Consider the following 57,671-nt stretch of genomic DNA (forward strand, 5'->3'; position numbering starts at 1 on the left):
TGGGCAACGGAGAGCGGTTTAAGCTTCAATTTTTTTAAAGGATTAGTGATTGCAGCCAAACGTGTAATACTTTCATTGAAAAATGCATCTCTGTCAGTCTTATGATTTGGTTATTGAAAAGGCAAAAAGATTAAACGTAGAGGTAAAACTGATGGGTGTAATGACATGGCTAGAAGACTTTTCTTCTGCGACTGATGCGAAGCAGGCTCAGCGAAATAAACAAGCGCTGAATGCAACAACGTGCTGCATAATGATGGCAGATGCCAATCGCAATATAATTTTTGTAAATGATGCTGTTCAAAAACTATTGAAAGACAACGAGTCTAAACTCAAGGCTGTTTTACCTAACTTTTCGGCTTCCAATCTAGTCGGGCAAAACATCGATCAGTTTCATAAGAACCCCTCTCATCAGCGCAATGTGTTGGCTGAACTTAAAACCACAATGGTGTCTTCCGTAACTATCGGTGATTTAATATTTAAGCTTACGCTCACCCCTCTTTTTGATCAATCAAACAAAAACATTGGGACTATGGTTGAGTGGGTAGATCAATCTGAGCTATTAATTAAAACAACCATGCTCAATGTTCTTAACAAGGCACAAGCTGTCGTTGAATATACAGCGGATGGTGTTATTCAAAATGCTAATAGTAAATTTCAAGAAATAACGGGATTTGATGATACTAACCTAATAGGAAATCATCATAAAACATTGTGTACAGCGAACGAGAAAAAATCAGAGGCCTATTCTGAATTCTGGAGAGAATTACGTAACGGTAATGAGCAAGAAGGCGAATACTGCATCGTGAACAGTAATGGTGAAGAAGTTTGGCTACAGGCATCATTTAACCCTGTTATGAATGAAGCGGGTAAAGTAATAAGAATAGTACAGTTCGCAAGCGATATTACAGAAGCAAAATTAAAAAATGCCTATTTTGAAGGCCAGATAGATGCGATTAATAAAGCGCAGCCTGTAGTTGAGTTTGATATGGGTGGAAAGGTGTTGCATGCCAACGACAACTTTCTTTCAATGATGGGCTATAGTCTCGAGGAAGTTAAAGGGCGTCATCACAGTTTGTTTGTTGACGAAGATTTTAAGCGAAGCATTGAATACAGCCAGCTATGGGACCAGCTCCAAGACGGTATGCTGGTAAGTGGTGAATTCAAACGTGTAGGTCGAGGGAGTAAGGAGGTATGGGTTCAAGCTTCATACAACCCTATATTCGATCTAAGCGGCCGGCCATTTAAAGTCGTACAGTATGCCGTCGACATTACAGGTAGAAAGCAGGCTATAAACGACATCAAAGCCACGATGGGTGAGTTAGTTAAAGGCAATTTAGACTGCAAGATAGAGCACAAATTTGAAGGTGAATTTGAAGTTCTTGGCAACGCAATAAATCAATTCGTTGAACAAATGTCTAACACGATTGGTGCAATTTACACGGCAGTTGAGACTATCAACACTGCCTCAGCAGAGATTGCGACGGGGAATTCAGACCTCTCAAGCAGAACAGAGCAGCAGGCTTCCAGTCTAGAGGAGACTGCGTCGAGTATGGAGGAGTTAACCGGTACAGTTAAGCTCAATGCGGAAAATGCGGCGCAAGCTAATGGGTTAGCATCCCAGAGCTGCGGCGTGGCAACCCAAGGTGGAGAACTTATCAGTCAAGTCGTTGATACGATGTCACTCATCAACGAATCCGCTCAAGAAATTTCAGATATTATTGGTGTCATTGACGGCATAGCATTTCAAACCAATATTTTGGCGCTGAATGCTGCAGTCGAAGCAGCCAGAGCGGGCGAGCAAGGGCGTGGCTTTGCAGTTGTTGCTTCGGAGGTGAGAAGCTTGGCCCAACGTTCGGCAGAAGCTGCAAAAGAAATTAAAGAGCTAATTTCTAACTCAGTAAGCAAAATTGAGAGTGGGAATACGCTTGTTAGGCAGTCTGGTGAAACAATGGAAAACGTCGTAGAGTCGATAAAGCGAGTAAACGACATTATGACGGAGATTGCTGCGGCTAGTTCTGAACAGGCCTCAGGCATCGAAGAGGTGAGTAAAGCCATTGTGCAGATGGATGAAATGACGCAGCAAAATGCAGCACTTGTTGAAGAAGCCGCTGCAGCAGCCGAAAGTCTACAGCATCAAGCAGGTAACTTATCGCAAAAAGTATCCATGTTCAGTGTTGCGAAGAGAGCTGTTGATGTGCAGGCGCCTGCTTTATCTTCGATAAGTAACAACCAAAGACTAGAAAATAAAGCTGCTGATAATCTGAATTTATTAGACACAAAACAAGTGCTTAAACCAAGCATACCTGCCTCAAGTGAGTGGGAGTCGTTTTAAATATTTAGGCGAAGGTCTTAGCTAGTTTTCACATTAGCTAAGACTTTGGTGATTTTTAAAATAGAGCTATCAGTCAGGTTTCTGAATAGGGTGGTGCGTCAACACGTTGAACTGACCAATAGAATACAAGTGGTTTACTGGGGTATACTTAACAAGCACGATTCAATTCTCAAAAACTTCGATATTCATTAGGTCCCAGTCATGGCAACGGCATCCGCACTTCACATTTTGGTTAAAACAGAGAAAGAAGCGCTTTCTATTTTGGAGCAGATTAAAAAGGGTAAGGACTTTGCAACGTTGGCAAAGCGTCATTCTAAATGTCCGTCGGGCAAGCGGGGCGGCGACTTAGGCGAATTTCGTAGAGGCCAAATGGTAAAAGCCTTCGACGACGTGGTGTTTAAGAAAGAAGTGCTTAAAGTACACGGGCCCGTGAAGACCCGTTTCGGCTACCACCTTATTAAAACGCTCTATCGTAGTAATTAAAACTGCGGTCACAAACAGACGTCACGAAAGCCGATGCAAGCTCGGCACTTTCTATAAGCGTTTAGAATATGTTTTTGCTAATTGCCTGGCTCCCATTTTTCACCACATACTGAATTTTTTGTGAATATGGCGTAAGGACTGCTGGTCTCGTGAAGCGAACCGCGAAGTGCAGCGCCGTGATCTACTTCAATAAAAGGTGTGTCAGAGGTCTTGCCTTGTTCATCCAGCATAAAGTAGTCGCTGGAGTAGCTTGTTAGCATCATGCGATTGTCGTAACCCATATCGGTTAAGCGAACCCGGGTAATGGCTTTGAACTTAGCGTTAGGGTTTGAAAGCCCTACAATCTTCTTAAAAAAGTAGCCTTTATCAGACTGCAGCTGGGAAAAACCATTTAACGTGTTTATCAGGGTCTTTAAATCTATTGCTTCGCGCTGCAGCATAAAGTCGTGATGAATAGCATTGCCGTCTTTGCTAATACTGTCTTTTGACGGTGCTTTACCAGCAGTATAGGCCTGCTCTGCTTCCAATGATGAAAGGTACTCTTGCCCTTCCTCTGCATAGTGAACCAGTGCGCTTGTATTCATGTTTATGTAGTAGTCGCTAATCCCAGCAGGTACTACTTCAAACAGCATGACGTCTGGGGTGACTGCGCCTCGCTCTTCGGGCGTTTGAGGGCCTTTAGCTACGCACTTATCAGAAATGAAATAGTAATATTGGCCTGCTTCAATGGCGAAAGCTGTATTAGATAGCACCGCGCAGGTGGCCAGAAATAGTAGCCTAGAAGTGAGCTGCTTAATTGCCGTTACAGCACTGCCTATTTGCATATCAAAGACGCCTTATTGTTTGATGCATTTATATGTAATACCAACGGATTCGGACTGGTATAAGACGTCATTGTAAGGGGTAGTGGGTAAAAGCGCGAGTTAAGCTTTAGAGCACGCTTTATGCTTAGTCTGTAGCTCAATAAAGCTAAGTAGGAACTTATGAGCCAAACCCACCGTTAACGGGGGCGAAGGACAATAGTGTCGCTAGAGTAGTCTGTAGATATCTGTAAATTGTCGGCAAGGGCGGCAATAAGCGCGTCTACATCATTGGTGTTGAATAGCCCTGCAACTTGCATATTGGCAAGCGCAGCATCACCTAAAACAACGGTTTTGTCCGTATATCGGCTTACTTCTTCTATCACGTCAATTAGTGGCTCGCCGCGAAATACAATCTTGCCTTCACGCCAGCTTAAATCATTCGCGATATCTTCATCTGACACTGCCTCAACGGTGCTGTTAGGCAAAGATAAAAGCGATTTTTCACCTTGAACTAACGTCAGTGGCTGAGCCTGCGGTTTAATAATTGGATCAATAATGCTTTCGCCATTCGCTTTGTTAAGTGTATAGCTGGCGACTTCTACCACGCCTTCGGTAACTACCAGTTCAAGGTCGCCGCGGTGATATTGCACATTAAACGCAGTACCAACCGCCTGTATGGCTTTTCCTGCTGCAAGTACATTGAGCGGGCGGGATTTGTCTTTCGCCACTTCGATATGAAGCTCACCTTTGACAAGCTGAATAATCCGTGAGGTTTCAGTAAAAGCGATGTTCACTTGAGAGTTGGTATTAAGCCATAGTGTACTGCCGTCCTCTAAGCTAATACTCTTGTGCTCGCCCAGTTTGGTCGAGGCTTGTAACGAGTAGCTTGCCATTTGTGCAACAGGTTCGGTTTGATTAGACGGCGAGAATAAATTTAGCCCCTGATAACTTAACAGCCCAACCATTAAAAACGAGGCAGCAATGGCCAGCGGGCGCTTCCAAGTGACGGTGCTGTTTGTTTTGTGTTTGGCGTTAGGCTCAGGTGTATGAGGTACGATATCAGCCAGTTCTTTTAGCACCGACATCTTGTCCCATAAGACGACCATCTCAAGGAAAGTGTCTCGATGCAATGGCGTCTTAAGCCAGTTTTTTAGCGCTTGCGTTTCGTCGTCATCAAGCCCTTCGTCTAACTTAACAAGCCACTCGCTAGCGGCATCTAGTATACGTTCGTCACTGTTAAACTGAACGACGTTGCTTTGAGTGACTGGCTTGTCAATTTTTGTTTCGTCTGTCGAACTATTCATGGGCGTCTCTCTTTACTTCCGCCGTGTTGTTTTGCCCACCACTTTGATAAGCATGCGGCTGTGTATGCGACGTTGTTTGTCTTCGCATAAACAAGGTGCATCTTTTTATACCTTCAGCTATATGCTTTTCCACGGTTTTTTCGCTTATCTCTAATTCCTGGGCAATCTCCTTAAGAGAGTAGCCATACACTTTCTTCAATACAAATGCGCGCCTACATTGTTTGGGAAGAGCGCGCACTGCGTCACAAAACAGCTTAAACTCTTGCTGGGTAGCGTTGTTGTGAAACGTCTCATCTTCAACACCGCTAATTGCACTTTCCAACGCTGCCGCAACCTCTACGCTGTCGTCGACCATGCGCGTGTCAGCACGCTTTAAATGATCGTAAGCCAAGTTTTTTGCGGTTTTAAACAAAAACGACTTGGGCTCTTTAATATGCTCAGTAGATTTAGCCTGACACAAGCGAACGTACGTATCCTGTAGTATGTCGTCGACTTCTTTAGGCGGCACAAGGCGCGATAGCATCTTGGCCATCGAGCCGCGCGCCGACATATAGGCATTATGTATGGCTGTTTCTATGGGCATATTATTATTTTTTATCGTTGTTACTTACTAAGACGACAGCCAGGCTATTTTCCCCCAGTATTTTCAACATTATCGCTCAAAAATTAAATTTGTTAATGGGTTGTATATAATGCGGCGCTAGTTTAAAACAACACCAACAATAAAAAGCAGGGTGACGCATATGCATTGCCCCCTCATAAATTAATAATAACAATAGCGTAAAAACAAATATGCCTGTGGCAAATAACCCTTTCGACACACCACCCACGCTGCCTTTTAAGCCTAAAGCTTTAACGGTTGCGCTGTGTTTGGTGTCGTTAGGCGCAAGCAACACCGCTATCGCTCAGTCAGTGCTTCCTTACAAACAAGCCGAAGTGATTACACAGAATACATCGCTGCTCTCCGCGATAGATTTCGCTATTCCTGCACAAAGTGCAGACGAGGCAATCATCGCGTTTGCCAATCAAGCCGAGCTGACCGTTGTCTTTCCCTTCAATAAAGTAAGACATGTCTTAGCCAACGAAGTAAGTGGACACTATACTCCGCAGGAGGCAATTAAAAAGCTTTTAAATGGTACGGGCCTAAGTGCTCACATTGTTGATAATACCCGCATAAAAATAGCGCCTGCTAGCGATGGCGATGAAAACAATCACTTGCTTGGTCGCCTGTTTAACGCCATTACCGCACAAGACGATAGCTTGGTAACCGTACCTGACGAGCAAGGTAGTTATGATATTGAATATATTGAAGTAAGGGGCTTGCGAGCGCGTGTTGCTCAATCAGTGGGGATTAAACGTAACGCGAACGTCATCATTGATACTATCCAGTCGGTGGATATGGGTAAGTTCCCCGATCAAAACCTCGCAGAAGCGCTGCAGCGTGTGTCTGGCGTATCTATCGACCGCGCAGAAGGGGAAGGGCAACTTGTTACGGTGAGAGGCTTTGGGCCGGAATTTAATCGGGTTTTATTAAACGGCAGGCCCATGGCAACCGATAAGCTCGGGCGCGAATTCAGTTTTGATACACTGGCTTCTGAGATTGTCAGCAGTGTAACCGTGCATAAACAAAGCCAGGCTACCATGCAGTCGGGTGGCATTGGCGCTACGATTGATGTTCAAACTGCTAAACCTTTATCCTTCAAAGGAATGCGGGCGGCTGGCAGCGTCAAAATGCAGTACGACACCAACTCGCAACAATACGCGCCCTCAACGTCTGCTATGTTCAGCAACACCTATTTAAATAACTCGTTTGGTATTCTAGCCTCCTTTACTCAGCACAAGCGCCAAGCGCGGTTAGAAGAAGCGCAAATTGATGGCTGGTTGGTAAATACTAACGTACCTGAAAGTGAGCTTTCTGAATACGTTCCTACGTTATACGTTCCCAGAAATTACGATCAAAGAGTGCGGTTTGATGATAGAACCCGCACGGGGTCTGCACTCGTTTTACAGTATAGACCTAACAACAAGCTAGAGCTTACTGCCGACTACTTGGGATCGACGTTCGATGTGGAGACCTCGGCAACCTCAATGGGGCATTGGTTCACGTCAAGTAACCTTGAAGATGTTACGGTTGATAAAAATGGCACAGCGGTATCTTTTTCACAAAACAGTGGGCATGCCACAGACTTTCACGCTCGCACTTTTAACCGTTCGTCGACCTTAAACAGCTTCGGTTTTGCAGCGAACTACACCGCAAGCGATAGCGTAATTGTTGATGCTGATTTGTCTTATTCAATGGCTAATGTCGATGACAACAATGGAGAGGGCAATTCTCTCTCGCTTATCGGTTATCTAAATCGCTCTTCATTCGACCACACTCAGTCGAATATATTGCCGGCTATATCGGGCTTTGAACAAGCTAATCCTCGTCAAGTTAACGCTTTAGGTGAGCCTGTGGGGGTGTCCCATTACTTAGACCCAGCAAACGGGCGTTCCCACGTTATGCTGCGCAGAGGATGGAGTGTTGACGACGATATAGGGCAAGCAAAAATCAATGTAAGCGTACTTGGCGATGATAACTGGTTTAGCAAAATTGACGTTGGCGGAGCATTAACTCAACGAGAAAAGGCCAACGAAAGAAGAGACAACGAAGCAGACGCAAGACACTGCAGTTTTTGCGGCTATTTTGATGCGCCAGATATTCCCGACAGCTTCCAAACCATATTTGACGCAGGCGACGATTTTCTCGGATCGATTAGTGGGCATGAGAACATACCTCATCAGTGGCTGCGTCACGACGGTGATACTCTATTTCGTTACTTGGAGAACGCCGGAAATGTCAGTTTAGCCGCTGAAACCCGGGGGAGTTCTTTCGCGGTTAAAGAAACGGTGTATGCGGCGTATGCTCAAGCCGCTATCGAAAAGGATTTTGCGCCTTGGTTTATCGATGTGCATCTAGGGCTACGCGCTGAGTATACTGACGTAAAAGTAAGTGGTGTCGACGAACAGTTATCGGCGTTAGTCATTTTAGACCAAACCGAACTGGGGCAAGAGTTTGGCGCCTCGGTAAGCATTGATGAATCGTCAAACTACACCAACGTTCTACCTAGCGTAAGTCTTAAAGCCAGCTGGTTAGATAGCTGGGTATTTCGGGCTGCTTACAATCACAGTATCACCCGTCCAACCTTAGAACAGATGGCGCCAGGTGTAACCTATACCACCACGCGACAAGGTGGGGATCTGAGAGCGCGTATAGGAAACGCACAGCTATTGCCCTTTGAGGCAAAAAACATTGATGTGGCCATTGAGCATTACTACCAGGAAAATAGCTATATATCGGCAGGTTACTTTAGAAAAACGGTAGATAATTTCATTGTTAATGAAAGCAGTACACAAACCTTTAATAACGTGACTGACCCTAGCACCGGCACGGATCCAAACGCAGCCGACGATGCTGATGCGATAGCGGAATTTTCCGTAGTATCTCCCAGCAATGGCGAGTCAGCAACGGTTGAAGGGGTCGAGATAGCAGTGCAGCATTTGTTTGGCGACTCAGGGTGGGGAATTCAGGCCAATGCGAGCTTTGTAGACAGCAACGCTGAATTAGACACCGCCAATATCCGTTCAACCTTTGCGCTTACGGGGCTGTCGGGTGCAAAAAACATGGTGTTGTTTTACGAGAAGAATGCACTGCAATGGCGGGTGGCTTGGAACCAACGAGAAGGCTTTTTACAGTCACTGAACCAACCCCAAAGTACTGAACCCACCTTTGTCAGCCCTTACCAGCAGTGGGACATGAGTCTGTCATACCAGTTCAGCCCAAAAGTTTCCGTATTTTTTGAAGGTATCAATATTACTAATGAAACCGTGCATAAGCGCGGTCGATTCAGTAACCATTTGTTGTTAGTGCAAGATGCAGGCGCCCGCTATGCAGTGGGCGTTAACATCACCTACTAACCGCCTTATTTATCCTAATTCATAGCGCTCTATGATTTTGGCGTACCTTGTTCCAATGCCTCTATTTCTTTCCATAGCTGTTCAGATTGCGCTGTGAGCAAGGAATACGTTTTTATATCGCCGTTTCTTTGCGCATACATGGCTTTCTCAAGAAGGGCGTCATACTGCTTTCGCATCTTTTTGGTTGGGTTGCTTTTGAAAAGTCCAAACATAATAAATATCCTATACAGTGATTTAGCGAGGAAACGTTTGAAAATAAAGTTTCGATCACCTTTTTGTATGAATAAACCTTCATAAATATTTTGCACAAGGCACATAAACAGTGATGCTACACGCCTAGACTACTCTATAGATGTTACGTCATGCCCTGTTAAAAAGGGGGTCAAAAAACGATACTGGCGTTTGCGGTTAGCCTGCCTTCTTTCACGTTAACAGAGTTCGAAATATCGTTAGATAAACAGCCGCTGTGTAGCAAGTTGGCTGGATACAACACGGCGCGATTAAACATAGGCTCAATGCGGGCGATTTGGGTGAACATGGCGGTATCACCGTTTATGTACGCTTTAGGTGGTAACCCTACGCTGGTGGCCTGACGTTTTAAGGTTTTAAAATAGCCTTCGTATTGCGCTGCATTAACCCGCTCTAACTCCGTTTCAATATGTCGATAGAATGCAGTACCGCCCAAAGGCGCGCTAAACAGATAGTGCACCAATGCCCATTCATTATCCTTTTGCGTATCGATGTGCGGAATACATTGAATGGGCGATAAACTTTTCGGCGCTTGATTGGCTATGGAAAGTTGCACTAGGGGTATTTGAAGCGGCTTTTCCACGCCAAAATCTTGTAGCCCATTATGCGAAGCAAGTTGGCTAAACAGCAGCGGAAGCGAGGCATGTAGGTGTTCGACATACCCCTGGGGCGGGTGACTTCTCACCCCCGGATAAAAGTCGCCATCTTGTTTTGTAAATCGGTGATGTTGAGCAATTGTTTCTACCAAACTCAGCGGGTCTGGTATGAAGCCATCGATAACAACAATCGGTGTGGCTTGTTCACCAACCTTAATCAATTCGTAGTTTGAAACCATGCGTCTGCGTTTTTATTCGCCTTGTTCTTTTTGTCGATAAGGGCATAGATTTGTGCGTTTGACGCTATGAGCGTGTAAATGCTTTGCAGCATGTGTTGTGCATGCAAATCAGCAATCGCGTCAGCACTAAGCGCCGCAAGCTTATCTTCATCAATGGTATATAACCCTGTTATAGACGTTTTGCTTTCGTTTTCAAAGGTAATATCTAGGGTGAATGGTGTGATAAGGTTATGCTGTTGCAGCGCGGCAATAAAACGTTGATTTTGCGTTTCACCGTCAAGAAGCTGAGCAAGGATCTGCTGCTTTTCTAACAGGTAGTTACTGGGCTCTCCCGTGTTATCAAAAAGCGGTGTACCTTTTTCTTCGCTTACTGAAGCGTTATCCATATCAATGCACAGCACCCGGTTGCTGCTGTCAGCGCTTTGCGCTTCCGTTCCTACATAAAAAGGCAGGCGTTCAAACTGTGCGGGAATATAAACCGCCTCCCATTCACCTTGTTGCCAAAATAGGTTTTCTTTTTCTTCAAAACCTAGCAAGGCAGATAAGCCAAATTGTCCAGAATCGTCAAACTTGGTGATCACAACGGGGTAATGTACCACAAGCTTGTTGAGTTCAGAGACCACCACAGGTACAAGGTGCTGATTGGCACTGAGTGACAATGCATCGTCGGTTACTTTCAAATCTGCATGTTGTTTATTATTAATGGCAACCATGTGAGTCATACGTAGGCCCTGCTTATTGATTTACGTTAAACGGCCTGCAGGCCGAATTGGTGAATTTTATTAATAAGTTCGCGATGTTTAGGCAGTTTCTCCACCGCCATGCCGCGAGCTTTTCTGTTCTGCATCAACTGTTGCTTAGCAAAGTCGGCGTTCACCCATTGCTGATGTGCGCCTAAATCTGAGGTGAACCCCATACCGTACAGAACATACTGATAGCTTGCCGCGGGGAATACCTCGTTGTTGCTGGTAAAGTCTTTGTCACTAGGTGGGTGGTATTGCCACAGTGCGAGTAATTCTTTTAATGAATCCGGAATAGTATGACTATCGCGATTGTCCCGCCAAAATGCGCTGTCTTTTCGCTTACTCAACATGTAATGCAGCTTTAAGAAGTCGATAATTCGCTGCCAACGGTAAGAAAAGGTGTCGTTAAAGCGCTTCGCCACAATATCCATTACGGCCCGGTTTGCTGGTAACTGTTCGGCGATCATTGAGGCAGACAGTTCCACCAGTACAAGCGCTGAGGCTTCTAACGGCTCTAGAAAGCCCGCCGCTAGCCCGACAGCCACGCAGTTATTTTGCCAAAAGCGCTCCCTGTGTCCGCTTTGAATAGTAATGTCTTTTACGTTTATCCCATCTATGCCGTTTAACGTGCTGGTTTGGCGAACGTATGTGTCTAAGCGAGCATAGGCGTCATCTTTACTCTGATGCCTATTGGAATAGACGTGGCCTACACCTCGGCGTGACTGCAAACCGATATCCCAAATCCAACCGGCGTCTTGTGCGGTAGAGATAGTGTGGGATGCAATAGGACTTTGCGGGGTGTCATAAGGCACGTGTACTGCTAATGCTCGGTCGATAAAAAGTACATCGTCACAAGGAATAAACGGCACCTTGTAGTGTTCGCCGAGCAGCATAGATTTGAAGCCGGTACAGTCAACAAAAAGGTCGCCTTCTACTGTTACCCCTTGCGCGGTATGAAGGGCTTTGATATCGCCGTTGTCACTGCTTTCGACACGGTTAACGTCGGCCAACACATGGTGTACACCTAGTTTTTCAGTGCAGTGTTTGGTTAAAAAGGCAGTAAATTTTCCTGCATCTAGGTGATAAGCATAGTTTGCGGTGCCTGCAAACTCTGCGTGGCGTATGCTTTTAGGTGCACAACCTGCTTCGCATATCGCTTCCTGAACACATACTGCATGGGAAAAAGACTCGTTTAATTCCGGTGCTACAGTCTGCCAGTAAGGGCCTAAATTTGTTTGCGAAAACCCTTGGGGAAGCATGAGAGGGTGGTAATAAAAATCGTGCTCTTCACCGGTGGTCCACTTAGCAAACTTTGCTCCTTGCTTGAATGTGGCGTCGCATTCTTTGATGAAAGTGGTTTCGCTAATACCCAATGCAATTAGTGTTGAGCGCATGGTTGGCCAGGTGCCCTCACCCACGCCAATAATAGGCACATTGGGGCTTTCTACTAAGGTTACTTTAATGTCTTTGCGGGTAGCGCATTGATGTTGCGCTGCAATACGACCAGCCGTTAGCCACCCTGCGCTACCGCCACCAACTACTACAATGTGCGTTATGGGAGTTGCTGTTGTCATACTGATTTCCTGAATAAAAACTGTGGCTACCAAATGGTAGCCACGAATGTGGGACCAACAAATGTCGGCCCCAATTACGCGAAACTAAAAGTTTCCGCGCACACCGAAGGCCCAACGTCTGCCGCTGTCTTCAACCAACAGCAAGTGATTAGAGAAGCGACCGCGTTTATGTACAAACTCTTCTGTAAGGTTAATACCTTCAAAGAAGATTTCTACATTGTCTGTCACGCTGTAGCTACCGCTAATGTCAAGCTGTTGATAAGACTCAACAATGGTTGGGCCGTCACCCTGCCCTTGTGTTAACGACTGAACAAACTCATCACGCCAGTTATAGGCAAGACGAATTTGATAATCGTCAGTTTCATAAAATGCCACCAAGTTGTAAGAATCACTTAACCCGGTTAGTGCAAATACTTGATTAATATCGAATGGATCGAGTTCGGCATCACTGTCAACGATGGTCCCGTTGGCAAGCACCCCAAAGCCGTTATCGAAAGTGTGCTGAAGCGCAAGCTCGAAGCCGTCTACCGTCGCGTCTTCACCGTTATTTGGCAGAGTATTGGTAAACACAGCAACGTCGTCACCCGCATCTGGCGCGCTGGCGTTAGCGCCTGTAGAGGGGTCTGTTAGCAGGCTGCCGTCAGCAAGCTCAAAGGTTTTGTCTTCTTGGCTATTAACAATAAAGTTCGATACCAGCTTTCTGAAGTAACCAATTGATGCATAACTTGCTTCGTCGTAGTAATACTCAAGCGACAAGTCCAAGTTATCCGATTTGAATGGCTCTAGTGCAGGGTTACCACTGGTAGACGTTAAATCACCACCTTGGCGGGTAGTCGTAATTACGGTTACCGGCGACATGCTGTTAAGCGTAGGGCGAGTAATGGTAGAACTCGCCGCAAAGCGCGCAATTAAGTCGTCGGTAATTTCCAAACGTACGCTGAAGTTTGGCAATAGCACGTCGTAATCAGACTCAGTGGCAATACTTTGCGCATCGCCAAAACCAGCCAGCATTTCGGTTTGATCCAGAATCGTTAAGCCCGTTATTGGCGCTTGCGTTCCGTTAACCGTTACATCCGTCATTTCATAACGCACACCTGCGGTTGCGCTTAAGAACATGTCTGCAACTTCGCCTTCAAAGTCGAATTCCATATAGGTAGAGATAATATCTTCTTCAACTTCAAAGCTGTTGTTACGGCGCACCGCATCAAAACTAATCGAATCACCATTTACGCTTTGATAGTAAGATTCTAAAAACGCAAAGTTGGCTTCGCCATCGTGGGCAAGCCATGAAGTGGGCATGCGACCGCTACCACTGACGTCAGAAAGAAAATCGCTGCCTGCGTCAAAAACGTATTGGCTGCCTGCTGGGATCTCAGGTAAGTCGGGGTAACCACAGTAAGTACAGTGAATACCTACACCTTCATTGTCCCAGCGGGTAAGTGATTTGGTTTCGGTGCTGTACTGTGCGCCAAAGCGAATTTCAGTTAGGCCGCTGCCATCTGTTACGTATTCGCCGTCAAAGCGCAGCTGGCTCACTTCATCTTCTACCGCCCAGCCTCGACGCAGCATTACGTGAGCTCGGCTGTTAGCTTCATCAAGATGATTGCTCACACCATCAGGTGACAGTGCAGGGTTGTATATAGGGAAGCCGTCAGGACCAGTAACAATCGCGCCATCGAGTTCTTGTTGTCCGCTATAAATATTGCCATTAGGCGAAGCGAACATGCTGGCAACAGGTAAAATATTGTCATCTACCTGGAATCGTACGCGGTTGGCATAACCAATGAGTGAAAGCTGATCGCCGCCGCCGTTATTGGCTTCGCGTTCGGCTTCTGAATGACTTAAATCAAACGATAAATTCAGATTATCAGAGTACTGGTAATCAAAGTTAAGGCCTATGGCATAGGTATCGGTTAAACGGTCGAATGTTTTGGCGTGCATATCTGTCGCCAAACCTACCTCTTGGTATAAATCGACAATAGTACCGTTTGCATCAACCGTTGGGCTGCGGCGATTGCCGTTTTCATCAAACAGGCTGCCGTCATCGCCTACACCCTGAATGTTAGGTGCGGTAAACCAGTGGCCGTAAGATGTTGCTTCAGACTCTACGTCAAAATCTGAATACAGTGCGTCAGCAGTTACAACCAGCTTGTCGTTAGGTGCATATTGGAATACAAGATTAGCATTAGTACGAGTGCGCTCTTCAAAGGTCACTTTGTGGTCGTAGTTTCGCGGTGAAAATACATTGCCTGTCCAGGCGTCGCCTGATTGGGTAACAGGGTTTGGCACGCCAACGTTTTCTAGCCAACCGTCCATCTGAGCCTGGTTTAAGCGAGTCTCACGCTCTTGGTGTGAAACGGCAAGTAATACACCGAAAGTGTCGTCGTTGAACGTATTGCTAATAAGGCCAGAAAATTGCGGTGTTGTTTCTTCGCTATTTTCGTCGTACACGCCTTTTACTGAGCCAGCCATTTTAAAACCGTTTAATGCAAACGGGCGTGCGGTATTAATGTTAATGGTAGAGCCTACACCACCAGACTGCATTGTGGCCGTTGACGTTTTATGCACATCAAGGCTGCTTACTAACTCAGAAGCAATCGTGTCGAAACTGAACGCACGCGAATCGTTTTCAGACGCCATTTGACGGCCATTTACCAACACGGTGTTAAACTGTGGTCCAAAACCACGTACGGTAATTAGCTGGCCTTCACCGCCTGAACGGTCGATAGATACGCCGGTAATACGCTGTAGTGATTCAGCTAAGTTGGTATCGGGAAAATCTCCGATGTCTTCTGCGCTAATGGCGTCGACTACACCAGCAGAGCTGCGTTTAACATCCATCGATTTAGCAACCGATGAGCGGATACCACTTACCTCAATCACTTCTACGTCTTTGTTGGGTTGCGCGTCTTGGGCCAATGCACTATTTGCAGAAATAGCCGACGCTAAAACTGCTGCCACTGAGCATGCAAGCTTAGTTTTCCTATACATGATGGTGTGTGTCCTAATCGTTAATTTTAATGCGCCTTATGGTGTGCACCCCACTTGGCTTTCTCTCACAGCATTTCGCTGTTAATTCATCAAGACGACACGGTTTGTAAAATCCCCCAAAAATATTTAACAATTTTTTAAATTATCTGAGTCACCTTGTTTAAAAGGCGTGATTTCTTCGTCATCGATTAGCGTAATTCACCTTTACGTGTGTTTAAAAAATGCACAATTATTAATATATTCACAGAATAAATGCCCTTTTATCTACCTCATTTATCGCCTGTATGTCATTTCTATATAAATATTAGTTATGACTCGTAAGTAAATGATACTAGTGATGTATGCCCACATAGCGTAGCTTTGCCGCAGTTTCGCTTGAAAAATAAGCGAAGTAAGGGGTGCTATTCGAAGCAAAATAAATACAGAAATTGCCTGTTCTGTTTTTGATTTCGCTAGAGAATGCTAGGCATAAGTGAATAAAATGGCTTAGTACTGTTTAAAGGGTGTCATTCTCGGATAGCCGGAATGTGAGGAGAAGCGTGTGAAAATCATAATATTAAATGAGTCAAAAGCGCCAGATCCGCAAAATAATGTGGAGAAGCGATGTGCGGCTACACCTAGTAGTGCACAGCGTCTGGTGAAAAAAGGGGCGACCTTACTGCTTGAAGCGGGGGCGGGCGTACACTCAGGGTATTCAGATAAAGAATATAAAGATGTAGGCGTAACTGTCATCGATGATGTGAATGATGCATTATCAACAGCAGATATGCTGGTGGCGGTGAACAAACCCACCGATGCACAGCTAGCGTTGATGAAAAAAGGGGCCATTGTGGTAGGCCATCTCGACCCTTTCTTTCAGCAATCGCTTGTTGAGTCTATTGCAGAAAAGGGGCTAACTGCTATTTCTGTAGAGATGATCCCTCGTTCTTCTCGTGCACAAAAAATGGATGCGTTGAGTTCGCAAGCGAGTCTTGCAGGTTATGTCATGGTAATGCAGGCGGCGAATCAGTTGCCATCAATATTACCTATGATGATGACACCGTCAGGAACAATAAAACCAGCAAAGGTATTTATTATTGGCGCGGGCGTAGCGGGTCTTCAAGCTATAGCTACCGCGAAACGCTTGGGCGCAAATGTGCTTGCTTACGACACCCGCGCGGTAGTGGCAGAGCAAGTAGAATCGCTAGGTGGCAAATTCCTTAAGATCGACATTGGTGAAACAGGTCAAACGAAAGACGGTTACGCCAAAGAACTGACCGATGAACAAAAAGCGAAGCAGCAAGAAGCGCAACGCGACGCGATTGCCGACTCTGACATTGTTATTACGACAGCGCAGTTATTTGGTCGCAAACCACCCGTACTTATCTCAAAAGATACATTAGCACTCATGAAGCCGGGCAGTGTGGTTGTAGATATGGCGGCAACATCAGGTGGTAATGTTGAAGGTTCGGTTGCTGGCGAAACCGTTGAAGTTAACGGTGTAAAGGTAATTGGTAATGGTAACTGGAGCCAGTATGTGGCTAAAGCCGCTACCGACATGTACGCCAATAACATCTACAACCTTGTGGATGAGTTCTTTGACGATGAAACCAAAACCTTTGGGCTGAATTTAGAAGACGACATTCTAGCCGGCTGTGTTATTACCCACGACGGTAACATTACCAACGACATGCTTAACAACGCATACAAAGGAGCCTAATCATGGAAATCATTTACTTACTTTTCATCGTGCTACTGGCTGCTTTTTTGGGTTTTGAATTAATTCGAAAAGTCCCCGCTACGTTACATACACCCTTAATGTCAGGCTCTAATGCAATATCGGGTATTACGTTAGTGGGAGCATTGGTAGCCTCGGGTAGCGACAACAACTTGCTAACGACCATTCTTGGTACCGCAGCGGTGGCGCTGGCCAGCATCAACGTGGTGGGTGGTTATCTCGTTACTGATCGCATGCTTGGCATGTTCAAGAAAAAAGATAAATAAGGAGTACGCAAGTGAGTGATATCGTAACCGTAATAAACCTTGCGTACGTAGTAGCTGCGGCACTATTTATACTTGGGCTTAAATTACTTAGCCATCCAGATACCGCGAAAAAAGGTAACTTTATTTCTGCCATTGGTATGCTGGTTGCTGTCGTCGTCACCCTGCTTGACCAGCAGATTATTAGCTATCATTACATCCTGCTAGGTTTTGTTATTGGCGGTGCCTTTGGTGCGTGGAAAGCTAAGACCGTTGAAATGACGGCAATGCCAGAAATGGTGTCGTTATTTAATGGCTTTGGTGGCGCAGCGTCATTGCTGCTGGGTTGGGCAACATTAGCCGGAATGAGCCTAATTACCCTTAAAACTGAAAGTGCGTTTACTTTTATTACCCTGTTTTTCACAATTTTAGTTGGGGGCATTACGTTCTCTGGCTCGGTGGTAGCCTGGGGTAAGTTGTCAGGAAAAATGAGCTCTAAAGCCGTTATTTTCACAGGGCTTCGCGAGCTAAGTATCTTACACCTTATTGGCATGGTGGTGATTGGTTATTTCTTTACTACCGACCCAAGCAACCCACTTTGGATTTACTGTGCTATTGCGTTGTCACTAAGCTTCGGCTTGTGGGCTACCATTTCAATTGGTGGTGCCGATATGCCGGTGGTTATTGCGCTTTTAAATAGCTACTCAGGTGTAGCAGCGTCGGCGGCAGGTCTAGCTACAGGTAACACAATATTGATTGTTACCGGCTTATTAGTAGGCGCGTCAGGCTTAATTCTTACCAATATTATGTGTAAGGCCATGAACCGCTCGCTGATGAATGTGCTGTTATCTGGCTTTGCCAAGCCAGTAGAAGCCGGCGAGAAAATAGAAGGCGAGATTAAAGTACTGTCGGCGCAAGATGCATTTTATGTATTAGAAGCAGCGCAAGCCGTACTGGTGGTGCCTGGTTATGGTATGGCGGTTGCGCAAGCGCAGCACGCGGTACGTGAACTTCAGTCCTTGCTAGAGGAAAATGGCTGTACGGTTGATTACGCCATTCACGCGGTAGCTGGGCGTATGCCGGGCCACATGAACGTGTTATTAGCAGAAGCTGACGTGCCTTATGACCAATTATACGAAATGGACGACGTTAACCCTCGTATGGAAAACTATGATGTGGTTATCGTTATTGGCGCGAATGACGTGGTCAACCCTGCGGCTAAAGAAATGAAAGGAAGCCCTATTTACGGCATGCCAGTTATCGAAGCCCATCGTGCTAAAACGGTCTTTGTACTTAAGCGTTCTGCGAATGCCGGTTTTGCCGGTGTAGACAACCCGCTGTTTTTCAAAGACAACACGCGTATGGTTCTGGGTGACGCTAAAGACACCATCAACAGCATTATTCGCGAATTCGGAGACGACTAATACAGCGTGTCTCTTTGATACATCTTCTAATAAGGCCTGTTTAAACACAGGCCTTTTTATTGGGTATTAAACTTAATTATAAAGTACTCAACTATAGTTGTAGTTGATGCTTATCAGCTCTAGTATGTGAATGCTATAGATGTTGAGTTAGCTATTCATATAGTCGCATAGAGATGTACGAGTAAATGTCTACGACCCCTTTTCATATTGAGCCGTTTAGAAATTGTATTTTGGTCACGCTTCGTGGTAAGTGGGATATGTCCACGAACATTCAGTACCTTGCTAAGCTTTCTGATTGCTTAAAAACCCGTAAAGGTAGACCCTTCCACTTATTTGTAGACATGCGTAGTTGGCAAATCCCCAATTCTGATACCTTCAATCAAATAAAAGCACCTATAAAGTTAGATCGGCGAAGTCAGCTCAGCGAGACATGGCTGGAAGATGAAGCAACAAATGCTGATCACATTGCAGAGAAGTTTTTTAGCGCGCCATCAATTAAACTGGGATTTGAACTTGAACGTACTCAAAGCATCTCAGAGTTTATAACTCATTGTGAAGAAAAAGCAGATAACGTTGTTATAGATTATGTTCGAACTTGGATAGGCTAAAAAAGCCCGCGTTCGATAAACAAAATTAGTCGCCACAATAGATATTTTACATCGCAACAAGGCTCGCGTTCAGCCTTGCGTTGTCTATAATACGCGGCTTATTTTCGCACTTACTTTGCTAGGTATAAACCTAGCCCACTTACACATAGGTGAATAAATTGTCAGATTGGAGCATCGAAGAAGCAGAGCGCGTCTATGGCGTGTCTCAATGGGGTGGTGGCTATTTTCAAATTGGTGAGAATGGCAATGTTCATATTACTCCTGTTCCTGAAGATCCTAGCATTCGAATCGACTTTAATTCGGTAATAGAAGATATCCGCAAAGAGGGCGTACAGTTTCCCGTTGTAGTGCGATTTCACGACATTTTGCGTTCGCAAGTTGCCGGTTTGAACAAAGCTTTCAGAAGCTCCATCGAAGAAGCCGAATACCAAGGCCAGTACCAAGGTGTGTATCCGGTAAAAGTTAACCAAATGCGTGAAGTGGTTGAAGAAATTGTTGATGCAGGTAAGCCCTACAATTATGGGCTAGAGGCAGGCTCTAAAGCTGAGCTACTTACTGTATTGGCAATGAATACCAATGAAGACTCGTTGACCATCCTTAACGGCTATAAAGACGATGAAGTCATGCGTCTTGCACTGTTAGGCAGGAAGCTTGGTCGCAAAGTTGTTGTGGTAGTGGAAAAATATACCGAGCTACTTTTACTCGTGAAAATTTCAAAAGAGCTTAACATCGACCCTATTATCGGTGTGCGCTCTAAAATGACCGTAAAAGGGCGAGGTAAGTGGGAAAGCTCTGGTGGTGAGCGTGCGAAATTCGGCTTAACTATTACTGAAATTATCAACGCAGCCCGCTATCTTGAAGAGCAGGGCATGGCCCATTGTTTAAAGCTGCTTCACTTTCATATTGGCAGTCAGCTGACCGATATTCGCGCGGTAAAAGAAGCGGTAACCGAAGGTGCTCGTATTTATGCAGACCTTCATAAAATGGGCTTTGCGCTGGACTATGTAGATGTTGGTGGCGGTCTTGGTATTGACTATGACGGCAGTAACTCAACCAATGAATCATCACGTAATTACAGCATGCAAGAATACGTTGCCGATGTTGTCTATGGCATGAAGGAAATGTGTGACCTTGAAGGTGTACCACATCCGCACTTGGTAAGTGAAAGTGGGCGTGCAATCACGGCGCACCACAGCTGTGTTATCACTGAAATTGTGGGCGAGATTAAGTCGAATGCATCGCATATGGACACTTCTGCAAAAGAAGGCGAGCACTTCTTTTTGAAAAACATGCGTGAACTTGCCGATACGTTTGATGAACAAACAAATATGCATGAGATTTACAACGATGCTTCTCAGTATAAAGAGCAAGCGCTTGATGCATTTAAGTTGCGCGTTCTTACTTTAGAAGAGTTAGGCAAAATAGAGACCCTTTACTGGGATATCATGGGTCGCTTACAGAAGTGGTATCGCAACGAAGAGTACGTACCTGAAGAGCTACAAGAGCTAGATTACAGCTTGTCGTCTCAATATCTATGTAACTTCTCTGTGTTCCAGTCGGCTGCTGATACGTGGGCTATCGACCAGCTTCTGCCAGTAGTACCACTTATTCGAATGAATGAAGAGCCCACGGTTAATTGCTCACTGGTGGATATTACTTGTGACAGTGACGGTAAAATTGACCAGTTCACTATTGGTCGTGAGATCACTGATGTGCTGCCTATGCATCCACTCAAGAAGGACGAGCCGTACTACATTGGTTTGTTCTTAACGGGCGCGTATCAAGACGTAATGGGTGACATGCATAATCTGTTTGGTCGCTTAAATGAAGTGCATATTTACAGCTATGATGATGATCCGGAAGATTTCTACATTGAAGAAGTGGTGAAAGGCTCGTCGGTAGAAGATGTGCTTAACGTTATGCAATATAACCCGCGTGCAATGGCATCAGATGTGAAGCGCATGATAGACAAACACGTGTGGGACGGTAACTTAAATCCTCGTGAAGGGGTTCGTTGGACTGATTTCTACGAGAAGTGTTTAGCGGGTTACACTTACCTTAAGCAATAGTAAATAATCCAGAGCCTACGATTTCTTTATACTTAAGTTCGCAGGTTCATATAGCCGGTGCCGCTACTTATTAGCTGCGTCGGCTTTTTTCAAATAGCGCTTCCAAAGTTCCGCTGTTGTAGAGTTAATCATATTTGACTCTGCATTCATCAACATCACGTAGCCCACTTTTTTCTCGGGCATAAAGGCTACGTCGGCGCGATAGCCTTTTACCCAGCCGCCATGATAGTTAAGCTGCACGCCATTTAAGTCATAAATACGCCAACCCAAACCATAATGCGCATCGCTGATCATACCGCGCCAGCCCCTGCGATAGGTTTCTCGCTTGGTTCTGACTCGTTTTGTTGTGACATAGTCCACCATTTCATCAGAAATCACCGTTGGGAATTCGCCAAGCAGCGCCTGTAAATAAATGGTCATATCTGAAATGCTGGCATTAACTCCTGCCGCGGGAGAAAAGCGGTAGTAGTTGCTTTCAACTTTGCCTTCACGCCATTTATTTCTAGCAATGGCGATATGAGGTTGTGCCCATGACTGTGATGCGAGTAAACCGCCTTTACCAACGCTGGCTGTCTTCATGCCTAATGGTGAAAAAAGGTTTGCCTGAAGTTGGCGCGAGTAGGAAGTATTATTGTTGCTAAAGTAGTACTCCAATGCTCCGAAAAGTGCATTTTGATAGGTGTAACATTCGCCAGGTGTACACAAGGGCTCAAGCTCACCGAGAGATTCTAATACGCGCTCTAACGAATAATCGGCTTCAATTAGATTGTCGTAGGCGTTAGGCATAAAGCCACTGGACTGCCCTACAATATGTTGTAGCTGAAGCGCGCCCATACCTTTTCCTGTAAAAGGTATGTCGGGCAATAAAGTGGAGATAGGGGTCTCCCAGCTAAGCTGGTTTTTCTCCACAAGCTTGGCAGATAGAAGGGCAGTGAAGGTTTTTGAAACAGAGGCTAGCCTGAATACTGTATCTTCGGTAACGCTCTTTCCGCTTTTTTTACGGGTCTTTCCGTAAACGTAAACCCGCGGCGCTTTTCCCTGTTCGTAAAACACAAATGCATAACCAGGAACATTGTATTTTGACGCTTCTTTTTTAACGTGATTTGCATAGTCATCTAACCAATCAGCAGAAGCACTCTGAGCTATGAGCATTAGTGTCGCAAATAGCCAAAGTGTAGCTAGGCTAAGTAGTGAAAAGCGCGAAGAGTTCAGCATATAGTCAGCTCATTGTGCCTGTGACTTCAAGGTTACTTCACAGGGCGTTCATTATTATTATCTTGTTATTATGCGTTTAGCCGCATCAATGATCAAATGTCGCTAATTATACTCACTCATTTTAACCCTGGTTTTATAGAGTACCGATTTTGTCGCACTTACACAGTAAAGACGCGATACACTATGCTCTGGTAACGAGTTAAGGGCGAGCGCTGCATACTTATGTTAGATAACAATGTTGTGCAAGAAGAAGAGGCGTCAGAAAGGAAAAGTTTATCTGAGTCCGTATTTTCCAAGGCGAGACTTAGCAGAGATCCGCGTTTCGACGGGCGATTTTTCGTTGCAGTAAAAACGACGGGCATATTTTGTAGGCCGATTTGCCCAGCGCGCTTGCCCAAAGAAGAAAATGTTACTTATTTCGAACATGCAACTCAGGCTATGGCCCTAGGTTATCGACCGTGTTTTCGGTGCCGACCCGACAGCGCCCCCCGTTCTGCAGCTTGGAAAGGCGTGGGCGCAACAGTAAGTCGAGCGCTATCGCTATTATCTGCCATTCCTGTAGAGAGTGTGGCTGATATTGCCCGCCGTTTAGGAATAAGTGAACGCTACTTAAATAAGCTGATCGTCAATGCGGTAGGTATATCGCCTAAACAATTTCAGAATATGCAGCGTACTTTGTTCGCAAAACAGCTTATTCAACAAACCCACTTGTCTATGACAGATATATCAGTAACCGCAGGTTATCAGTCGCTTAGGCAATTACAGCGAGCTGTAGAGCGATATTGCGGAACCTCGCCGACACAACTTAGGAAAAAGCAGGCCGCCGAACAAAAGTCGATATCCCTGTTCCTTGCTTATCGTCCTCCTTATAACTGGCCCTATGTACGTGATTTTTTAGCAGCGCGCGCCATTGAGGGTATGGAGCTAGTTACAGAAAACAGTTATCTGCGCTATTTTTCAAGTCAGTCTAATGTTGGTGTCTTCAAAGCAGAACATGATCACACGCGCAACGGCTTCAATGTTCACATTGATATGCCAGATTTACGCGCTCTTCATACCGTAATAGAAAACATAAAGCTGGTTCTAGACCTTCATGCCGACCCACTATTAATTGAACAAAGCTTAATGCAGGCCGGGTTATCACAAAAGCAGCTAACGACAGGTCTACGCCTTCCTAGCGCGTGGAGCGTATTTGAAAGCGGCTGCCGTGCTATTGTCGGGCAGCAAGTCAGTGTAAAAGCGGCTATTGGACAGGTTACACTACTTGTACATCAACTTGGCGAAAGGCGTCCGAGTGCAACTACGCCTAACGACTCTGGACTAGAGGCGAGGGAACACTATAGCTTTCCCACCCCGGAAGTAGTCGCAGACAACAGCTTGAAGTTTTTGCGTATGCCACAGGCGCGAAAAGACGCGCTGCGCAGCTTTGCCCAATTATTTGTTAGCGATAGCACGCCAGCCCATGAAGATATCCTTGCAATTAAGGGCGTGGGGCCCTGGACACTAGATTATTTAAAAATGCGTGGCGAGAGAAACCCAGATATTTATCTTGGAGGCGATTTAATTGTTCGTAAAGTGGCAGAGCAGTATCCGATTGAGCCTGATAAGGCGGCGCCATGGCGCAGTTATTTAACCCTTCAGCTTTGGCAACTTAGCAATCAGCAAAAAGAGGCTTAATCATGGTATACACAGGTTTCGTTAATAGCGAGCAAGGCCCAGTCAAAATAGAATCAACGGATGAAGGCATAACAGCCATTGCGTTTTTAAACGCAGATGAAGCTGAGCTATACAACTCCCTTGGTAGTGAGGCTTACGCTCGTAAGTATTCTTGCGCTAACGCAGTTACTGATGAAGGTTGTCGTCAGCTTAAGGCGTACTTCGATGGGCGGCTTCAGGAATTCGATTTACCGCTTACTCCTAAGGGAACCGTGTTCCAGAACCAAGTGTGGCAGGCATTACAGCACGTAAAGTATGGTGAAACGGCCAGCTATTTAGATATCGCCAAAGCAATAGGTAACCCAAAAGCCGTTAGGGCCGTGGGTATGGCAAATGGTCGTAACCCTATTGCTATTGTAGTACCTTGCCATCGTATAATTGGCAGTAATAAAACCTTAACGGGCTACGCGGGTGGTTTACCACGTAAGCAGTATTTACTGAATTTAGAGGGAGCCCAAGGGGTGCTGTGGTCATAAAATAATGGGTTATAAGAGAATGGTGATAGAAAAATGGCAATAAGAGACATTCTCTCGCTTCTGGTGTTAGCGGGTATTTGGGGCGGTTCGTTTATTTTTATGCGTGTAGCGGCACCAGAATTTGGCATTTATGTGTTGGTGGCAATTCGTACATTGCTAGCAACGGCAGTGCTATTTCCTTTACTGTTATTGCGTGGCTCGGTTAAAGATATTAAGCATCACTGGGTTGCCATAGCGCTAGTAGGGTTGGCAAATACCGCCGTCCCGTTTGTACTTTTTAATTACAGCAGTTTGCACTTAGAGGCAGGCGTTAACGCTATTCTAAACGCTACCGCACCCATGTTTGGGGCTATTGTTGCTTGGCTTTGGTTGGGCGATAAACTAACAAAGTCAGCTGTCGTTGGGCTCTTTGTTGGCTTTGTAGGCGTTACCGTTATTAGTCAGCAAAAGCTTGGCGAGGGGGATATTAGCTTTCTTCCCATTTTAACTGCGCTTTTAGCTACTACAGGCTACGGAATTGCGGCGTGCATGATGAAAAAATGGCTGCAAGGGGTAAAGCCTTTAGTTGTGGCCACAGGCAGTCAAGCTATGGCCAGCATTATGTTAGCGCCCTTTGCGCTAGCAACTTTGCCAGACACAATGCCAAGCGTTAATGCATGGGTAAATGCCGTAGCGCTCGCCGTCGGTGGTACCGGTATCGCGTATATCTTGTATTTCAAACTTATCGCCGATATTGGCCCTGCAAAGGCTATTACCGTAGCTTATCTAGTACCGCTTTTTGGCATTATTTGGGGTGTACTGTTCTTGCAGGAACATTTGTCAGTTCAAACCATAGTGGGAGGCTTAATGATTTTATTCGGTGTTGCGCTAACCACCGGCGTTCTCAAACGAAAACGCCATAAGGTTAAACCTGCTTAAACTAAAGCCAGCTTTGACTAGTCTATCAGCTGCATCCTTACCAAATTGCTGCCGTCGCGCTTAGCTTGATAAAGCGCGTCTTCAGCATGCGCGGTTACCTCGTGCATTGCCCGGGTTGACGCAGTATATGAAATACCAATAGAAGCGGTAATGACTACCTCCGGTAAATCTTGCAGAGGGGGAAGCGTAGCGATGCCATGGCGAAGGTTTTGTGCTATGTCGAATGCCACATGAGGGCCAGTGTGAGGCAGCAGAATAATAAACTCAGCGCTACTCCATCTACCGACTACATCCTGTTCGCGCATGTTCTCAGCTAAGTAAGATACCACTTTATCTAAAATGTCATCGCCCGCATTGCGCCCATGGGCGTCAACAATTTCTGAGAGTGTATCAACGCTGACTAACATAATGCTAAGCGATTTGTGCTCGGCCAATAGCGTTTTATAAATAAGCTGTAAATTATCCTTTTCAGGCAGACGGTTGCTGTGACGTACCACTAAGTCTGGCTGCATATCTTTTCTGAAATAATACAGAAGATTGTAGATCAGCAAGAACAGTGAGAATACGACAACCAGCAGTGTTACCACGCTAAAGATGAACGCTTGAGAAATTTCTGCTTGGCGGTCTTCTAGCGGACTTAAAAGAAATACTGTCCACCCGAATTGATTCAGCTTAACTTCTGCAATAAGGAAGTCTTTTTGATCAATAGTGACTAACTTATTGTTCAGCGCTTGCTCGCTTTGAATCGTCATGGGGAGACTGGCATACCAAGGGAGTTCAGATAAATTAGTAAAATCGGAATAAGAGGCAATAAGGCTTGGGTCTGAAGACAACATAATGTCACCTTCGCCATCTACAAATAAGAAGTCATAGCCGTACTCTTGTTTGTAGGTATCAAATACTTCAATAAAGCTACGTAAGCTTTTCCCTACGCCAAAAAAGCCTAGGAAGCGGTCATCTTCATCGTGGATTTTTATATCAATGTAAAAATGCGTGTCTTCCCATTTGCCGATATCGGCAACGGCATCGGCGGGATAGTCACGGTATTTGAAGTACCAGCTCACTTCACCTTCAATAAGGTTAATAATGCTGCCATCGGAATTGTATTGCTTTCTGTCTGCTTCACTGGCGATGAAAAAAGACAATCCAAACTCATTTTCAAGACGATCCAATGTTTTGAAAACGGCTTCTTGGTCGATGGTATCGCCATCCATTAAGTCGACCAGTTCGGTAGAATGTCCTAAAGCTTCAGATATATGCAGTGGCTTAAGAAGTTGCTCAACAATAAGCGAAATAGCAGGTGACAATGACTGTTGCTGCGCTCGACTTTGTTCGGCAACGATTTTTGAAATACTGAAATGAACCAGCGTCACAATAGCGATAACCACTACCGCAAATAACACCAGAATACTTCTGTGTAGTGTACGAAATGTGTTCACAGACTACGCATGCTCCCTTGCCTGACTGAACCTTACCTAGATTTCGAGTATACCTGTTGCAATGATTAACTACTAGGCGATTTAGATTAACTTAGACTAAATAACGAAGAGCGAAAGCGCAACGCAAAGTCGTCCGGTCAGACCTCGCATCAAAGATATCGCTGACATATCGTTGGCCCTTGGTTACACTATGTTCCGTTTTTTCATTCTCTTTGCGAAATAAAGGAATTATATGGCTTTCTCAGTGGTTGTCTTAGCAGCGGGTAAAGGTACCCGTATGAAGTCGGCGTTGCCAAAGGTATTACACAAAGTGGGTGGCGTGCCTATGGTGCAGCGAATTATCAACACCGTTAAGTCATTGGGTGCTGATAATATTCATTTGGTCTACGGCCATGGCGGTGATCAGCTAAAGGAAACGATAGTTGAAGACAATCTAAATTGGTGCTTACAGGCCGAACAGTTAGGAACAGGTCACGCCGTTCAGCAAGCTGCTCCACATATTAATAACGATGAAGATGTACTTGTTCTTGTTGGCGACGCCCCACTTATTCGTGAAGAAACTTTGAGTGCACTAAAAGCAGCAAAAGAAAGCTGTGATTTAGCCTTATTGACTGTGAATTTAGATGACCCTACAGGTATGGGCCGCATTATTCGCGAAAATGACAATATTACCGCGATAGTTGAGCATAAAGACGCGACAGAAGCACAGCGTGAAATTAAAGAAATTAATACCGGCATGATGATGATGTCTGGCAAAGACCTTAAACGCTGGTTGGGGGAGTTAAGCAACGACAATGCACAGGGTGAATATTACCTTACCGATGTTATTGCAATGGCTGCCGCTGAAGGCAAGCGCATTAATTCTGCTCAGCCGCAGTCGGCTGTAGAAGTGGAAGGCGTAAATAACCGTTTGCAGCTAGCTAACTTAGAGCGTGCGCTTCAACACCGTCAAGCCGAAGAGTTGATGACGAACGGCGTTACCTTGTTGGACCCCGCTCGTTTTGATTTACGCGGCCAGCTAGAAACCGGTAATGACGTAATTATCGACGTTAATGTGATTATTGAAGGTAAGGTTACGCTTGGCAGTAACGTTACTATTGGCGCTAACTGTATTCTGCGCAATTGTACTATTGCCGATAACGCGGTGATTGAAGCAAATTCTATTGTTGAAGATGCCAATGTTGGTGAAGCGTGTACAGTCGGGCCTTACGCAAGATTACGCCCTGGTGCAGTCATGCTGAAAAATGCCAAGGTGGGTAATTTCGTAGAAATGAAGAAGGCCATTTTAGGTGAAGGCGCCAAAGCGAATCATTTAACCTATTTAGGCGATGCAGAAGTGGGTGCCAAAGCGAACATCGGCGCAGGGACAATTACCTGTAACTATGATGGCGTGAATAAATCGAAAACCGTGATAGGCGAAAATGCTTTTATCGGCTCCAACTCATCACTTGTCGCACCGGTAAACATTGGTGATGGTGCAACTGTGGGTGCAGGCTCTGTAATTACGTCAACAGTAGACGAAAACGCACTAGCCGTTGCTCGTGGCAAACAGCGTAACATTCCAAACTGGCCGCGCCCAACCAAAAAATAAAGGTTAACTTTTCTTGGCGGTCGCTTGATGAATTAGGGCTAGCAAACATAAATAGTAGTTTGCTAGCTCAGTTTCTTCTCCAGCCTCATCGAACTATTGTCCAGTCATGAAGCTGATAAAACCAGAGTGCTTAAGTTAACGTCTACTGTGTCGCTGAAAACGCAACTCATCTGGCTATCTATGCGGATTGGTATCACTTATCTCACGCCTTCTAAATAATGAACTATCTCAGGTTCACACTATCATATATTACTGATAGTGTGTGTTTACTTACCTCTTAATTCTCGTTACACAAGGATATGCGATGATATCTACTCTTCTTGTTGGCTTTGGATTTTCAGCCACTACGTTTCATTTACCATTTCTAAATTATCTTCCGCAGTTCTCGGTAGATGTGGTTATTTCATCAAAACCCGATGCGGTTAAGGCGCTATTACCTGAAGCTGAAGTGTACAGCTCGTTAGAAGAAGCGCTAAAAATTCATGACGTAGACCTAGTGGTTATTACTACGCCGAACCACCTTCATGGTCCGCAAGCTAAATTGGCATTAGAGCATAGCTGCCATGTGCTAGTTGAAAAGCCATTTACGTTGGATAGCGAAGAAGCACAAGCACTTGTGGAGCTTGCAAACGCCCAGAAAAAACAGCTCTGTGTATATCAGAACAGGCGCTTTGATGGCGATTTTCTTACGATTAAGCAGCTAATCAACGATGACAAGTTAGGCGACGTTAAACGCTTGGAAAGCCGTTTTGATCGTTTCCGCCCAGTTCCTCGCGATAGGTGGCGTGAAAACGAAGGCCCAGGCAGCGGTATTTTCTGGGACTTAGGACCGCATTTAATAGACCAAGCATTGCAGCTTTTTGGCAACCCAAAAGCAGTGTCTGCAAATATAATGGCGTTACGTGAAAACGGGCAATCAGATGACACTTTTGATATTACGCTTCACTATGGCGATAAGGTTATAAAATTGGGTAGCTCAGCTTTTCAGGCGGGAGCAACCCTGCGCTACGACCTACAAGGCACAAAAGGTAGCTTTCGAAAGTTTTATCTGGACCCACAAGAAAACCAGTTACGTGCCGGACTGTCTTTTGACGATGCAAGCTGGGCGTTAACCAATGATAAAGAGCACGGTGTGCTAACGGTCGCAAGCGAAAGTGGCGAGTTGCTGGAAGAAACTATCGAAACGCGCAAAGGGGAATACCTGACGTTTTTCAATCGTCTTGCTCACGCCATTGAAGACGGTAAGTTTTCGCCAGCTGATGCAAGCACAGTTGTACCTGTTATCAAGGTCATTGAATTAGCTATACAAGCAAGTGAGCAAAAGCAAACGCTGTCGTTTATTTAAACAAACCATCTTGATAAAAGTTTCAATTTAACTTACGATGTTTTCAATTTGTAATTAATAGCTTTCGTTTTGAAAGTTATTAAGTGTGAGACACTTATTTTTTACTAACTACTCATAGAACTAACGCGCTGGTGTTTTTGTACAGCAAGCCCCAACGCGTTCGCAAGCGCTAAAGTAATTCGTTAAGCCATCGAGGTTATATTGAAGAGTAGTCAATCAGTTGAGCAGCGCCGCCAGCAGATAGTGGCGTGGGTGAAAGAACGCGGTCAGTCACAAGTTGAAGACTTGGCCGTGCGTTTTGCCACCTCTGAAGTCACGATAAGAAAAGATCTTGCTGCCCTTTCTCAGCAAGGTTTGCTTATTCGCCAGTTTGGCGGCGCAGTGCCTGTGCCATCAGTAGCCTTAGATACTCACTCTTCTCAAGCTACCACTAATGAAGTTTACTCAAGCCAGAACGCTAGCCCAATAACTAAAGCCATAGGTCAGTGTGCGGCAGGTTTAGTTAAACCGGGAAATAAAATAGTCATAGATTGCGGTTCAACCACTGCGTCAGTTTTGCCTTACCTATCGGATATTGATGACTTAGTGGTAATGACCAATACGCTATCCACTGCCAATTATCTTACCCAAAGTGCTAAAGAGCCTACGGTGTTAATGGTAGGTGGGACATGGGATGTTCAGTCTCAGTCGTTCCAAGGTGCAATGGCTGAACAGTTAGTTAGCGCCTATAGTTTTGACATTGCACTTATTGGTGCAGCGGGCATTGATGTAAACAGAGGCACTACCACCTTTAACGAACTTATTGGTGTGACCCGGGCCATGGCCGAGGCTGCAACAAAGGTGGCGGTATTAGCCAGCTCAAAAAAATTAACGCATAAGATGCCTAACCTAGAGCTGAGCTGGAAAAACATTTCTGTTTTGATTACTGATGAAGGCATTAGTGATGAAGACAAACTTAATATTGAAAATCAGGGCGTGACCGTGCTTATTGCAGCGCCGAGTGGAGAATAATTATGTGTGGAATTGTTGGCGCTGTTGCTGAACGTAACGTGGTAGAAATTCTTCTAGAAGGATTAAAAAGACTAGAATATCGCGGCTATGATTCAGCTGGTGTAGCGCTGTTGCAAAACGACGGTACGCTTACCCGTATTCGTCGTACAGGTAAAGTACAAGAGCTGGCTGACGCGGTAGCAGCAGGCGAAGCCTTAGGTACTACAGGAATTGCACATACCCGATGGGCAACCCATGGTGGCGTAACTGAAGCGAATGCTCACCCGCACTTTTCAACCGAGCGCGTAGCCGTTGTTCACAACGGTATTATTGAAAACTACGTAAACCTAAAAGCTCAGCTAAAAGAAAAGGGCTACACCTTTACCAGCGACACTGACACTGAAACCATTGCTCATACTGTGCACGAAGAACTAAAGTCGGGCAAAGCTCTGCTTGAAGCAGTGCAAAGTGCGGTTAAAACTTTTCACGGCGCTTATGGCACCGTCATCATGGATAAAGAAGACCCAAGCCGCGTAGTGGTTGCACGCTCAGGCAGCCCGCTAGTTATAGGTCTAGGACTTGGCGAGAACTTTATTGCATCAGATCAAATGGCACTTCTGCCAGTGACACGCCGCTTTATCTTTTTAGAAGAAGGCGATGTAGCAGAGATCACGCGCCGAGACGTTAAAATCTTTGATAAAGACGGTAACGCCGTCGAGCGTGAAGTGATTGAGTCAAACGTAGAGCACGATGCGGGTGACAAAGCGGGTTATCGCCACTATATGCTTAAAGAAATACACGAACAGCCAACGGTTGTGCGCAACGCGCTTAAAGATCGTATTGATGAAAACGGTCTTACCGCGGATGTATTCGGTGAAGGTGCTGATGAAATATTTAAAAAGGTTAAACACGTTCAAATTATTGCCTGTGGTACTAGTTACCACGCTGGAATGACGGCGCGCTACTGGCTAGAGCAGTACGCCAATGTGTCGTGTAACGTAGAAATTGCATCAGAGTTTCGTTATCGCAAGTCAGTGGTTCACCCAAACAGCCTGCTTATTACAATTTCTCAATCAGGCGAGACAGCCGATACACTAGCCGCACTTCGCTTAGCCAAAGAGCTTGGCTATATGTCTAGTTTGACCATTTGTAACGTTCAGGGCTCGTCGTTGGTACGCGAATCTGACCTAGCGTTTATGACCCGCGCTGGCGCGGAAATTGGCGTAGCGTCTACCAAAGCCTTCACTACCCAGCTTGCTGCTTTCCTTATGCTAACCCTTGCACTAGGCAAAGAGAATGGTATGTCAGAGGCCGACAGCAAGGCCATAGTATCTGCGCTTCACAGCTTACCTGCCAAGCTTGAAGAGACCTTAGCTATCACTGGCGGTATTGAAGATTTAGCTGAAGAGTTTGCAGATAAAAATCACAGTTTGTTCCTAGGTCGTGGCGATCAATATCCTATCGCCATGGAAGGAGCGCTTAAGCTTAAAGAGATTTCTTACATTCACGCTGAAGCCTATGCGTCTGGTGAATTGAAACACGGCCCGCTTGCGCTAATTGATGATGAAATGCCGGTAATTGTAGTGGCACCAAATAATGAACTTCTCGAAAAACTAAAATCGAACGTTGAAGAAGTGCGTGCCCGTGGCGGTATCATGTATGTATTTGCTGATAAAGATGCCGCGTTTGCAGGGGATGAAACAATGCGTGTCATTGACGTGCCGCACTGCGACGAGCCAATTGCACCTATCATTTATACCTTGCCGCTACAGTTATTGAGCTACTATGTAGCGCTAATAAAAGGTACTGATGTAGACCAGCCTAGAAACTTGGCAAAGTCAGTTACAGTGGAATAGCTCAACGCTGTTAAAGCAGCTTTAAGTGCTTAAAAACAAAGCCTGCGACTGACTAACTCGCAGGCTTTGCAGCTTATTAAAGGCCTTCTCTGAGTGTAAGTAGCAAGTCATCGTGCCGACGCATCTCTTAATTCATCGCCGCTTCATCGACAAACCCTCTCCAGCCGTCTTAAACCACCAAAACAATCGTTGTAAAACGGACGGCACGTTCATACTTATAAATCATTACCAAGTTTTAAATTTTGCGAGGCTCTATGGCTATTCCTTATTCACTGCTCGATTTAGCGCCTATATCCGAGGGGTATAGCGTAAAAGACGCGCTAAACAACTCTAAGCTAATGGCTATGGAAGCAGAGCGCAGTGGCTACGAGCGGGTGTGGTTAGCGGAGCACCACGGCATGTATGGTGTAGCCAGCTCGGCCACCTCTGTGGTGTTAACGCACATTGCTAACGCTACCTCTACCATCAAAATCGGAGCTGGTGGCATTATGCTGCCTAATCATGCGCCTTTGGTTATTGCTGAACAGTTTGGCACCTTGGCTGAATTATTTCCCAATCGCATAGAACTTGGGCTGGGGAGAGCGCCAGGTACTGATATGGCAACGGCAAGAGCGCTTCGTCGTAACTTACAAAGCGACGTAGATAGCTACCCAGAAGACATTCAAGAACTTCAGCATTACTTGGGCACACCTCGGGAAGGTCAGTCAATCGTTGCTGTGCCTGGGGCGAATACCAACGTGCCTTTGTGGTTACTCGGGTCTAGCTTGTATAGCGCTCAAGTGGCGGCAAAAATGGGGCTGCCTTATTCATTTGCCTCCCACTTCGCACCCGATGCGCTATTTGATGCCCTCCATGTGTATCGCAACATGTTTAAACCTTCGTCCCAGTTATCAGCGCCAAAGTCCATGGCAGGTGTGATGGTGGTGATTGCTGAAACCGATGAAGAAGCAGAATTGTTGTTCACATCGGTTAAGCAGCAATTTATGAACATGCGACGTGGCCTTAACAAGCCGTTTGCAAAGCCTATGCATAACTTTAATGAATATTGCACGGCAACAGATGAAGCCATGTTATCAAGTGTACTCAGATATGCCTTAGTTGGCTCGAAAGAAACCGTGCAACGCAAGCTCGCTGAATTTATCGAAGCAACGGATATTGATGAGATTATTGTGTCTATGCCAATTTACGATATCGAGGCGCGTTTATTCAGCGTTAAAGCGTTTGCGGACATCGCATCCTAGCTCCTAAAAAGTAATGACCAGTTTTAAGGGGTTGGTCATAACTTCTTCTATGCAATGCCCAAGAATAACTTTATGATATGTAACGACATGTGTATTTTCATTTAGTTATTACGGGTTTACAGTCATGCTTAAGGTCTGGTTTTCCTTTCTCCTTACCCTTGTTTTGTTCGCGGCAAATTTAAGTCCTGCCAGAGCGAAAGAGGCGCTGGACCTTGTTATTATTGAAACGCTTCCAGTTCCTATTGTTACTGAATCACGGGCCGAATTTGAAAAAGAGCTTATTCGAATTATGCCTGAGCACGACATCAACGTTACTACATACAATGCCGAAGGGTCGGAGGAGCGCGCTAAAGAAATATTGAGCGAGCTGGCGAAAGAGCCTAAACCTGATCTTATTGTATCTGTGGCTACCTTGGCCACTCGTGCTTTGAATACCTCTGAAGATTTTGTGGATACGCCAAAGCTTTTTATGGTCGTGTCCGCTCCAGTCGAAGAAGGAATAGTTCCCGCTATTGGTGCTACAAGCAAACGCAACATGACTGGCGAGTCGCACGTACTTGGTGCGAAAGTAAAGCTTGATATGTTAGATGGCGTGCTCAGAGCATCAAATCCTACGTCTCCTTTTACTATAGGTTTAGTACATTCAACCTATCCCTCATCAAGTAACCTGGTAAACCAACTGCTAGCGTTAGACAGTGAGTATGAAAATATAAACTTAATCGCAGTCAGCACGCCTTATTTAGAGGGTGATGAAGGACTTGTCGAAATGACGGATAGTATTGTTGATAGCTTAGAACAAAGAAGCTCAGAACTGGATGGCTATTGGTTATCTTCAGGGCCTTTAGCAGAAGCCAATGGATTAGTGGAGAAGGTTAAAGAGAGGACTGGATTGCTTCCTCTATTTGCTGAAAGTATTGCGTCAGTAAAAAAAGGTGCGCTTATCGGTGTGGTATCTGAATCAGAGAGTATAGGGAAATCAGCAGCAAGAAAAGCAAAGCTGATACTACAAAGAAAATCGGCGAGAGACATTCCCGTTGGTAAAATGGATACGTACACTGTTGCGGTAAATGTTGCTACGGCAATTAAATTACAATTGCCCATCCCTTCCAATTATTTGAAGCTCTCTAAAGAGCATGTATATCAATAAGGCCTAATTAGAAGTAAGTATGCGGATTAAATCAAAACTGCTAGTCATCTACATTCCAATACTGTTAATTGGAATGGCACTTACTGGGTATTGGGCTTATTTAACCGCTTATGACTCGGTTCGCGAGAGAGAATATCAGTTGCTCACCCAAACCCTTACGCTAAATGTGTTAGAGATCATTGATGAAAGGCGAGAGCTGCTTATCCAATCGGGGTTAGAGAATGTCCCTGTGTTTCGCGATGCTTATCAAAAAGAAGTATTTGAAGAACTAGAGTCGCTTCAGCAAACAACAGACCGCCACTTTGCTATTAGCGATAAAAGTACTGACACTATTATATTCAGCACTGCTAAGAGTAATATTGTTCTGAATGTGGAAAACGCTAACAGGGCGACAATAGCTAACCGACGCGTAGCGTTCGGCGAATCGAGTGTAAATGGAACAGATGTCTTGTTTGCTTGTTCTGAATTTGACCCTTGGAGCTGGAAAGTAACGGTTCTACAACCTGCTGAGCCACTGCAGTCATCGTTATTTACTATAGCGTGGCTAACCTTTCTGGTAACGCTATTTGCTGTAGTCTTCGTTAGCTTACTTATGGGCAAAGTGACACAAGTGTTTGTTGTCTCTCCCATTGAGAAAATTAAATCAGCAGCAAGTCGCATTGCTGTTGACCATAAGAAGGTTAGCATAGACCTAGAGCAAAACGATGAACTAGGAAGCTTGGCTCGCGATGTTGAAGCCATGTCTGGCGAAATTGAGCAATACGTAGCGCAGGCACAGCAGGCGAACCGTGCGAAAACAGATTTTCTAGCGGTAATGAGTCATGAGATACGCACGCCGCTAAACGGTATCCAAGGTTTGGCAACATTGCTTTTAGATACACAACTGTCTGACAAGCAGCATCAGTATGCCAGCGATTTGAAGTCTTCAGCATCTATTCTTGCTACTGTCATAAACGATGTATTAGACCTTTCTAAAATTGAGTCGGGTATGTCAGAGATTGATGTGACAGAGTTCGACCTCGACTCAATGCTGAACGATCTTATTACGCTATTAGGCACGAACGCTAGCGCTAACAGTACACGGTTAGTTTATAAGAGCAAAAACTTAGAGTCTGTGGCGGTAACTAGCGATATTACCAAGCTTCGCCAAATTATTATCAATTTGGTCAGTAATGCTATTAAGTTTACTCACAAAGGTACGGTTAGCATTTCGGCTAAACTTAAGCAGTCTTCAACAGAAACCATGAGCGATAACCGTTTAGTCATTGCGGTAAAAGATACCGGTATTGGTATTGAAGCTGAAAGGCTTGAGCATATATTTGATAAATTTACCCAGTCCGACTCTTCTATTACCCGCAAATATGGCGGTACTGGACTTGGTCTTGCCATAGCTAAGCAGCTAGCCCAAATACTTGGCGGCGATATAAAAGTTGTAAGTAAAGTGGGCGAAGGTTCATGCTTTACTGTTACTGCGAATGTTCAATCTCGACTTATGTCGGATTCATCAATTGAATCTTCCTCTGCACGTAAAGCACATGGCGCTAGCTTACCATCAGGGCTAAAGGTGCTATTGGCTGAAGATAATGCAATTAATGCTGTGGTAGCACAGGCGTTACTAGAGCAGTTAAACTGTGACGTCGAGCATGTAGATAATGGGTTAAAAGCAGCCGCACGTGTGGAAGAGGGAGGAATTGATGTGGTCTTCATGGATGTGCATATGCCTGTTATGGATGGGATTGAAGCGACTAAGCGCATCAGAAAACTTGAAGGTGACCTTAGCCAAACGCCGGTTATTGGGCTTACCGCAGAAGCGTTTAAAGAGCGCCATGTTTCATTTAAGCAGGCAGGGATGGACGACATAGTCACAAAGCCGGTCACCGTTGAAGCACTCCAAGAAAGTTTGTTAAAACTGGCGCTTAGCCAAGAAGTCACTGATAATAGTTAAAGCCGCTTTGCGTCAATGCGAAGCGGTTGTATAGCCCATGAAGACTGTCATCATTGGCTAGGTTGGAAAATTTTAATGGATATATTCTTATCAAGGTGATGCGTGCACATCAACAGACCCAGTGAACTTCGCAGGCTTAGAATCGCTCTTATCATAGGCGCCATTCTAGTGCTTTTGTTCATGGCTGCCGACTTGGTGTTAATACCTAGTAGTATGTTCAAGCTCTATATCTTCGACCGTCTACTTCTTCAATTTCCTATTGTAATCGCCGTCGTTGTACTCTCTTATTGGCGTCACTTTATACGGTATCGAGCGTACATATTTGCTGGCTTGCTTATTGCGCTTTCCTACAGCAACTATTGGTTAATTTGGGTTTGCTGGGAAGAGCACAACTTTGTTTTCCCTTACGAAGGCACCATCCTGTATGCATTTTTCTGTGTATTCGCTTTGGGGATCCCGTTTAAATTAGCGATAACAGCTAATACTATTAACATCTTAGGTTTTTTAGGCTTGATGTGGTTAGCACCGGTTTACGGAGACAGAGTGCCAATCTCAGCTGCGTTTGTAACAGGCTCACTATTTATATGTGCCTATGCTAAGTACAGACTAGATCGCAGTGTGCACATGCTTAAGGAAACTAACGACCGATTATTAAAGCTTAGCAAGTTTGACCCGTTATCTGACTTACTTAATCGACGTGCCCTGCGAGATCAAAGTGAAAAGCTGTTGGCCTTGAGTAAGCGTCACAATGTCTCGATGGCGGTGTTGATGCTGGATTTAGATGACTTTAAAAAATATAACGACAACTTTGGTCACCAACAGGGCGATGAAGCGATTAAAGTTCAAGCGCGTATTATGAAGCAGGTGTTTAAACGGGAAACAGATATCTTAGGTCGGTACGGCGGGGAAGAGTTTATTGTTGTTTTAAGCGATATCAGTAAAGAACAGGTTGAAAAGCACTCGCAAGCAATACTGGATAAATGGAAGGACACTAAGCTAAAACATGCTGATGAAGCAAAGCACCCTTTTATGAGTTGTTCGATTGGCGTGGCTTACGCCAGTACAGTTAGCGAGTTGTCCATTGACTGGCTTATCGATGAAGCCGATAAGGTGCTCTATGAAGCAAAAGAAAAAGGTAAAGCTCAGTATGTGGTGACAGAAGCACAGTGCTAGTGTTAACACTGTGCTCTTAATTAAAACTGTACTCTTCGTTTGAAAAATTACAGCTTAAGTATCATTTTTCCGGTGTTTTTACCTTCAAACAGCATATTTAAGCCTTTTTCGGCGTTCTCTAACCCTTCAATGGTATGCGCGCGGTACTTTATATTTCCTTGCTGCACATAGGGTGTGAGTTTTTCTAAAAGCTTTGGAATTTCATCCCAATGGTCTGGCATCGCAAATCCGCGAACGTTAATACGCTTCTTAATTAACGGGATCCAGTTAGGACCTGGTGCTGGGTCTTCTGATTGGTAATCGGCAATCATTCCACATACAACAATTCGACCATGGGCATTCATTCTGTTGAATATATGGTGCTGGATAGGACCACCCGTGTTTTCAAAAAATACATCAATTTTATCTGGCGTTAGCTCAACCAGTTTTTTCTCTAAGTCGTCAGTTTTGTAGTTAATTGCACCGTCAAAACCTAACTCGTTGACAATCCAGTCGGCCTTGTCGTCACTACCTACAACACCAATTACGCGAAGCCCGTCTGCCTTTGCTAACTGACCCACAATTGAGCCTACTGAACCTGCTGCTCCCGTGACAATGAGGGTCTCGCCCTCCTTTGGTTCGCCAAAGTTGTAAAGACCTGTTGTAGCGGTTAAACCCGGTAGCGCAAATACACAAAGTGCCATTTCTTCTGTCACACCTTGCTGAAGCTTATTAAAGCCTGAGCCATCACTTAGCACATATTCACTCCAGCCAGTCATGCCCATAACCTTGTCACCAACTGAAAAGTCTGGATTATTAGACTCAACCACTTCACCCACACCGCTCGAACGCATAACATCGCCAAGCTCTACAGGAGGAATATAACTTTCTCTGTCTTCGCTCATCCAGCCTAACATAGCTGGATCTAGAGACATGTGAGTTTGCTTAATCAGGATTTGACCGTCTTTTGGTGTTGGTATTTCAAACTCTTTTGTCTCAAACAAGTGCGGGCCAATTTTTCCATCTTCGGGACGCTTTACCAGCGTGATAGCTTTATATGTTGACATTGTATCCTCCTGTAACATGCGAAAAGTTTCTGGTGACTAGCCTAATGATTTACCCAATGATTCACCTAGTATTGAAACGCAATATGCATAGCTGAGATCACCCATCAATTGTAAAGATAGGGTGGGGCTTGTTGTTATAAACACAACTAAAAGGAATCTGCCCCCCTAAATTAGAGTGAATGAAAAAGATAATTCCAATAGTTGCTGGTAATAGTTACCTAATAATGTTGTTAACATTATCATGATCTTTGGTTAACTTAGCTTTATCAATATTGTCTATAAATGCGTCGAAATTGTCGCTAAAATTGTAAATAATGCGATAAAAGTGCGTAAATAGCGTTTACTTGCATTGAACAAAACTACTCATATCCGTAGAATGCCTGCTGCAATTTTCCCCTACTATAATGAGTATCTTATGAAGCAACAGTTTTCTTTACGTGCCTCAGTTTGCTTAGCGCTTGCTACTTTAGCCTCTTCTTCTGCGCTAGCGGCTGGTTTCCAAGTTAATGAACACAGTGCAAACGGCCTAGGCCGTGCAATGGCGGGCCAAGCGGCCAAGCCGGAAAACGCCTCTATTTTAGCGACTAACCCTGCAGCAATTGGTGTATTTAAAGAAGCTGAATTCAGTGCATCAGTAAGCTTTATCGACCCAAATGTAGATATTAATGGTGCGGTTACTTATGACCTTGGCGACACTACCGTTGGTGCTGGTGCTGCACAAGAAGACAACATCGCTGATACTGCGATCGTACCTGGTTTCTTCTATGTGTCACCTATCAACGAAAAGCTTTCTGCAGGTGTTGGCGTTTTCACCACTTATGGTCTTCGCTCAGACTACTCAGACGATTTTGGTGCGCTTCACTTCGCTGATACAGCAGAAGTAAAAACGGTAACGGCTAACCCTGCTGTTTCCTATAAAGTGAACAAGCAACTTATGGTTGGCTTTGGTTTGAACATCACATATGCAGAAGCTGAAATCGGTTCTGGCGTTTCAAACACACTTGTAGACACTTTAGTCGCTTTCGCGCCAAACGCTGAAGCTCTAGGTGTAACGCTACCAGAGCTTACTGCTGGGAATTCTCTGTTTAGCATGGAAGGTGATGACATAGGTTTTGGTTGGAACGCGGGTGTTTTCTGGCAGCCGACTGATATGACTAATATTGCGCTTTCATACCGTGCGGAAACAAAATTAGAACTTGAAGGTGACGTCTCTTCAGAAACGCCTATTTTCCCTATTAACCTTAATCAGCCTGGTAGCCTAGATTTAAACCTTGCTGCTATTACAGAGCTAGCGGTTGATCAAAAAATCGATAACCAGTGGTCTGTACAAGCAAGCTTGACGTTCACCGACTGGAGCACGTTTGAGAAGCTTGAAGCTAATCTAGAAGACGGCGTCGATTTCTTAATTAAACAAGAAAACTTTGATGACTCGTGGCGTGCGGCTCTTGGTGTAACTTACATCTTAAATGACGAAATCACCCTTCGTGCTGGCTATGCTTATGATGATGGCGTGGTATCAGTAGAAAACCGTTCACTAAGTATCCCTGATACTGACCGTCACTGGTTCTCTGGTGGTATGACATACACAATGAGCGAAGATACATCAATTGACCTAGCCTATGTATTCATCGATGGTCGTGAAGCAGATATCAATAAAGACAGAACTATTTTAAATAATGTTCTTCCTGGTACGAACTTTACCACGAACTTCACTGGTGCTCAGTCGGCTACAGCGCACATTCTAAGTGTTCAGATGAACACTCGCTTCTAAAAACAAAGAAGTTGATAGCGATAAAAAAGAAGGCAGCGTTTTTACGCTGCCTTCTTCGTTTTAGTCGTAATATTTTCCCAGTTCATTTGCCACTAGTTGACTATTAAATCTGCGCGAACAAGTCTTGCAAGCAAGTGATGGCTGCGCTAATTTTGGCCGGCATAAGATCCTGTTTCGGAGTAACCGCATAAACAGTATAGTCAGGTAATTCCCATCCTGCGAAAAGTTGCTTCATCTCTTTTGATTTGAGTAAGTGTCTTACCTCTGGCTCAGGCAATACGGCGTAGCCCAGATTATCTTGGGTAAGCTTAATTAGCGTCTGCATTGAGTTTACATCAATACGCTGCGAGTCTAGTTCAAACTCTCCCTTACTTTCATGCTTCATCACATAGTCTTCAATATGCCTGTGCACAATGTAAGCATGATCATTCAACGCTTCTGGTGAAGATAACGTTTCGTTGGCCAACGGGTGCGCAGCCGAGACACATAAAATGCGCTTCCACGTGGCTAGCTTCAAACTACTAAAATTAGTGTCAGAAACGGGAGCAAAGCAAAGTACAAGGTCTGCGCTTGACGCAATAATGTCTTTTGGTTCGTCGGTAACGGTCAAGGATATTGTGATTTTTGGAAACTCTTCGCATAGCTTCTTCAACGGTCCACTCAGTAAACCACCACCAAAACCTTCAGGTGCGATGATATTGATGTTGCCAGTAGGATCATCTTGTAGGCTTTCAATTCTCTGTTGGGCAAGCTCTGCGGTTTGCAGCATTTTTTTGCTGGTGTCGTAGTAAATGCGTCCGGCTTCAGTGAGACTTAAGCTTCGGGTATTTCGGTTAAAAAGACTAAGCCCTATATCATGTTCGAGTTTTCGTAGCTGCTGGCTAATTGCAGAAACAGTCATGTGTAGCTCGCGGGCTGCAACACTCATGCTACCGCTATCTGTCACCGCAACAAAAACCTGGAGAGAGCGAAGTAATTTAGTATTCATGGCGCAGTTAAATCCTTTCTATTGGCCGCAGTATTGTAGGGCTACATTTGTAGCAAATTAACGACGGCAATGTGCGAATTTTACCTCACTTAAAAGTTAATGAGCGTGTTTAACCGTGCTCTTTACTCAATTCTTACATAAAAAATGCTTTTCAAATAAATTAAAGCCTTGCGTAGGAATGAATTAAGTCGACTAGAGAGGGGTAAACTCTCTAGTCGTCTTTCTGATGGGGCTAGTTATTGCAAACACAGCACTGGTTGCTTTGGAGCTGAAATAAAGAAACTATCGAATAGTTCTGACTAAGTTTATAGTATTGGTGGCAAGCTTCACTTCGACCAGAAATACAATAAGTGCACTGATAAGAAACATCATTGCCAATATAAACAGTACTATAATGGGCGTTTTTAAATCGACCACCCACAGTGACCCGGAAAAGAGCGCCATAATAACCGTACAAACCATAAGGCCCGAAGCGACACAAAGTCCAATCGCCCAGTTTATGACTTTAACCCTACGCCACAATACTTTTATTTCTTTTTTAGAGCGGTCGACAATATGTGGGTCTGACAAGGTATGAATTTGCCTTTCTGCGACTCTGACCCTATCCGATATTCGCCCCAGCCTTGACGACATTACGTTTAGGAAGCCCGCAATACCGGTGAGTAAAAATACGGGGGCAACAGCGAATTCGATAAGCTGTGAAAGACTAGGAATAAGCGTGTCCAATGATTCCTCCAGCGAACAAGTTTTTGTTTATGGCGACGGTGTTTAGCTAGTTGTTTAACTTTTTGACAATGCGCCGCCTATTTTATGTGCAGCATTTATGGCCGTGTGTAATCAATGGGTAATGTAACTACCCATTGCTTTGACATCCTATTTCGCCAAGTTTGCAGCAAAGATTACGCCAAGGTTTAATCACATAAATGGCTTAGTTGTCTGAATATTGCAATAGTTTATCGGTTTTTAACCCATTCTTTTTCAGATTAACGATAAACTAGTGCCAATTGCTAAAAAACATTTGTCATCATAAGGATAGATAATGCACTTTGCCCCAAGCTTTCCACTTTCATTGCTAACTACGGCACTATTGTCGTCTGCCGCAATTGCCCAAGAAACCAATGAAATAGAAAGGATAGAAACCACGTCTTCTCGTATACAAGGCAGTGTGAACGCTTCTGGCTACGCGGTATCGTCTATCTCAGAAGAAACTCTTTCACTACTTTCGTTTCAGCATATTCAAGAATCGCTTAACTATATAGCGGGGGCGGGCGTACAGCGCGGTAACGGACAAGAGTATCTACCAGCACTTCGTTCACCTGTATTAACCGGTGCCGGAGCATGCGGTGGCATTTTAGCTGCTGAAGACGGTATTCCGCTTCGAGCGGCAGGATTTTGCAATATCAATGAGTTGTTTGAAGCTAATGGCGAGCTTGCTGAGCGTATTGACGTAATTAAAGGTCCGGCGTCAGCGCTTTATGGTTCTAATGCCATTCACGGGGTTATTAACGTGATCACGCCAGATACCACGCAAGGCGAAGGCTTGCTAAGTGCTGACTATGGCTCCTATGGCTTTCATCGCATTAAACTTAAAGAAGGTAAAGACTTCGGTAGTAGCGGTGTGGGTATTGCGGCTAGCGTAACTCGCGACACCGGATACAGGGATGAAGAAGGCGTTGACCAAGAGAAGGTTTCGCTTCGCCACCGAATTGAGTGGGATAACACGGTTATCACAAGCGGCCTTACTTATACCCATCTAGACCAAGAAACTGCTGGCTATATACTGGGGTTTGAAAGTTATAAAGACACGCAATTAGCTAAAAGCAACCCAAATCCAGAGGCTTTTCGAAAGGCAGAAAGTTTCAGGTTGTGGAGTAAACTAGATACCACTTTTAATGGCGGTCACGCCCTTTCAATTACACCTTATGTACGCAACCAAGATATGCGTTTTCGCATGCACTTTCTGCCCGGAAAGCCTCTTGAAACCAATGCGCAACAAGGGGTTGGTGTACTGTCCCAATTCAACTATGTTATCAACGACAACCTAAGCACAGATATTGGGGTTGACGTTGAATATACCGAAGGTGAACTCACCCAATCGCAAGACAGCGTCACCGCAGGTTCTGCTTTTCTAGTGGAAACGATACCTGTAGGCAAGCATTACGATTACGATGTGGACGCCACCTTATTCGCACCTTTCTTTATTTTCAATTGGCAAGCTGAGCGTTGGACTATTTCTGCTGGCGGGCGTTTTGAATCCATGAAATACGACTACACCAATAATATGAATGTAGGTCGTGTACGTGAAGATGGTACAGAATGTGGGTTTGGCGGCTGCAGATATTCCAGACCTGCAGACAGTGAAAACGATTATGATAATTTCAGTCCTAAACTCTCCGTCCGTTATCAATTAAATGAGCAAACACAATTGTTTGGGGGAGTTGTTAGAGGCTATCGCGCCCCTCAGGCAACAGAATTGTATCGCTTACAACGCGCACAGACTGTTTCAGATTTAGATTCAGTTACGGCTGACAATATTGAGGTGGGCGTAACCGGCGCGCTGTTAAAGGGCAACTATACGCTTAGCCTTTATAGCCTGCGCAAGGACAACGTTATTTATCGCGATAGCGACTTCTTTAATGTAAGTAACGGCGAAACTTGGCATAGAGGGGTAGAGCTAGCTTTTGACCAGAAACTAAGCGAGGCGCTTCGCTTAGATTTTGCAGGTACTTACGCAAGGCACACTTATGAACACAGCCAGCTTTCAGGTGAACAAGACATTAAGGGTAATGATATCGATACCGCGCCCAAGCTTCAGTTTAACACTCGCTTAAGCTTTGATGTGTCGAAATCGGTACAAACTCAGTTAGAGTGGCAGCATGTTGGACGCTATTTTACCGACGCTGAAAACCTAAACGAATATGATGGGCATGACTTAGTACATGCTCGCGTGCGTTACAGCGTGAGTGACGATATTACGCTATATGCGCGGGTTAACAACGTATTTGACACGGCATACGCCGAACGCGCTGATTTTACCAGTTTCGCTGGGCCGCGTTATTTTCCGGGGCGGCCTCGCAACTACATGATAACGGCATCGTTTACCTTATAAGCTTAAATAGACATATGTAATAGATTACTATTAATCCCAGAAATACAGACTATCGCCGTGATCCGCTTGTACCTCATCGCCTTCAGGCGTAGTCTGTAGCTATCAGCATGGGTTTCAGTCATGCCATTTATTGCGCTTTAAAAGGCGAGGCGATATAGGTGGAATGATTGTTAATAGGTATACCCATGCAAAAAATAGTAATTGTTGGTGGCGGTGCTGGTGGTCTTGAATTAGCCAGTCGCTTAAGCCGAACCCTCGGGAGAAAGAAACAAGCCGAAATCACCCTTGTCGATCGCAGTCGAACTCATATCTGGAAGCCGCTCTTACACGAAGTAGCCGCCGGTGTAATTGATAAACATTCAGACGGTGTGGACTACGCAATCCACGCTGCATCCCATCATTACCGCTTCCAATTAGGTGAAATGTGCTCGCTTAACGCGCAGGCGCAAACCATAACCTTGTCTCCTTTAATTGACGAGGAAGGGACACAAGTTTTACCCGAACGCGAAATTCAATACGATCAGTTAGTACTAGCCGTTGGCAGCGTGAGTAACGACTTCGGCACACCAGGAGTTGCTGAGCATTGTTACTTCCTTGATTCATTGAAGCAAGCTGAGCGCTTTCATAGAGCGCTTCTCAATCAGCTTATCCGCATTAATCAGCAAGAAGATAAAGACGCCAAAATTAAAGTCGCTATAGTGGGTGCAGGGGCTACGGGTACTGAATTGGCTGCGCAGCTTCATCACGTTGCGAACTTGTCGAAGGCTTATGGCATGCCAGATATGTCAGCTTCGCGACTAAAAATTTCTATAGTAGAAGCGGGCGATCGAATTTTACCGGCATTGCCTGAGCGTATAGCGAACTCTGCAAGAAAAGCGCTGCATAAGCTGGGTGTCGATATAAAAGAGCAAACCATGGTGGCTGAAGCCGATGCCAAAGGGTTAATCACCAAAGACGGTGGACGCATTGATGCTGACTTAATGGTGTGGGCTGCAGGCGTTAAAGCGCCTGACTTTATTACCAAGCTTGAGCTTTTTGAGACAAACAGAGCCAATCAGATTCTTGTTGATAAACAGCTTCGTAGTTCGTCTCACAAGAATATTTGGGTGTTAGGCGACTGCTGTGGCTTCCAGCAGGAAAATGGAAAGTGGGTGCCGCCTCGAGCGCAGTCTGCTCACCAAATGGCGGATATTGTTGCACATAATATAACGTCGTTATTTACTCAAAAAGATACGAAAGACTTTACGTACAAAGACTATGGCTCGCTCGTTCACTTAAGCAAATACAGCACGGTGGGAAGCCTCATGGGCTCGTTATCTAACAGCAGTATGTTTATTGAAGGGCGTTTAGCTAAGCTGGTCTATGTTTCTTTATACAACATGCATCAATTTGCAGTACACGGAAAGATAAAAGGTGCACTAAAACTTCTTGTGAAAAAGTTAAGTCAGGCCATCAGCCCAAAGCTAAAACTTCACTAGCCATTCACGAAAAAGAAAGCCCCGTTTTTGGGGCTTTTCTAACTCATACGTTGAGTTGGCTAGAACCTTATATAGTCAGCTATTGCTTAACGCCTTCCACGTGAAGCTCTAGTTCTACTGTTTGCGACGCTGGGCCTAAATCATAGTCAATGCCATAGTCTTTAAGTGCAATCGTCGTTGTGCCCATAAAGCCTGCACGATAGCCGCCCCATGGATCTTTACCTTCGCCAATCTTTTTGGCTTCGATAGTAATAGGCTTTGTCACACCGTGAAGCGTGAAGTCACCCATTACATCCATCATGCCGTTACCTTTATCGACAATTTTTGTGCTGACAAACTTTGCTTCTGGATAGTCGTCAACATTTAAGAAATCGTCGCTCTTAAGGTGCTTATCACGCTCTGCATGGTTCGAGTCGATACTGTCTGTATCGATAGTCACCATAATCTTTGCTGCACTTGGTGCTTTGTCATCGTAACTAAAGTTACCTTTAAAATCGTTGAAGCGACCAGTGAGCCAAGAATAACCTAGGTGCTGAATTTTAAAGTTGATAGACGCGTGGGCGCCTTTACTATCAATCACATAATCTGCGGCATTAGCGGTGCTTAAAGACAGCGCAGCGGCTAAGGCAAGTGTTAACTTCTTCATTGTTTCTCCTTTATCCTGAATATTATCGAAGCCGTAACATCTGCTTCAGGGTTTCATCTTTGCTAAAAAAGTGGTGTTTTAGTGCAGCCAGCCCGTGGATTATCGCCAATACAATTACTGACCAAGCAATATAAAAATGGGTCTCACCTGCAATATCTTCTTGATTCTCAATTAACTCTCCAATTGCTGGAACCGAAAACCAATTAAACACGTCGATTCCTCGTCCGTCGGCCGTAGAAATTAAATAGCCACTCGCGAACAGCGCGATAATCAGGGTGTACAAAAGCCCGTGAGCTGCGTGGCTTAGCCCTTTTTCTAAATGGGTGCCATATGACGGCGGTCTTGTAGTAACTATGCGAGCCACCAAGCGGATTACGGTGATAGCTAACAAAATTAATCCAACGCTCTTGTGCCAGTGTGGCGCGGTTTTATACCAGTCGCTGTAATAAGTAAGGTCGACCATCCATAGTCCTGATGCAAACATGCCAACAACGGCAAGCGCAGATATCCAATGTAGAATCACTATAGGTCTTGACCACCTAGATTTCATATCCCTTCCATTTTTACTTACTAGCGTGCAGCTTGTTTAGGCCCTCTGCTAGTCTCGTTATCTCACCAGCTAAATGCCCGCTGAATAAAACGCCTCATTTGTTAAGTCGCCTTAGTGTATTTCTAATAGCGTCGGCTAATCATCACATTTAATGGGAGTATTCGTTCTTGTTTTTAGAACGAATGTACAGCAAACAACCCACCAAACCTGAGTTGCAACACGGTTAGTTTTCGAAGACGTGTCGTTTAATGGTCGATAAAATGCGCTAAACACCTCTATTAAACGCGCTAAATACTCTTATAGTTTAAATAGGCAGTAACAAAAGTGGCTGCTTTGCTTCAATGTTGTTTCGTTCAGTAGAGGTTGTACGCTTTGCGCGTTTCGTACGTTTTGTTGGCCGTTATTCTGCCAGCGTTATTTTCATCACTAGTATCCGTCTCCGTATTGGGAGAGGGAAGAAGTGTGCAAAATATTGCGGGGCAGTCGAACAGTGCAAATACGCTCTCAACCCTCATTAGCGAATGGGAAAGCTCCGCTTTTGAAGTATCTGACGACGACATTGATGATGGCATTTCGCTTGTCAGCATCACCAGCGGCTTGGAAAAATACCGGTTTTCGACTGGTAAAGCGATTGATGCAAAAGCCTTTACTAGGCAGCGCGCCAACATTATTCGAGGACCTCCTTCTCTCACTTAATCACTAAAAAACTGAATTTTTAATTTTTGATTAGGAGAAAGGTATGCACGCCTTAAATCTATATAAAACCGAAGCTATCGATACTTTGGCATGGCCGGTTATTGAAAATACCATTACTGTAAATTCATCTGCTATGGCGGTCTTCACTGACTTCAAGCAGCACTTACCACACGTTATTGATGCGCGAACGCCGGCTACGAAAGTAGAGTCGATCATGCGTCAGTCACACGTTCGTATGATGCTGGTGGTGAACAGTGAAAATCGTTTCATTGGAATTGTTACCAGTCATGATGTAGGTGAACAGCAAATTGTTCAGCGTTTAAGCGAGCTTAAAGTGAAACGCGAAGAGTTAACAATTTACGATTTTATGCGCCCCAAAACGTCGCTTATGTCTTTTGATTACACTGAATTAACGCATTCATCAGTGGGTGATGTGATAGAGACACTCAAAGATTACGGGCAACATCACTGCCTAGTGATGGACAGAGAGAGTCACGAAGTTCGTGGTGTTATCAGCGTGAGCGATATTGCTAGAGAATTGCGGTTGCCACTTGATATTCAAGGTCGTCCTACGTTTGCGGAGTTAATCACTATTCTAGCGGCATAAACTTCACTTTTTTGGCATCTTTAATATTTTTCGCATTTAATAAATTTTGGACCATACTTTTACTGCGCGCTGTACATAACACCGCGTAGTAAAAGGTACTCATCTTATACAGTGTCTGAATATATGCTACTCAATAATTTGCTCGAATAATCAGGTGGTTTAATGCGGTACGCTCATGGTGAATTTATTGTAACTCGGTGTGGTGACGCCGTCGTAACACAAGCTTTCGGTCCATGGAATCAAGAATGTGTTAAAAGCTTTGCTGATGCATACCGAGTAAGTGCTCAAGGGTTATTTGGCAAACAGTGGTGTAATATCGTGTGCGTTACAGGAGAGTCGCTGCTGATCCCCGATGCAGAAGCGCAGCTGCGTGAACGGACCGCGGCAATGCAACCTTTGGGCTTGACTCACATTGCGGTCGTTTTAAGCGATTCAACGGCTAAAGCAACGACTAAAGTTCAGCTCAAGCGAACGTACAAAGGGCTTAGTATTGAATTTAAATTTGTCGAATTATTTGAAGAAGCCGTTGAATGGCTTTCCGAGCACAGATTTAATATCGAACCAGAAGATATCTCATCACATTTAGCAAAAGTAGCAGCAAAGCAAGGGTCGTTTTAGTCAATCGATAACTAGCATACGAGTTGGTACATTTTTCGCAAATCAACAAATAGATAGCTAAAAAATCTTGTTGATATTGTTTGACAAAACGAGGCGAAATTATGAATAGATCACCATTTCCTACTAGTGTAGTAACTAAAGCATTCACTTGGGCTTATCAAGAGCTTGGTCTAAATATTAAGCAAGCATCTGAAATAATGGGTATTTCTCCTTCGTCACTTGCGCAAACCACATTACTTGGTTTTGAAAGCGGCACCGTAGAGTATCGCAAGCAACTCGCATTTATTCGTATGTATCATTTACTCATTTCATTGTCAGAAGGGGACAGTGAACAAATGAAAACTTGGTTTAGTAGCTACAATATAACGCTTGAATCGAGTCCTCTCGAAATGTGTAAGGAGTGCGATGGTATTGAGCGTGTGGCAGACCAGCTGCGCAAATTAAAACAGTCTGAATCAAACAGACAGGGCGCACTGGCAGTTGTTGAGTTTTCTCACAACGCTCACACTTCAAAAATGGGCGCAATGCTCCATTAATCGGCTTGTCTCGCTTTGCTGTCAATCTCAACAATAAAGTCTGCGCAGATTTGCGGTTGAGTAATGGGTATCATGTGCCCTGCGCAAGGAATTGTTTTCTGTACGGCCTTGTTTATTGAAGAAGTAACAGCGTCGATATGCTCGCTTGGTTTTAAAATAGTGTCCTTTTCACCATATAAGACGCCTACAGGACATTGAATTTTACCGTAAGATGACTGTTGTCTATGCAAACTGCCTTGTGCTGAAACAGTATCTCGGCTTCCTTCATAAAAACTGCGAGAATGAAGGGCAAGCAACCCGCCTCCTTCAACAGAGAATGAGATAGGCACAGGTTCTGGATGAAAAATCTGCGCAACTTGTTTTCTACCGAGCTTTGACCTTAATGGACTGGCAATGGTTTTAGATATGCTATTGCGCACAAATTCGTTGGGTATGTAAAGCACCGAAAGCGGGCCAGCACCGCCTTTAAGTGGCGTAGTTAACGGGCATAGCAATGATACAGATTTAATGACGCTAGGTGCATCAATTGCCATCCTTAACGCAATACCCCCGCCCATCGAGTGACCAGCAACGCTAGCTTCTTCAACGCCTTCTTTTTCCATCCATTCTAATAACATTTTACTTTGCTGCTCAAAGCTGGCTGATGTGGTTTTGTATCGGCTAGAAAAACCGCTACCAGGACGGTCTACGGAATAGACCGTGTAATGCTGCGCAAGGATTTTTGCTAATTCATTAAAGTTGTTACTATTACCTAGTAAGCCGTGAATAAGTAAAAGTGATGGTCCATTCCCTTGTTTTTGCCAGTGAATAATTCCTCCCTCGACAGGGGTAAGTTTTCCCGACGGCCGAAACGCTGACTCGATGCTGCTATCCATTTTTGCAGTAAACCAAATAAGACCTACAAAGATACAAATAACGATAAGTAAAATAGTGAGCATGTTGTGTTTCCAAGATAGGGGAGAAATTAACCTATCGGGTTACCTATTAACGGTCAAGTAAGTGATGAGTTATAGTCGCAAGCTATTAGCGTGATATATGCGCAGAAAAAATAATACGCCATGCTACTAAGCATATAGGAAGTGATATGGAATTACAGATAACCCGCTCTATTTCGATAGATGAGGGCGAAGCCGACCTTCAGGCAATTCGCGCTCAAGGTAGCGGCGGGCAAAACGTCAATAAGGTAAGTAGCGCAATACACCTGCGATTTGATATCAATAAGTCGACGTTACCCGATCAGCTAAAAGCCAAATTACTGAATGTGAAAGATAGTCGGGTTACTAACGACGGCGTTTTTGTACTTAAAGCACAAAACTTTCGAACCCAAGAACAGAATAGAGAAGATGCGTTAGCGCGTCTTGTTGCGTGGATTAAGGCTGCAACTGTTGAACAAAAGCCGCGGATAAAAACTAAGGCGAGTAGAGCGGCTAAGGCCCGTCGTTTAGATGTAAAAAAACAACAGGGTGCGAAAAAATCTATGCGTAAGAAAGTGGAATTTTAAACAAAACTAATCTAAAGTATAAAGCCTGTTAGATGTCATTTCGCAAGACAACGGAAAATTCTTACAATAACAAATGAATGTGTCTTGTGCTTGTGCTAATTATTGGAACTTAGGGAAGCATACAAAGTGACGCGTTCGAACGTAATTCCTATGGTGCTATTTGCAGCCATAGTGGTTTCGCTTGGGATTAATACACCGCAAGCCGCAAACGAAATTATTGCTCGTTTGTTTAATAAATCTATTTCTAGTACCGAACTACAGCCTTCACAGGCAGATGTTGATCGTTTTCAGTCTATTCTCACTGACAAATCAGAAAAAGAAGTGCGCAATATTTTGGCGCAACGCGCGCTTGGTAACAAAATTACCGAATCTGTACTTTCTGATTTCGCAAATAAAAACGCCATAGAGCCCAACGACAGCGAAATACAATCTGCTTATTCCGTTATTAAGCTATGGACGCTTGACCTAGATAGTGATGGTACTTATCAAAATGAAGAGCTAGAGCGTTACCGTTTGGCAATGGCTGAAGGTATGGCTAAGAGCTGGAAAGTATCTAAAGCGCTTTATGAAGCCTATGGCGGTGATGTGGTTTTTCAACAGGATAACCCTTTAACACCTGTAGGTGCCTACCAGAAATTGTTTGAGCAATATCGAGAACAAGGTGAGTTTGTCATTTACGACCCTGTCTTCAAAGCGGCGTTTTGGAGTTCGGTAAAAATGAAATACGCTAAAACCTACGACCCAGATAATATAGATTTCTCACTTCCTTGGTGGGAAAAGAGCATGACTGCCTCGGAAAAATAACTCAAAAAAGCCCTGTTTTTACAGGGCTTTTTTAATTGTCTTCAAAAAAATCATTTTTCAGCGGAATAAATCGTTTTCTTCAATCGTTATCTCAGTGTCCTTTATGAAAAACGGAGATAAACGGATGAAAAAGTTAAATACTGCAATTGCACTGGCTTTAGGTATCGCGTCAACATCTGTGTTGGCTCAAGAAACCACGTTCTCTGCTAACACATCAGCTAATGCGTCGGCTTCTGCATCGCTTTCACTAACAAGCGGTGCAACTACACAATCTGCAAATCAGGTTAATACGCAGACTTCTGCCGAAGGCGAAGCATCTACGCAGAGCCAAATGTCCACCGAGAGCTCAGCCGATGAACAATTATCAGCAAACCAAACAAGCAACGATCTATCTTCCGATCAGGGAGTGAGTCAAGTTTTTGCAACATCAGATATGGCGAACTCGATAACTTCGCCAGTGGCAGGCGCACTGACAAGTAGTGTGTCTGGGTCATTATCTGTACTGTCATCAGCGTCTGGAAATGCAGAAGAAGTTGATGGAGCGGAAAGTGAAGCAGAAAGTACAGCGCAGACAGCGCCAAGCTTAGCATTGAACCAAATCGGTTCACTGGCAAACAGTGGCGCGGAAAATACCGCAGGAGGTTCACTAACTGGCAGTGTAAGTGGTGCACTAAACAATACTGCAGAAACAGCCGCAGGCAGTACCTTATCGAACACGGCTGACAGCACGGCTGCAGGCACCATCGAAAGTGCGGTAAATGGCGGCGTAGCCAATACAGCAGCCAGCACCGTAGCAAGCTCAGTGACCAGTTCTGTAACTGGAACGGTTGGCACCGCTGTTGAAGGAACGATTACTGAAACGGTAGGAAATACGGTAGAAGGCACGGTAGCAAGCACGGTGGATAGCTCTGTAGATGGCGCAGTTTCAAATACAGTCGAGCAAACTGTGTCAGCAACAGTCGCAAATACGGTGGAAGGCACGGTAGCAAATACGGTGGAAAGCACCGTAGCAAGCACGGTAAATAATACCGTGGCGAGTTCGGTTGAAAGCGCCGTAACAAGCACTGTAAACGACAACGTAGCTTCAAGTATTTCAGGTGCGCTTGGCCTTTAATATAAAGGCCTAAACCACTAGGTGGGCGTAGAGCAACCTTGAGCAAGCACGTTAAATAGCCACCATAAAGTCTGAGTGCGGCTTGTCTAAATAGAAAGGCAAGCCGCTATTTAAGGCCTAGGCTGCAGGTGCGAACACATTTGCCTCGCTAACGTGCATTCCTTAAAGCGAGCACCTCAAGTCAAATCTCACGTCTCTCCATCAAAAAAGAAATCGCAAAGTTTCACTTTCTCTGTGGTAGGTAACAACAATGAATACGCAAATACTTCAACACTCATCAACAACAAACAACCTTATTCGTGGCGGCCGCAAATGCCTATCGCTGTCCGTGGCAGCTGTTTTACTCGGAAGTAGCGCTGCTTATGCGGACTCTGACAGTCACTCGCACAATGATGAAGATGCGAATCATACAAACTCACAACACCAAACGATTTCATTCTCAGGGTCTGGCTATTTAGGGTACCGCTCTGATAGCAATGTGAGCGTTAGCGAGCTCGATACGAATTCAGATGTGGCCGACGGCGCACTGCAGTCAGAAGCTCAGCTAAAGGTGTTGGTAAAGCCCACAGCGAAATGGGAAAATGTACTGTCGGTAAGTCAGGCGAATACCAACTATCAAACGCTAAACGAGTTCGATCTTGGCCTTACCACGCTGTCCGCTAGCACCAGCTATGCGTTTGACTTCGCCAAATTAGGAGCGCACTACTATCACGCTAGCGCTGAGCTAGACGGGCGTGACTTCCTCACCTATCAACAATCTGGATTATCTGTCGGAAAATTGTTGGGGCAGCGCACTTACTTGCGTGTTAGTAGCGACCTTATCGATAAACAATTCGATAACACGCCTGAAGGTGCGCCAATTCGAGATAGTGAAGCAGCTGCTCTGCGCAGTGACCTATTTTACTTCTTCGAAGGGGAAGACTTCTTTCAAATCGCACTTAAGTATCAAAATGAAGATGCCCAAAATAATGTGTTCGATTACACCGGTATTGGGATGGATCTAGCGTACACCTATCCTCTAGCGGTATTTAGTAAACCCTTGAAGCTTACGGTTGCCTATCAATTAGATGTAAGAGATTACGCCTCAGAACAAGATGGAGGAATAGGTAGAGAAGACGACAGGCATATTGTTGAGTTAAGTGCAGACTACGCTGTTCACAACAATGTGGATATAAAGCTGTCTACCCAATACGGAGACTACGCTTCTAGTGTGGATGGTGCAAACTATCAAGAAACCATTGCTGAGCTCGGCATTAATGTTCATTTTTAATAAGCGCTAGTGCAAGCCTTAAGAAGGGCGGTGTATTAGAGCCTATGGCAGTACGCCAAAACCAAATACGCTGTCCCGCCCAGGAGTACCCGCATCTATCGCTAATTGCTGCAGCTTTATCAAAGCGGCGTTTCTCTCTTTCTCTGTACGTAAAAAGCACGCATATAAGGCGGTGGCTCGAGGTGACGCCATAGAGGTACCCGTTTGTCTTACCGTCTTTCCATTAGGGTGTGCAGCATCTACTGATACACCAAATGCAGCAAAGTCAACGTAATCTCCTTGGTTCGCCCATCTGTAAATTGCATTAGATTTATCAACGGCCGTAATGCCCAAAGTCTCAGTATAAGCCGCAGGGTACAAGGGTAAAGAGGCCGGGCCCTCATTACCTACAGCTGCAATTATTTGAATACCGTTCTCATCTAACTTTTTTATAACCCTCGCTAAAATAGGATTGTCGGGACCAGCCAAACTCATATTTATGGCATCTACATGCTGAGATGCAAGATAGTTCAGGCCTTCAATTAACGATATCAGTGTGGCGCCTTGGCTAACACTGTTGCGTGAATAAAACACACTGGCATTAAACACTTGGCTTGATTCAGGTACCGACGCTGCCAATAAACTCGCTACTGCTGTTCCATGATCGTAAGAAATGGGGACGCCTTTTGCTTGGGGGCTCTTCAAAACCTTCTCACCTTCTTCATCTGTTGCAAGTGTGCTGGCGTTTTGATGCTGTCCAACAGTGAAAGAGGCTTGTGTAAGGTTGATGTGTGAAAGCTTAGGATGAGTAGCCATAACATGAGTATCAATCATTCCAATGCGTAGCGGGGTGGGGCAAACTTCAAACTTTTGTGATGATTTATTTGAATATTGCTCGATGTCCGGCCTATTTCCAGTCTTTGTAACGTTGTTTTGTGACAAGTAAATATGATTTCGCCCAATTTGAGACTGAAGCTTTTTCGGTAAACTGTTGCGAATAGACGACACATCTTCTTTATCACCTGTGACTTTTACTTTAAAAAGCCACTGAGAGAGAGCGGGTAAAAACTGAGCCTTTTGTAACTCAATGTTGTTATTTTGAAAATGGACGCTGTCTGCTTCTTCCCCTATAAATAGCCACTCATTTGCGACAGCAAGAAAACCATCCTCTACTATAACTTCATTGACAATTACTTGTCCTGATGAAGATAAAATAGTGGCTGTCTCAGGGACGACGAATTGAGGGGAAGGGATGCGGTTAACCACTCCCGAGACCAACGTTGTTGCGCTATCCACGTCTTCTATAGATGATTGCACGCGTCGTTTTGCTTCCTCGCGAATGGCGGCTAAGTCGGAAGGTGTTCTATCAATTATTGGGCGCACTGGCGACACTACCTGATTCAAAGTTCCGACGAGTTGAGCTTGAGAGATTGATGCCGTGAATAAGCTTATAACTCCCACCATAAGTGCGTACTTCATTTTGCTACCTTTACAATAATGTTGGTGCAGTTCAGTGCTAAGAGAAGGAATGGCATAAATTGTGCCATGGTTCTAGGCAAGTATTACCACTGCCTTATATTGTAGTGACGAATAGATAGAAAAAAAATTCCAATGCGAATGGCACAGTGATCCATACCATTAAAAAAAGATGCAATGCAGCGGAATAAAAATAACAGTGGCTCGTTAATAGAGTATTGATAACGGAAATCTTCACGAAGGTACATGAAAATGAAAGATGAGTTGACCGAACTCGTCCCGTCATTGCGAAAGTTTGCATATTCATTGACGGGTAGCATACATGATGCTGATGATTTGCTTCAGAACACGCTAGAGCGGCTATTAAGTAAGCCCATTCCTGAGCAAGTTACATTAATGGCATGGGCATTTAGAGTGTGTCGGAATTGCTGGATAGATGAATACAGGGCGAAGAAAGTACGGGCTAATGCCAGCGATGCCCTTGCTTACGAAGCGCAGTCAGCAAATCAACTAAATATGGACGAGGCAGTGACACAGTCGATAACGTTGAAGCAGGTCTCAAGCGCTATGGATGAACTGCCCTGTGAACAGAGAGAAACCCTCTCTTTAGTGGCAGTACAAGGAATGAGTTACGCAGACGCTTCTGAAGTTTTACAGGTGCCAGCAGGAACCATTATGAGCCGTCTTGCCAGAGCGAGAGCGAAGATATCAAACTTATTGAACGGGCGAAATGAGGTGCTATCGTGATCTTATCTGACGAAAAACTTTCTGCTTTCTTAGATGGAGAGTTAGATACTGTAGAAATGGATACGGTTCGCGAGGCGATAGCACATGACGTAACTGTTTCTGACCGTCTCGCCGCACTTGCTGAAGTAGATAGAGTTGTAAAAGTGGCTGCAGAAAAGGCTACTGCTGTTGCACTACCTAAAGAAATCGTGGCACTTTTGAGTGAGGAAACTCGTCTAACAAACACAAGCGTAGCACAGAGTTCTGACGAACCTATAGGAAAAGAAAACACGACAAGCCAACGTTCTGCGGAAAATGTTAGGCAGTTTCCTAACAAAGTGAACATCACTGATGGTGCAAGCGTTGAACAAGC

49 protein-coding genes (1 of these 49 running past the window's edge) are annotated in these 57,671 nt (G+C 44.7%); 32 read left to right on the plus strand and 17 right to left on the minus strand.

Features of this window, described 5'->3' with window-relative positions; all coding sequences use genetic code 11:
* The first annotated feature begins 151 nt into the window (after positions 1–151).
* Positions 152–2,332: a methyl-accepting chemotaxis protein gene (locus tag V7R55_RS10865; protein ID WP_334059495.1), complete on the plus strand. Its 2,181-nt coding sequence runs from the start codon at positions 152–154 to the stop codon at positions 2,330–2,332.
* 201 nt (positions 2,333–2,533) lie between these two features.
* Entirely contained in the window at positions 2,534–2,815 is a 282-nt protein-coding gene (gene ppiC / locus V7R55_RS10870) for a peptidylprolyl isomerase PpiC (protein ID WP_334059496.1), read from the plus strand.
* A 77-nt stretch (positions 2,816–2,892) separates the two neighbouring features.
* Here ppiC and V7R55_RS10875 read toward each other — a convergent pair whose 3' ends face one another.
* From V7R55_RS10875 to V7R55_RS10885, 3 genes are all read right to left on the minus strand, one after another.
* Complete coding sequence (locus V7R55_RS10875) at positions 2,893–3,639, minus strand: hypothetical protein (RefSeq protein ID WP_334059497.1); 747 nt, start codon at positions 3,637–3,639, stop codon at positions 2,893–2,895.
* Positions 3,640–3,815: 176 nt separating this feature from the next.
* Positions 3,816–4,922 (minus strand): FecR family protein, encoded by a 1,107-nt coding sequence (locus V7R55_RS10880; protein ID WP_334059498.1) that lies wholly within the window; start codon positions 4,920–4,922, stop codon positions 3,816–3,818.
* Positions 4,915–5,505, minus strand: a complete 591-nt coding sequence (locus V7R55_RS10885; RefSeq protein WP_334059499.1) for a sigma-70 family RNA polymerase sigma factor — start codon at positions 5,503–5,505, stop codon at positions 4,915–4,917. The genes V7R55_RS10880 and V7R55_RS10885 overlap by 8 nt, the downstream gene beginning before the upstream one ends.
* Before the next feature lie 209 nt (positions 5,506–5,714).
* Between V7R55_RS10885 and V7R55_RS10890 the strand changes: the two genes are divergently transcribed.
* Positions 5,715–8,879, plus strand: a complete 3,165-nt coding sequence (locus V7R55_RS10890; RefSeq protein WP_334059500.1) for a TonB-dependent receptor — start codon at positions 5,715–5,717, stop codon at positions 8,877–8,879.
* Positions 8,880–8,908: 29 nt separating this feature from the next.
* Here the strand turns inward: V7R55_RS10890 and V7R55_RS10895 are convergent, their stop codons facing one another.
* From V7R55_RS10895 to V7R55_RS10915, 5 genes are all read right to left on the minus strand, one after another.
* Entirely contained in the window at positions 8,909–9,091 is a 183-nt protein-coding gene (locus V7R55_RS10895) for a DUF6435 family protein (RefSeq protein ID WP_334059501.1), read from the minus strand.
* Positions 9,092–9,261: 170 nt separating this feature from the next.
* Positions 9,262–9,963 (minus strand): DUF6445 family protein, encoded by a 702-nt coding sequence (locus V7R55_RS10900; RefSeq protein ID WP_334059502.1) that lies wholly within the window; start codon positions 9,961–9,963, stop codon positions 9,262–9,264.
* Positions 9,942–10,685 carry a SapC family protein gene (locus V7R55_RS10905; RefSeq protein ID WP_334059503.1) on the minus strand — a complete coding sequence of 248 codons (744 nt, stop codon included), beginning with the start codon at positions 10,683–10,685 and terminating at the stop codon, positions 9,942–9,944. Before V7R55_RS10905 ends, V7R55_RS10900 begins: the two co-directional genes overlap by 22 nt.
* A gap of 26 nt (positions 10,686–10,711) precedes the next feature.
* Positions 10,712–12,280: a tryptophan halogenase family protein gene (locus V7R55_RS10910; protein ID WP_334059504.1), complete on the minus strand. Its 1,569-nt coding sequence runs from the start codon at positions 12,278–12,280 to the stop codon at positions 10,712–10,714.
* 84 nt (positions 12,281–12,364) lie between these two features.
* Positions 12,365–15,271 carry a TonB-dependent receptor gene (locus tag V7R55_RS10915; protein ID WP_334059505.1) on the minus strand — a complete coding sequence of 969 codons (2,907 nt, stop codon included), beginning with the start codon at positions 15,269–15,271 and terminating at the stop codon, positions 12,365–12,367.
* A 541-nt stretch (positions 15,272–15,812) separates the two neighbouring features.
* Between V7R55_RS10915 and V7R55_RS10920 the strand changes: the two genes are divergently transcribed.
* The 5 genes from V7R55_RS10920 (at position 15,813) to speA (ending at position 21,331) form a co-directional block, all read left to right on the plus strand.
* Positions 15,813–16,970: an NAD(P) transhydrogenase subunit alpha gene (locus V7R55_RS10920; RefSeq protein ID WP_334059506.1), complete on the plus strand. Its 1,158-nt coding sequence runs from the start codon at positions 15,813–15,815 to the stop codon at positions 16,968–16,970.
* Between the two features lie 2 nt (positions 16,971–16,972).
* Positions 16,973–17,254, plus strand: a complete 282-nt coding sequence (locus V7R55_RS10925; protein ID WP_014951245.1) for an NAD(P) transhydrogenase subunit alpha — start codon at positions 16,973–16,975, stop codon at positions 17,252–17,254.
* Positions 17,255–17,265: 11 nt separating this feature from the next.
* A complete protein-coding gene (locus V7R55_RS10930; RefSeq protein WP_014951244.1) occupies positions 17,266–18,654 on the plus strand; it encodes an NAD(P)(+) transhydrogenase (Re/Si-specific) subunit beta in 1,389 nt (462 codons plus the stop codon).
* Positions 18,655–18,839: 185 nt separating this feature from the next.
* Positions 18,840–19,262: an arginine decarboxylase gene (locus V7R55_RS10935; protein ID WP_334059507.1), complete on the plus strand. Its 423-nt coding sequence runs from the start codon at positions 18,840–18,842 to the stop codon at positions 19,260–19,262.
* A 158-nt stretch (positions 19,263–19,420) separates the two neighbouring features.
* Positions 19,421–21,331, plus strand: a complete 1,911-nt coding sequence (speA, locus tag V7R55_RS10940; protein WP_334059508.1) for a biosynthetic arginine decarboxylase — start codon at positions 19,421–19,423, stop codon at positions 21,329–21,331.
* A 63-nt stretch (positions 21,332–21,394) separates the two neighbouring features.
* Here speA and V7R55_RS10945 read toward each other — a convergent pair whose 3' ends face one another.
* A complete protein-coding gene (locus V7R55_RS10945; protein ID WP_334059509.1) occupies positions 21,395–22,546 on the minus strand; it encodes a serine hydrolase domain-containing protein in 1,152 nt (383 codons plus the stop codon).
* Between the two features lie 222 nt (positions 22,547–22,768).
* On the opposite strand from V7R55_RS10945, the gene V7R55_RS10950 reads away from it, so the two are divergent.
* From V7R55_RS10950 to V7R55_RS10960, 3 genes are read left to right on the plus strand one after another with little or no spacing between them, the layout of a single operon-like run.
* Positions 22,769–24,223 carry a DNA-3-methyladenine glycosylase 2 family protein gene (locus V7R55_RS10950; RefSeq protein ID WP_438823590.1) on the plus strand — a complete coding sequence of 485 codons (1,455 nt, stop codon included), beginning with the start codon at positions 22,769–22,771 and terminating at the stop codon, positions 24,221–24,223.
* Positions 24,224–24,225: 2 nt separating this feature from the next.
* Positions 24,226–24,738, plus strand: coding sequence for a methylated-DNA--[protein]-cysteine S-methyltransferase (locus tag V7R55_RS10955; RefSeq protein WP_334059510.1), 513 nt, complete (start codon positions 24,226–24,228; stop codon positions 24,736–24,738).
* A gap of 33 nt (positions 24,739–24,771) precedes the next feature.
* Positions 24,772–25,656, plus strand: coding sequence for a DMT family transporter (locus tag V7R55_RS10960; RefSeq protein ID WP_334059511.1), 885 nt, complete (start codon positions 24,772–24,774; stop codon positions 25,654–25,656).
* A 17-nt stretch (positions 25,657–25,673) separates the two neighbouring features.
* Here V7R55_RS10960 and V7R55_RS10965 read toward each other — a convergent pair whose 3' ends face one another.
* A complete protein-coding gene (locus V7R55_RS10965) occupies positions 25,674–27,095 on the minus strand; it encodes a sensor domain-containing diguanylate cyclase (RefSeq protein WP_334059512.1) in 1,422 nt (473 codons plus the stop codon).
* 232 nt (positions 27,096–27,327) lie between these two features.
* On the opposite strand from V7R55_RS10965, the gene glmU reads away from it, so the two are divergent.
* From glmU to V7R55_RS11005, 8 genes are all read left to right on the plus strand, one after another.
* Positions 27,328–28,686 carry a bifunctional UDP-N-acetylglucosamine diphosphorylase/glucosamine-1-phosphate N-acetyltransferase GlmU gene (gene glmU, locus V7R55_RS10970; RefSeq protein ID WP_334059513.1) on the plus strand — a complete coding sequence of 453 codons (1,359 nt, stop codon included), beginning with the start codon at positions 27,328–27,330 and terminating at the stop codon, positions 28,684–28,686.
* Positions 28,687–28,990: 304 nt separating this feature from the next.
* On the plus strand, positions 28,991–30,031 hold the full coding sequence (locus V7R55_RS10975) for a Gfo/Idh/MocA family oxidoreductase (protein ID WP_334059514.1): 1,041 nt from the start codon (positions 28,991–28,993) through the stop codon (positions 30,029–30,031).
* 201 nt (positions 30,032–30,232) lie between these two features.
* The gene (locus tag V7R55_RS10980; RefSeq protein WP_334059515.1) at positions 30,233–31,042 is read left to right on the plus strand and encodes a DeoR/GlpR family DNA-binding transcription regulator; all 810 of its coding nucleotides are present in this window, start codon (positions 30,233–30,235) and stop codon (positions 31,040–31,042) included.
* A gap of 2 nt (positions 31,043–31,044) precedes the next feature.
* Positions 31,045–32,877, plus strand: a complete 1,833-nt coding sequence (gene glmS, locus V7R55_RS10985; protein WP_334059516.1) for a glutamine--fructose-6-phosphate transaminase (isomerizing) — start codon at positions 31,045–31,047, stop codon at positions 32,875–32,877.
* Between the two features lie 254 nt (positions 32,878–33,131).
* Complete coding sequence (locus tag V7R55_RS10990; RefSeq protein WP_334059517.1) at positions 33,132–34,118, plus strand: LLM class flavin-dependent oxidoreductase; 987 nt, start codon at positions 33,132–33,134, stop codon at positions 34,116–34,118.
* Between the two features lie 124 nt (positions 34,119–34,242).
* Positions 34,243–35,265 carry an ABC transporter substrate-binding protein gene (locus V7R55_RS10995; protein WP_334059518.1) on the plus strand — a complete coding sequence of 341 codons (1,023 nt, stop codon included), beginning with the start codon at positions 34,243–34,245 and terminating at the stop codon, positions 35,263–35,265.
* Positions 35,266–35,284: 19 nt separating this feature from the next.
* Positions 35,285–37,210, plus strand: coding sequence for an ATP-binding protein (locus V7R55_RS11000; protein WP_334059519.1), 1,926 nt, complete (start codon positions 35,285–35,287; stop codon positions 37,208–37,210).
* A gap of 102 nt (positions 37,211–37,312) precedes the next feature.
* Entirely contained in the window at positions 37,313–38,383 is a 1,071-nt protein-coding gene (locus V7R55_RS11005) for a diguanylate cyclase domain-containing protein (RefSeq protein WP_334059520.1), read from the plus strand.
* A 47-nt stretch (positions 38,384–38,430) separates the two neighbouring features.
* Here V7R55_RS11005 and V7R55_RS11010 read toward each other — a convergent pair whose 3' ends face one another.
* A complete protein-coding gene (locus V7R55_RS11010) occupies positions 38,431–39,429 on the minus strand; it encodes an NADP-dependent oxidoreductase (RefSeq protein ID WP_334059521.1) in 999 nt (332 codons plus the stop codon).
* Positions 39,430–39,844: 415 nt separating this feature from the next.
* Between V7R55_RS11010 and V7R55_RS11015 the strand changes: the two genes are divergently transcribed.
* Positions 39,845–41,200 carry an OmpP1/FadL family transporter gene (locus V7R55_RS11015; protein ID WP_334059522.1) on the plus strand — a complete coding sequence of 452 codons (1,356 nt, stop codon included), beginning with the start codon at positions 39,845–39,847 and terminating at the stop codon, positions 41,198–41,200.
* Between the two features lie 103 nt (positions 41,201–41,303).
* Here the strand turns inward: V7R55_RS11015 and V7R55_RS11020 are convergent, their stop codons facing one another.
* Together V7R55_RS11020 and V7R55_RS11025 are read right to left on the minus strand one after the other, a co-directional pair.
* Positions 41,304–42,188, minus strand: coding sequence for a LysR family transcriptional regulator (locus V7R55_RS11020; protein ID WP_334059523.1), 885 nt, complete (start codon positions 42,186–42,188; stop codon positions 41,304–41,306).
* A 282-nt stretch (positions 42,189–42,470) separates the two neighbouring features.
* Complete coding sequence (locus tag V7R55_RS11025) at positions 42,471–42,914, minus strand: DUF2721 domain-containing protein (RefSeq protein WP_118491429.1); 444 nt, start codon at positions 42,912–42,914, stop codon at positions 42,471–42,473.
* A gap of 313 nt (positions 42,915–43,227) precedes the next feature.
* Between V7R55_RS11025 and V7R55_RS11030 the strand changes: the two genes are divergently transcribed.
* Both V7R55_RS11030 and V7R55_RS11035 read left to right on the plus strand, forming a co-directional pair.
* Complete coding sequence (locus V7R55_RS11030; RefSeq protein WP_334059524.1) at positions 43,228–45,297, plus strand: TonB-dependent receptor; 2,070 nt, start codon at positions 43,228–43,230, stop codon at positions 45,295–45,297.
* A gap of 185 nt (positions 45,298–45,482) precedes the next feature.
* Positions 45,483–46,775, plus strand: a complete 1,293-nt coding sequence (locus V7R55_RS11035; RefSeq protein WP_334059525.1) for an NAD(P)/FAD-dependent oxidoreductase — start codon at positions 45,483–45,485, stop codon at positions 46,773–46,775.
* A 79-nt stretch (positions 46,776–46,854) separates the two neighbouring features.
* On the opposite strand, the gene V7R55_RS11040 is transcribed toward V7R55_RS11035, so the two are convergent.
* Complete coding sequence (locus tag V7R55_RS11040; protein ID WP_334059526.1) at positions 46,855–47,421, minus strand: YceI family protein; 567 nt, start codon at positions 47,419–47,421, stop codon at positions 46,855–46,857.
* Positions 47,422–47,443: 22 nt separating this feature from the next.
* Positions 47,444–47,971 carry a cytochrome b gene (locus V7R55_RS11045; RefSeq protein WP_334059527.1) on the minus strand — a complete coding sequence of 176 codons (528 nt, stop codon included), beginning with the start codon at positions 47,969–47,971 and terminating at the stop codon, positions 47,444–47,446.
* A gap of 462 nt (positions 47,972–48,433) precedes the next feature.
* On the opposite strand from V7R55_RS11045, the gene V7R55_RS11050 reads away from it, so the two are divergent.
* The 4 genes from V7R55_RS11050 to V7R55_RS11065 all read left to right on the plus strand — a co-directional run bounded on the left by V7R55_RS11050 (position 48,434) and on the right by V7R55_RS11065 (position 50,428).
* Complete coding sequence (locus V7R55_RS11050) at positions 48,434–48,667, plus strand: hypothetical protein (protein WP_334059528.1); 234 nt, start codon at positions 48,434–48,436, stop codon at positions 48,665–48,667.
* Positions 48,668–48,710: 43 nt separating this feature from the next.
* Entirely contained in the window at positions 48,711–49,274 is a 564-nt protein-coding gene (locus V7R55_RS11055) for a CBS domain-containing protein (RefSeq protein WP_334059529.1), read from the plus strand.
* A gap of 162 nt (positions 49,275–49,436) precedes the next feature.
* The gene (locus tag V7R55_RS11060) at positions 49,437–49,892 is read left to right on the plus strand and encodes a hypothetical protein (protein WP_334059530.1); all 456 of its coding nucleotides are present in this window, start codon (positions 49,437–49,439) and stop codon (positions 49,890–49,892) included.
* 101 nt (positions 49,893–49,993) lie between these two features.
* Positions 49,994–50,428: a hypothetical protein gene (locus tag V7R55_RS11065; protein WP_334059531.1), complete on the plus strand. Its 435-nt coding sequence runs from the start codon at positions 49,994–49,996 to the stop codon at positions 50,426–50,428.
* Here the strand turns inward: V7R55_RS11065 and V7R55_RS11070 are convergent.
* A complete protein-coding gene (locus V7R55_RS11070; protein ID WP_334059532.1) occupies positions 50,425–51,366 on the minus strand; it encodes an alpha/beta fold hydrolase in 942 nt (313 codons plus the stop codon). The genes V7R55_RS11065 and V7R55_RS11070 overlap by 4 nt on opposite strands.
* A gap of 146 nt (positions 51,367–51,512) precedes the next feature.
* On the opposite strand from V7R55_RS11070, the gene arfB reads away from it, so the two are divergent.
* From arfB to V7R55_RS11090, 4 genes are all read left to right on the plus strand, one after another.
* Positions 51,513–51,929: an alternative ribosome rescue aminoacyl-tRNA hydrolase ArfB gene (gene arfB / locus V7R55_RS11075; RefSeq protein ID WP_334059533.1), complete on the plus strand. Its 417-nt coding sequence runs from the start codon at positions 51,513–51,515 to the stop codon at positions 51,927–51,929.
* 126 nt (positions 51,930–52,055) lie between these two features.
* Complete coding sequence (locus V7R55_RS11080) at positions 52,056–52,733, plus strand: hypothetical protein (RefSeq protein ID WP_334059534.1); 678 nt, start codon at positions 52,056–52,058, stop codon at positions 52,731–52,733.
* Positions 52,734–52,857: 124 nt separating this feature from the next.
* Positions 52,858–53,847 (plus strand): hypothetical protein, encoded by a 990-nt coding sequence (locus V7R55_RS11085; protein WP_334059535.1) that lies wholly within the window; start codon positions 52,858–52,860, stop codon positions 53,845–53,847.
* A gap of 250 nt (positions 53,848–54,097) precedes the next feature.
* The gene (locus V7R55_RS11090; protein ID WP_334059536.1) at positions 54,098–55,117 is read left to right on the plus strand and encodes an outer membrane beta-barrel protein; all 1,020 of its coding nucleotides are present in this window, start codon (positions 54,098–54,100) and stop codon (positions 55,115–55,117) included.
* Between the two features lie 42 nt (positions 55,118–55,159).
* Here V7R55_RS11090 and V7R55_RS11095 read toward each other — a convergent pair whose 3' ends face one another.
* Complete coding sequence (locus tag V7R55_RS11095; RefSeq protein ID WP_334059537.1) at positions 55,160–56,575, minus strand: S8 family serine peptidase; 1,416 nt, start codon at positions 56,573–56,575, stop codon at positions 55,160–55,162.
* Positions 56,576–56,824: 249 nt separating this feature from the next.
* Between V7R55_RS11095 and V7R55_RS11100 the strand changes: the two genes are divergently transcribed.
* Both V7R55_RS11100 and V7R55_RS11105 read left to right on the plus strand, forming a co-directional pair.
* A complete protein-coding gene (locus V7R55_RS11100; protein ID WP_334059619.1) occupies positions 56,825–57,319 on the plus strand; it encodes an RNA polymerase sigma factor in 495 nt (164 codons plus the stop codon).
* On the plus strand, positions 57,316–57,671 hold the 5' end (the start) of the coding sequence (locus V7R55_RS11105) for an anti-sigma factor (RefSeq protein ID WP_334059538.1). 484 nt of this gene lie beyond the right edge of the window; 356 of the gene's 840 nt are visible here — the first part of the coding sequence; it begins with the start codon at positions 57,316–57,318; the stop codon falls past the right edge of the window. Before V7R55_RS11100 ends, V7R55_RS11105 begins: the two co-directional genes overlap by 4 nt.

The sequence above is a fragment of the Alteromonas sp. S005 genome (assembly GCF_036864475.1).
Taxonomy (GTDB): Bacteria; Pseudomonadota; Gammaproteobacteria; order Enterobacterales; family Alteromonadaceae; genus Alteromonas.

Bases quoted from the DNA above. Each gene is read 5' to 3' on its own strand.
- V7R55_RS10895 (WP_334059501.1), bottom strand. From the start codon at position 9,091: ATGTTTGGACTTTTCAAAAGCAACCCAACCAAAAAGATGCGAAAGCAG.
- V7R55_RS11095 (WP_334059537.1), bottom strand. From the start codon at position 56,575: ATGAAGTACGCACTTATGGTGGGAGTTATAAGCTTATTCACGGCATCA.
- V7R55_RS11020 (WP_334059523.1), bottom strand. From the start codon at position 42,188: ATGAATACTAAATTACTTCGCTCTCTCCAGGTTTTTGTTGCGGTGACA.
- V7R55_RS11045 (WP_334059527.1), bottom strand. From the start codon at position 47,971: ATGAAATCTAGGTGGTCAAGACCTATAGTGATTCTACATTGGATATCT.
- V7R55_RS10935 (WP_334059507.1), top strand. From the start codon at position 18,840: ATGTCTACGACCCCTTTTCATATTGAGCCGTTTAGAAATTGTATTTTG.
- V7R55_RS10950 (WP_438823590.1), top strand. From the start codon at position 22,769: ATGTTAGATAACAATGTTGTGCAAGAAGAAGAGGCGTCAGAAAGGAAA.
- V7R55_RS10925 (WP_014951245.1), top strand. From the start codon at position 16,973: ATGGAAATCATTTACTTACTTTTCATCGTGCTACTGGCTGCTTTTTTG.
- V7R55_RS10890 (WP_334059500.1), top strand. From the start codon at position 5,715: ATGCCTGTGGCAAATAACCCTTTCGACACACCACCCACGCTGCCTTTT.
- V7R55_RS11010 (WP_334059521.1), bottom strand. From the start codon at position 39,429: ATGTCAACATATAAAGCTATCACGCTGGTAAAGCGTCCCGAAGATGGA.
- V7R55_RS10915 (WP_334059505.1), bottom strand. From the start codon at position 15,271: ATGTATAGGAAAACTAAGCTTGCATGCTCAGTGGCAGCAGTTTTAGCG.
- V7R55_RS11040 (WP_334059526.1), bottom strand. From the start codon at position 47,421: ATGAAGAAGTTAACACTTGCCTTAGCCGCTGCGCTGTCTTTAAGCACC.
- V7R55_RS11030 (WP_334059524.1), top strand. From the start codon at position 43,228: ATGCACTTTGCCCCAAGCTTTCCACTTTCATTGCTAACTACGGCACTA.
- V7R55_RS11100 (WP_334059619.1), top strand. From the start codon at position 56,825: ATGAAAGATGAGTTGACCGAACTCGTCCCGTCATTGCGAAAGTTTGCA.
- V7R55_RS10885 (WP_334059499.1), bottom strand. From the start codon at position 5,505: ATGCCCATAGAAACAGCCATACATAATGCCTATATGTCGGCGCGCGGC.
- V7R55_RS11070 (WP_334059532.1), bottom strand. From the start codon at position 51,366: ATGCTCACTATTTTACTTATCGTTATTTGTATCTTTGTAGGTCTTATT.
- V7R55_RS10945 (WP_334059509.1), bottom strand. From the start codon at position 22,546: ATGCTGAACTCTTCGCGCTTTTCACTACTTAGCCTAGCTACACTTTGG.
- V7R55_RS11000 (WP_334059519.1), top strand. From the start codon at position 35,285: ATGCGGATTAAATCAAAACTGCTAGTCATCTACATTCCAATACTGTTA.
- glmU (WP_334059513.1), top strand. From the start codon at position 27,328: ATGGCTTTCTCAGTGGTTGTCTTAGCAGCGGGTAAAGGTACCCGTATG.
- glmS (WP_334059516.1), top strand. From the start codon at position 31,045: ATGTGTGGAATTGTTGGCGCTGTTGCTGAACGTAACGTGGTAGAAATT.
- V7R55_RS10880 (WP_334059498.1), bottom strand. From the start codon at position 4,922: ATGAATAGTTCGACAGACGAAACAAAAATTGACAAGCCAGTCACTCAA.
- V7R55_RS10995 (WP_334059518.1), top strand. From the start codon at position 34,243: ATGCTTAAGGTCTGGTTTTCCTTTCTCCTTACCCTTGTTTTGTTCGCG.
- V7R55_RS11015 (WP_334059522.1), top strand. From the start codon at position 39,845: ATGAAGCAACAGTTTTCTTTACGTGCCTCAGTTTGCTTAGCGCTTGCT.
- ppiC (WP_334059496.1), top strand. From the start codon at position 2,534: ATGGCAACGGCATCCGCACTTCACATTTTGGTTAAAACAGAGAAAGAA.
- V7R55_RS10990 (WP_334059517.1), top strand. From the start codon at position 33,132: ATGGCTATTCCTTATTCACTGCTCGATTTAGCGCCTATATCCGAGGGG.
- V7R55_RS10910 (WP_334059504.1), bottom strand. From the start codon at position 12,280: ATGACAACAGCAACTCCCATAACGCACATTGTAGTAGTTGGTGGCGGT.
- V7R55_RS10875 (WP_334059497.1), bottom strand. From the start codon at position 3,639: ATGCAAATAGGCAGTGCTGTAACGGCAATTAAGCAGCTCACTTCTAGG.
- V7R55_RS11085 (WP_334059535.1), top strand. From the start codon at position 52,858: ATGAAAAAGTTAAATACTGCAATTGCACTGGCTTTAGGTATCGCGTCA.
- V7R55_RS11065 (WP_334059531.1), top strand. From the start codon at position 49,994: ATGAATAGATCACCATTTCCTACTAGTGTAGTAACTAAAGCATTCACT.
- V7R55_RS10900 (WP_334059502.1), bottom strand. From the start codon at position 9,963: ATGGTTTCAAACTACGAATTGATTAAGGTTGGTGAACAAGCCACACCG.
- V7R55_RS11060 (WP_334059530.1), top strand. From the start codon at position 49,437: ATGCGGTACGCTCATGGTGAATTTATTGTAACTCGGTGTGGTGACGCC.
- V7R55_RS10865 (WP_334059495.1), top strand. From the start codon at position 152: ATGGGTGTAATGACATGGCTAGAAGACTTTTCTTCTGCGACTGATGCG.
- V7R55_RS11035 (WP_334059525.1), top strand. From the start codon at position 45,483: ATGCAAAAAATAGTAATTGTTGGTGGCGGTGCTGGTGGTCTTGAATTA.
- V7R55_RS10955 (WP_334059510.1), top strand. From the start codon at position 24,226: ATGGTATACACAGGTTTCGTTAATAGCGAGCAAGGCCCAGTCAAAATA.
- arfB (WP_334059533.1), top strand. From the start codon at position 51,513: ATGGAATTACAGATAACCCGCTCTATTTCGATAGATGAGGGCGAAGCC.
- V7R55_RS11055 (WP_334059529.1), top strand. From the start codon at position 48,711: ATGCACGCCTTAAATCTATATAAAACCGAAGCTATCGATACTTTGGCA.
- V7R55_RS10975 (WP_334059514.1), top strand. From the start codon at position 28,991: ATGATATCTACTCTTCTTGTTGGCTTTGGATTTTCAGCCACTACGTTT.
- V7R55_RS10960 (WP_334059511.1), top strand. From the start codon at position 24,772: ATGGCAATAAGAGACATTCTCTCGCTTCTGGTGTTAGCGGGTATTTGG.
- V7R55_RS11090 (WP_334059536.1), top strand. From the start codon at position 54,098: ATGAATACGCAAATACTTCAACACTCATCAACAACAAACAACCTTATT.
- V7R55_RS10905 (WP_334059503.1), bottom strand. From the start codon at position 10,685: ATGACTCACATGGTTGCCATTAATAATAAACAACATGCAGATTTGAAA.